This window comes from Formivibrio sp. oc-25, assembly GCF_055810895.1.
The window spans coordinates 123,068-176,445 of record NZ_JBVVOL010000001.1 but is presented as its reverse complement, the minus strand read 5'-3'; the positions used below and the strand labels follow the sequence as shown (position 1 = coordinate 176,445).

Annotated in this window: 73 protein-coding genes and 1 pseudogene (1 of these 74 cut by a window edge); 20 read left to right on the top strand and 54 right to left on the bottom strand. The window is 55.7% G+C overall.

The annotated features are described in order from the left end of the window. The 3 genes in view from glyS to glyQ are tightly spaced (at most 17 nt apart) and all read right to left on the bottom strand, a layout consistent with a single transcriptional unit that may run on beyond the window. Window positions 1-521, bottom strand: partial view of a glycine--tRNA ligase subunit beta gene (gene glyS / locus AC0KVQ_RS00965; protein WP_473419225.1) — the 5' end (the start) only. Its footprint begins 1,540 nt before the window's first position; only the first 521 of its 2,061 coding nucleotides appear in the window; the start codon lies at window positions 519-521; its stop codon lies beyond the left edge, outside the window. A gap of 11 nt (window positions 522-532) precedes the next feature. Then, the gene (locus tag AC0KVQ_RS00960; RefSeq protein ID WP_473419224.1) at window positions 533-1,015 is read right to left on the bottom strand and encodes a surface-adhesin E family protein; all 483 of its coding nucleotides are present in this window, start codon (window positions 1,013-1,015) and stop codon (window positions 533-535) included. Between the two features lie 17 nt (window positions 1,016-1,032). Beyond that, window positions 1,033-1,926, bottom strand: a complete 894-nt coding sequence (glyQ, locus tag AC0KVQ_RS00955) for a glycine--tRNA ligase subunit alpha (protein WP_473419223.1) — start codon at window positions 1,924-1,926, stop codon at window positions 1,033-1,035. A gap of 206 nt (window positions 1,927-2,132) precedes the next feature. Between glyQ and AC0KVQ_RS00950 the strand changes: the two genes are divergently transcribed. The 6 genes from AC0KVQ_RS00950 (at window position 2,133) to AC0KVQ_RS00925 (ending at window position 9,027) form a co-directional block, all read left to right on the top strand. Continuing rightward, complete coding sequence (locus AC0KVQ_RS00950) at window positions 2,133-4,037, top strand: transglycosylase SLT domain-containing protein (protein WP_473419222.1); 1,905 nt, start codon at window positions 2,133-2,135, stop codon at window positions 4,035-4,037. 65 nt (window positions 4,038-4,102) lie between these two features. Continuing rightward, window positions 4,103-4,348, top strand: coding sequence for an RNA-binding protein (locus AC0KVQ_RS00945; RefSeq protein ID WP_473419221.1), 246 nt, complete (start codon window positions 4,103-4,105; stop codon window positions 4,346-4,348). Window positions 4,349-4,369: 21 nt separating this feature from the next. Further along, entirely contained in the window at window positions 4,370-5,368 is a 999-nt protein-coding gene (locus AC0KVQ_RS00940; protein WP_473419220.1) for a 2-hydroxyacid dehydrogenase, read from the top strand. A gap of 9 nt (window positions 5,369-5,377) precedes the next feature. Continuing rightward, window positions 5,378-7,726 carry an ATP-binding protein gene (locus AC0KVQ_RS00935; protein ID WP_473419219.1) on the top strand — a complete coding sequence of 783 codons (2,349 nt, stop codon included), beginning with the start codon at window positions 5,378-5,380 and terminating at the stop codon, window positions 7,724-7,726. Further along, window positions 7,716-8,330 carry a response regulator transcription factor gene (locus AC0KVQ_RS00930; RefSeq protein WP_473419218.1) on the top strand — a complete coding sequence of 205 codons (615 nt, stop codon included), beginning with the start codon at window positions 7,716-7,718 and terminating at the stop codon, window positions 8,328-8,330. The genes AC0KVQ_RS00935 and AC0KVQ_RS00930 overlap by 11 nt, the downstream gene beginning before the upstream one ends. 13 nt (window positions 8,331-8,343) lie before the next feature. Continuing rightward, the gene (locus tag AC0KVQ_RS00925) at window positions 8,344-9,027 is read left to right on the top strand and encodes a nitroreductase (RefSeq protein WP_473419217.1); all 684 of its coding nucleotides are present in this window, start codon (window positions 8,344-8,346) and stop codon (window positions 9,025-9,027) included. On the opposite strand, the gene AC0KVQ_RS00920 is transcribed toward AC0KVQ_RS00925, so the two are convergent. The 11 genes from AC0KVQ_RS00920 to AC0KVQ_RS00870 all read right to left on the bottom strand — a co-directional run bounded on the left by AC0KVQ_RS00920 (window position 9,008) and on the right by AC0KVQ_RS00870 (window position 17,111). Continuing rightward, the gene (locus AC0KVQ_RS00920) at window positions 9,008-9,718 is read right to left on the bottom strand and encodes a response regulator (protein ID WP_473419216.1); all 711 of its coding nucleotides are present in this window, start codon (window positions 9,716-9,718) and stop codon (window positions 9,008-9,010) included. The two genes, AC0KVQ_RS00925 and AC0KVQ_RS00920, sit on opposite strands and share 20 nt — an antisense overlap. Before the next feature lie 145 nt (window positions 9,719-9,863). Then, window positions 9,864-10,382 (bottom strand): hypothetical protein, encoded by a 519-nt coding sequence (locus AC0KVQ_RS00915; protein ID WP_473419215.1) that lies wholly within the window; start codon window positions 10,380-10,382, stop codon window positions 9,864-9,866. Further along, window positions 10,382-11,059: a flagellar basal body L-ring protein FlgH gene (locus AC0KVQ_RS00910; protein ID WP_473419214.1), complete on the bottom strand. Its 678-nt coding sequence runs from the start codon at window positions 11,057-11,059 to the stop codon at window positions 10,382-10,384. The genes AC0KVQ_RS00915 and AC0KVQ_RS00910 overlap by 1 nt, the downstream gene beginning before the upstream one ends. Before the next feature lie 340 nt (window positions 11,060-11,399). Continuing rightward, the gene (locus AC0KVQ_RS00905) at window positions 11,400-12,143 is read right to left on the bottom strand and encodes a DsbC family protein (RefSeq protein WP_473419213.1); all 744 of its coding nucleotides are present in this window, start codon (window positions 12,141-12,143) and stop codon (window positions 11,400-11,402) included. 15 nt (window positions 12,144-12,158) lie between these two features. Continuing rightward, complete coding sequence (locus AC0KVQ_RS00900) at window positions 12,159-13,331, bottom strand: UbiH/UbiF family hydroxylase (RefSeq protein ID WP_473419212.1); 1,173 nt, start codon at window positions 13,329-13,331, stop codon at window positions 12,159-12,161. 50 nt (window positions 13,332-13,381) lie between these two features. Further along, on the bottom strand, window positions 13,382-14,038 hold the full coding sequence (gene adk / locus AC0KVQ_RS00895) for an adenylate kinase (protein ID WP_473419211.1): 657 nt from the start codon (window positions 14,036-14,038) through the stop codon (window positions 13,382-13,384). A gap of 54 nt (window positions 14,039-14,092) precedes the next feature. After that, on the bottom strand, window positions 14,093-14,857 hold the full coding sequence (kdsB, locus tag AC0KVQ_RS00890; RefSeq protein ID WP_473419210.1) for a 3-deoxy-manno-octulosonate cytidylyltransferase: 765 nt from the start codon (window positions 14,855-14,857) through the stop codon (window positions 14,093-14,095). After that, window positions 14,854-15,039, bottom strand: coding sequence for a Trm112 family protein (locus AC0KVQ_RS00885; protein ID WP_473419209.1), 186 nt, complete (start codon window positions 15,037-15,039; stop codon window positions 14,854-14,856). Before AC0KVQ_RS00885 ends, kdsB begins: the two co-directional genes overlap by 4 nt. Further along, window positions 15,020-16,030: a tetraacyldisaccharide 4'-kinase gene (lpxK, locus tag AC0KVQ_RS00880; protein ID WP_473419208.1), complete on the bottom strand. Its 1,011-nt coding sequence runs from the start codon at window positions 16,028-16,030 to the stop codon at window positions 15,020-15,022. The genes AC0KVQ_RS00885 and lpxK overlap by 20 nt, the downstream gene beginning before the upstream one ends. Window positions 16,031-16,063: 33 nt before the next feature. Then, on the bottom strand, window positions 16,064-16,486 hold the full coding sequence (locus AC0KVQ_RS00875; RefSeq protein ID WP_473419207.1) for an ExbD/TolR family protein: 423 nt from the start codon (window positions 16,484-16,486) through the stop codon (window positions 16,064-16,066). 13 nt (window positions 16,487-16,499) lie between these two features. Further along, on the bottom strand, window positions 16,500-17,111 hold the full coding sequence (locus tag AC0KVQ_RS00870) for a MotA/TolQ/ExbB proton channel family protein (protein ID WP_473419206.1): 612 nt from the start codon (window positions 17,109-17,111) through the stop codon (window positions 16,500-16,502). Between AC0KVQ_RS00870 and AC0KVQ_RS00865 the strand changes: the two genes are divergently transcribed. From AC0KVQ_RS00865 to AC0KVQ_RS00850, 4 genes and pseudogenes are all read left to right on the top strand, one after another. Then, complete coding sequence (locus tag AC0KVQ_RS00865) at window positions 17,110-17,304, top strand: hypothetical protein (protein ID WP_473419205.1); 195 nt, start codon at window positions 17,110-17,112, stop codon at window positions 17,302-17,304. The two genes, AC0KVQ_RS00870 and AC0KVQ_RS00865, sit on opposite strands and share 2 nt — an antisense overlap. A 139-nt stretch (window positions 17,305-17,443) precedes the next feature. Beyond that, entirely contained in the window at window positions 17,444-18,799 is a 1,356-nt protein-coding gene (gene xseA, locus AC0KVQ_RS00860; RefSeq protein WP_473419204.1) for an exodeoxyribonuclease VII large subunit, read from the top strand. Between the two features lie 55 nt (window positions 18,800-18,854). Further along, window positions 18,855-19,589 (top strand): annotated as a pseudogene (locus tag AC0KVQ_RS00855) (electron transfer flavoprotein subunit beta/FixA family protein); the annotation flags it as partial. After that, window positions 19,569-20,591 carry an electron transfer flavoprotein subunit alpha/FixB family protein gene (locus AC0KVQ_RS00850; RefSeq protein ID WP_473419315.1) on the top strand — a complete coding sequence of 341 codons (1,023 nt, stop codon included), beginning with the start codon at window positions 19,569-19,571 and terminating at the stop codon, window positions 20,589-20,591. The pseudogene AC0KVQ_RS00855 and the gene AC0KVQ_RS00850, both read left to right, overlap by 21 nt. On the opposite strand, the gene xerD is transcribed toward AC0KVQ_RS00850, so the two are convergent. The 7 genes from xerD to ffh all read right to left on the bottom strand — a co-directional run bounded on the left by xerD (window position 20,588) and on the right by ffh (window position 25,551). Continuing rightward, window positions 20,588-21,514: a site-specific tyrosine recombinase XerD gene (gene xerD, locus AC0KVQ_RS00845; protein WP_473419203.1), complete on the bottom strand. Its 927-nt coding sequence runs from the start codon at window positions 21,512-21,514 to the stop codon at window positions 20,588-20,590. The two genes, AC0KVQ_RS00850 and xerD, sit on opposite strands and share 4 nt — an antisense overlap. Further along, on the bottom strand, window positions 21,498-21,971 hold the full coding sequence (locus tag AC0KVQ_RS00840) for a methylated-DNA--[protein]-cysteine S-methyltransferase (RefSeq protein WP_473419202.1): 474 nt from the start codon (window positions 21,969-21,971) through the stop codon (window positions 21,498-21,500). Before AC0KVQ_RS00840 ends, xerD begins: the two co-directional genes overlap by 17 nt. A gap of 96 nt (window positions 21,972-22,067) precedes the next feature. Beyond that, window positions 22,068-22,448 carry a 50S ribosomal protein L19 gene (gene rplS, locus AC0KVQ_RS00835; RefSeq protein ID WP_473419201.1) on the bottom strand — a complete coding sequence of 127 codons (381 nt, stop codon included), beginning with the start codon at window positions 22,446-22,448 and terminating at the stop codon, window positions 22,068-22,070. A 48-nt stretch (window positions 22,449-22,496) separates the two neighbouring features. Then, window positions 22,497-23,258 carry a tRNA (guanosine(37)-N1)-methyltransferase TrmD gene (gene trmD / locus AC0KVQ_RS00830; protein WP_473419314.1) on the bottom strand — a complete coding sequence of 254 codons (762 nt, stop codon included), beginning with the start codon at window positions 23,256-23,258 and terminating at the stop codon, window positions 22,497-22,499. 7 nt (window positions 23,259-23,265) lie between these two features. After that, entirely contained in the window at window positions 23,266-23,811 is a 546-nt protein-coding gene (gene rimM, locus AC0KVQ_RS00825) for a ribosome maturation factor RimM (RefSeq protein ID WP_473419200.1), read from the bottom strand. Window positions 23,812-23,819: 8 nt separating this feature from the next. Then, window positions 23,820-24,065 carry a 30S ribosomal protein S16 gene (gene rpsP, locus AC0KVQ_RS00820; protein WP_473419199.1) on the bottom strand — a complete coding sequence of 82 codons (246 nt, stop codon included), beginning with the start codon at window positions 24,063-24,065 and terminating at the stop codon, window positions 23,820-23,822. Between the two features lie 124 nt (window positions 24,066-24,189). Beyond that, window positions 24,190-25,551, bottom strand: a complete 1,362-nt coding sequence (gene ffh, locus AC0KVQ_RS00815) for a signal recognition particle protein (protein ID WP_473419198.1) — start codon at window positions 25,549-25,551, stop codon at window positions 24,190-24,192. A gap of 82 nt (window positions 25,552-25,633) precedes the next feature. Here ffh and AC0KVQ_RS00810 point away from each other — a divergent pair, with 82 nt between their 5' ends. From AC0KVQ_RS00810 to AC0KVQ_RS00770, 9 genes are all read left to right on the top strand, one after another. Then, the gene (locus AC0KVQ_RS00810) at window positions 25,634-26,437 is read left to right on the top strand and encodes a cytochrome C assembly family protein (protein ID WP_473419197.1); all 804 of its coding nucleotides are present in this window, start codon (window positions 25,634-25,636) and stop codon (window positions 26,435-26,437) included. A 304-nt stretch (window positions 26,438-26,741) separates the two neighbouring features. Next, window positions 26,742-28,451 carry a type IV-A pilus assembly ATPase PilB gene (gene pilB / locus AC0KVQ_RS00805; RefSeq protein WP_473419196.1) on the top strand — a complete coding sequence of 570 codons (1,710 nt, stop codon included), beginning with the start codon at window positions 26,742-26,744 and terminating at the stop codon, window positions 28,449-28,451. A 26-nt stretch (window positions 28,452-28,477) separates the two neighbouring features. Next, a complete protein-coding gene (locus AC0KVQ_RS00800) occupies window positions 28,478-29,707 on the top strand; it encodes a type II secretion system F family protein (RefSeq protein WP_473419195.1) in 1,230 nt (409 codons plus the stop codon). Further along, window positions 29,707-30,564 carry a prepilin peptidase gene (locus AC0KVQ_RS00795; protein ID WP_473419194.1) on the top strand — a complete coding sequence of 286 codons (858 nt, stop codon included), beginning with the start codon at window positions 29,707-29,709 and terminating at the stop codon, window positions 30,562-30,564. Before AC0KVQ_RS00800 ends, AC0KVQ_RS00795 begins: the two co-directional genes overlap by 1 nt. Further along, the gene (gene coaE, locus AC0KVQ_RS00790) at window positions 30,551-31,174 is read left to right on the top strand and encodes a dephospho-CoA kinase (protein ID WP_473419193.1); all 624 of its coding nucleotides are present in this window, start codon (window positions 30,551-30,553) and stop codon (window positions 31,172-31,174) included. The genes AC0KVQ_RS00795 and coaE overlap by 14 nt, the downstream gene beginning before the upstream one ends. 55 nt (window positions 31,175-31,229) lie before the next feature. Next, window positions 31,230-31,988 (top strand): cell division protein ZapD, encoded by a 759-nt coding sequence (gene zapD, locus AC0KVQ_RS00785; RefSeq protein ID WP_473419192.1) that lies wholly within the window; start codon window positions 31,230-31,232, stop codon window positions 31,986-31,988. Further along, a complete protein-coding gene (locus AC0KVQ_RS00780) occupies window positions 31,985-32,173 on the top strand; it encodes a DNA gyrase inhibitor YacG (protein WP_473419191.1) in 189 nt (62 codons plus the stop codon). The genes zapD and AC0KVQ_RS00780 overlap by 4 nt, the downstream gene beginning before the upstream one ends. 57 nt (window positions 32,174-32,230) lie before the next feature. Further along, window positions 32,231-33,004, top strand: a complete 774-nt coding sequence (locus AC0KVQ_RS00775; RefSeq protein ID WP_473419190.1) for a GNAT family N-acetyltransferase — start codon at window positions 32,231-32,233, stop codon at window positions 33,002-33,004. Window positions 33,005-33,170: 166 nt separating this feature from the next. After that, entirely contained in the window at window positions 33,171-33,773 is a 603-nt protein-coding gene (locus tag AC0KVQ_RS00770; protein ID WP_473419189.1) for a lysophospholipid acyltransferase family protein, read from the top strand. On the opposite strand, the gene AC0KVQ_RS00765 is transcribed toward AC0KVQ_RS00770, so the two are convergent. Continuing rightward, complete coding sequence (locus AC0KVQ_RS00765) at window positions 33,744-34,568, bottom strand: symmetrical bis(5'-nucleosyl)-tetraphosphatase (protein ID WP_473419188.1); 825 nt, start codon at window positions 34,566-34,568, stop codon at window positions 33,744-33,746. The two genes, AC0KVQ_RS00770 and AC0KVQ_RS00765, sit on opposite strands and share 30 nt — an antisense overlap. 35 nt (window positions 34,569-34,603) lie before the next feature. Between AC0KVQ_RS00765 and AC0KVQ_RS00760 the strand changes: the two genes are divergently transcribed. Next, window positions 34,604-35,497 carry an HDOD domain-containing protein gene (locus tag AC0KVQ_RS00760; RefSeq protein WP_473419187.1) on the top strand — a complete coding sequence of 298 codons (894 nt, stop codon included), beginning with the start codon at window positions 34,604-34,606 and terminating at the stop codon, window positions 35,495-35,497. Between the two features lie 45 nt (window positions 35,498-35,542). On the opposite strand, the gene rplQ is transcribed toward AC0KVQ_RS00760, so the two are convergent. The 32 genes from rplQ to rpsG form a co-directional block, all read right to left on the bottom strand. Continuing rightward, window positions 35,543-35,932: a 50S ribosomal protein L17 gene (rplQ, locus tag AC0KVQ_RS00755; RefSeq protein WP_473419186.1), complete on the bottom strand. Its 390-nt coding sequence runs from the start codon at window positions 35,930-35,932 to the stop codon at window positions 35,543-35,545. A 27-nt stretch (window positions 35,933-35,959) separates the two neighbouring features. Then, entirely contained in the window at window positions 35,960-36,943 is a 984-nt protein-coding gene (locus AC0KVQ_RS00750) for a DNA-directed RNA polymerase subunit alpha (RefSeq protein ID WP_473419185.1), read from the bottom strand. Window positions 36,944-36,977: 34 nt separating this feature from the next. After that, complete coding sequence (gene rpsD, locus AC0KVQ_RS00745; RefSeq protein WP_473419184.1) at window positions 36,978-37,598, bottom strand: 30S ribosomal protein S4; 621 nt, start codon at window positions 37,596-37,598, stop codon at window positions 36,978-36,980. Between the two features lie 13 nt (window positions 37,599-37,611). Continuing rightward, window positions 37,612-38,004, bottom strand: a complete 393-nt coding sequence (rpsK, locus tag AC0KVQ_RS00740) for a 30S ribosomal protein S11 (RefSeq protein WP_473419183.1) — start codon at window positions 38,002-38,004, stop codon at window positions 37,612-37,614. Window positions 38,005-38,022: 18 nt separating this feature from the next. After that, a complete protein-coding gene (gene rpsM / locus AC0KVQ_RS00735) occupies window positions 38,023-38,385 on the bottom strand; it encodes a 30S ribosomal protein S13 (RefSeq protein ID WP_473419182.1) in 363 nt (120 codons plus the stop codon). A 61-nt stretch (window positions 38,386-38,446) separates the two neighbouring features. Then, window positions 38,447-38,560 (bottom strand): 50S ribosomal protein L36, encoded by a 114-nt coding sequence (rpmJ, locus tag AC0KVQ_RS00730; protein ID WP_018748524.1) that lies wholly within the window; start codon window positions 38,558-38,560, stop codon window positions 38,447-38,449. Between the two features lie 38 nt (window positions 38,561-38,598). Continuing rightward, entirely contained in the window at window positions 38,599-38,817 is a 219-nt protein-coding gene (infA, locus tag AC0KVQ_RS00725; RefSeq protein ID WP_473419181.1) for a translation initiation factor IF-1, read from the bottom strand. Window positions 38,818-38,821: 4 nt separating this feature from the next. After that, window positions 38,822-40,129 (bottom strand): preprotein translocase subunit SecY, encoded by a 1,308-nt coding sequence (gene secY, locus AC0KVQ_RS00720; RefSeq protein ID WP_473419180.1) that lies wholly within the window; start codon window positions 40,127-40,129, stop codon window positions 38,822-38,824. A 25-nt stretch (window positions 40,130-40,154) separates the two neighbouring features. Next, window positions 40,155-40,589, bottom strand: coding sequence for a 50S ribosomal protein L15 (rplO, locus tag AC0KVQ_RS00715; RefSeq protein WP_473419179.1), 435 nt, complete (start codon window positions 40,587-40,589; stop codon window positions 40,155-40,157). Continuing rightward, window positions 40,590-40,775: a 50S ribosomal protein L30 gene (gene rpmD / locus AC0KVQ_RS00710; RefSeq protein ID WP_473419178.1), complete on the bottom strand. Its 186-nt coding sequence runs from the start codon at window positions 40,773-40,775 to the stop codon at window positions 40,590-40,592. Between the two features lies 1 nt (window position 40,776). Further along, on the bottom strand, window positions 40,777-41,286 hold the full coding sequence (gene rpsE, locus AC0KVQ_RS00705) for a 30S ribosomal protein S5 (protein WP_473419177.1): 510 nt from the start codon (window positions 41,284-41,286) through the stop codon (window positions 40,777-40,779). A 17-nt stretch (window positions 41,287-41,303) separates the two neighbouring features. Beyond that, window positions 41,304-41,657 carry a 50S ribosomal protein L18 gene (gene rplR / locus AC0KVQ_RS00700; protein ID WP_473419176.1) on the bottom strand — a complete coding sequence of 118 codons (354 nt, stop codon included), beginning with the start codon at window positions 41,655-41,657 and terminating at the stop codon, window positions 41,304-41,306. 13 nt (window positions 41,658-41,670) lie between these two features. Then, the gene (rplF, locus tag AC0KVQ_RS00695) at window positions 41,671-42,204 is read right to left on the bottom strand and encodes a 50S ribosomal protein L6 (RefSeq protein WP_473419175.1); all 534 of its coding nucleotides are present in this window, start codon (window positions 42,202-42,204) and stop codon (window positions 41,671-41,673) included. Window positions 42,205-42,216: 12 nt separating this feature from the next. Beyond that, window positions 42,217-42,609 carry a 30S ribosomal protein S8 gene (gene rpsH, locus AC0KVQ_RS00690; RefSeq protein WP_473419174.1) on the bottom strand — a complete coding sequence of 131 codons (393 nt, stop codon included), beginning with the start codon at window positions 42,607-42,609 and terminating at the stop codon, window positions 42,217-42,219. A 15-nt stretch (window positions 42,610-42,624) separates the two neighbouring features. After that, complete coding sequence (gene rpsN / locus AC0KVQ_RS00685) at window positions 42,625-42,930, bottom strand: 30S ribosomal protein S14 (protein ID WP_473419173.1); 306 nt, start codon at window positions 42,928-42,930, stop codon at window positions 42,625-42,627. 8 nt (window positions 42,931-42,938) lie between these two features. After that, the gene (rplE, locus tag AC0KVQ_RS00680; RefSeq protein ID WP_473419172.1) at window positions 42,939-43,478 is read right to left on the bottom strand and encodes a 50S ribosomal protein L5; all 540 of its coding nucleotides are present in this window, start codon (window positions 43,476-43,478) and stop codon (window positions 42,939-42,941) included. Window positions 43,479-43,488: 10 nt separating this feature from the next. Further along, window positions 43,489-43,809: a 50S ribosomal protein L24 gene (gene rplX, locus AC0KVQ_RS00675; RefSeq protein WP_473419171.1), complete on the bottom strand. Its 321-nt coding sequence runs from the start codon at window positions 43,807-43,809 to the stop codon at window positions 43,489-43,491. An 11-nt stretch (window positions 43,810-43,820) separates the two neighbouring features. Then, entirely contained in the window at window positions 43,821-44,189 is a 369-nt protein-coding gene (rplN, locus tag AC0KVQ_RS00670) for a 50S ribosomal protein L14 (RefSeq protein WP_473419170.1), read from the bottom strand. Between the two features lie 183 nt (window positions 44,190-44,372). Then, a complete protein-coding gene (rpsQ, locus tag AC0KVQ_RS00665) occupies window positions 44,373-44,633 on the bottom strand; it encodes a 30S ribosomal protein S17 (protein WP_473419169.1) in 261 nt (86 codons plus the stop codon). 1 nt (window position 44,634) lies between these two features. Then, window positions 44,635-44,823: a 50S ribosomal protein L29 gene (rpmC, locus tag AC0KVQ_RS00660; protein WP_473419313.1), complete on the bottom strand. Its 189-nt coding sequence runs from the start codon at window positions 44,821-44,823 to the stop codon at window positions 44,635-44,637. Continuing rightward, on the bottom strand, window positions 44,823-45,239 hold the full coding sequence (rplP, locus tag AC0KVQ_RS00655) for a 50S ribosomal protein L16 (protein ID WP_473419168.1): 417 nt from the start codon (window positions 45,237-45,239) through the stop codon (window positions 44,823-44,825). The genes rpmC and rplP overlap by 1 nt, the downstream gene beginning before the upstream one ends. Then, window positions 45,223-45,930, bottom strand: coding sequence for a 30S ribosomal protein S3 (rpsC, locus tag AC0KVQ_RS00650; protein WP_473419167.1), 708 nt, complete (start codon window positions 45,928-45,930; stop codon window positions 45,223-45,225). Before rpsC ends, rplP begins: the two co-directional genes overlap by 17 nt. Window positions 45,931-45,939: 9 nt before the next feature. Next, a complete protein-coding gene (rplV, locus tag AC0KVQ_RS00645; RefSeq protein ID WP_473419166.1) occupies window positions 45,940-46,269 on the bottom strand; it encodes a 50S ribosomal protein L22 in 330 nt (109 codons plus the stop codon). A gap of 9 nt (window positions 46,270-46,278) precedes the next feature. After that, window positions 46,279-46,554: a 30S ribosomal protein S19 gene (gene rpsS / locus AC0KVQ_RS00640; RefSeq protein ID WP_473419165.1), complete on the bottom strand. Its 276-nt coding sequence runs from the start codon at window positions 46,552-46,554 to the stop codon at window positions 46,279-46,281. 6 nt (window positions 46,555-46,560) lie between these two features. Then, window positions 46,561-47,394: a 50S ribosomal protein L2 gene (rplB, locus tag AC0KVQ_RS00635; RefSeq protein WP_473419164.1), complete on the bottom strand. Its 834-nt coding sequence runs from the start codon at window positions 47,392-47,394 to the stop codon at window positions 46,561-46,563. A gap of 11 nt (window positions 47,395-47,405) precedes the next feature. Beyond that, window positions 47,406-47,711: a 50S ribosomal protein L23 gene (gene rplW, locus AC0KVQ_RS00630; RefSeq protein ID WP_473419163.1), complete on the bottom strand. Its 306-nt coding sequence runs from the start codon at window positions 47,709-47,711 to the stop codon at window positions 47,406-47,408. Then, complete coding sequence (gene rplD / locus AC0KVQ_RS00625; protein ID WP_473419162.1) at window positions 47,708-48,328, bottom strand: 50S ribosomal protein L4; 621 nt, start codon at window positions 48,326-48,328, stop codon at window positions 47,708-47,710. The genes rplW and rplD overlap by 4 nt, the downstream gene beginning before the upstream one ends. After that, window positions 48,328-48,972 (bottom strand): 50S ribosomal protein L3, encoded by a 645-nt coding sequence (gene rplC / locus AC0KVQ_RS00620; protein ID WP_473419161.1) that lies wholly within the window; start codon window positions 48,970-48,972, stop codon window positions 48,328-48,330. Before rplC ends, rplD begins: the two co-directional genes overlap by 1 nt. 139 nt (window positions 48,973-49,111) lie before the next feature. Next, window positions 49,112-49,423 (bottom strand): 30S ribosomal protein S10, encoded by a 312-nt coding sequence (gene rpsJ / locus AC0KVQ_RS00615; RefSeq protein WP_473419160.1) that lies wholly within the window; start codon window positions 49,421-49,423, stop codon window positions 49,112-49,114. Window positions 49,424-49,434: 11 nt separating this feature from the next. After that, a complete protein-coding gene (tuf, locus tag AC0KVQ_RS00610) occupies window positions 49,435-50,625 on the bottom strand; it encodes an elongation factor Tu (RefSeq protein ID WP_473419150.1) in 1,191 nt (396 codons plus the stop codon). A 29-nt stretch (window positions 50,626-50,654) separates the two neighbouring features. Further along, window positions 50,655-52,754, bottom strand: a complete 2,100-nt coding sequence (fusA, locus tag AC0KVQ_RS00605; protein ID WP_473419159.1) for an elongation factor G — start codon at window positions 52,752-52,754, stop codon at window positions 50,655-50,657. Window positions 52,755-52,781: 27 nt separating this feature from the next. Continuing rightward, window positions 52,782-53,252, bottom strand: a complete 471-nt coding sequence (gene rpsG / locus AC0KVQ_RS00600) for a 30S ribosomal protein S7 (protein WP_473419158.1) — start codon at window positions 53,250-53,252, stop codon at window positions 52,782-52,784. Window positions 53,253-53,378: the final 126 nt, after the last annotated feature.

The following is a 53,378-nucleotide window of genomic DNA, read 5'->3' as shown; positions in this document are numbered from 1 at the left end:
GCCACGACATCCGCGCCATGCAAAACGGTCAGGCGATGCACCGGGCGGATGAACTGGCCATCACGATCGCCCCAGCGCATCATCTTCGGCGCCGGCAATTTTTTCAGCGCGGCTTCAATGATGCCGGACAGCACATTGACCAGCGACTCGCCCGGCTTGGTGGAACGGAAGATGAAAACTTCCTGCTTGCCGTCCGAACCTTTTTCGAGCTGTTCGGCTGCCACGCCACAGGAACGGGCAAAACCGAGCAAAGCCGGTGTTGGCTGGCCATCCTTGAAACCGGCAGCAACAGCAGGCCCCTTGCGTTCGATCTGCTGCTCCGGCTGCACCGCCATCACACCCGGAATCGACACAGCCAGGCGGCGCGGGCTGGCAAAGCTCGCATATTCAGCATCCTTGGCCACAAAGCCCAGCTTGGCCAGTTCATCAAAAATGCCAGCAGAAAACGCCGCGCCAAGCCGTACCAGCGCCTTGGGCGGGAGTTCTTCGGTCAACAGTTCAATCAGCAGGGTCGGATTCATTTCGGCTTGTCTCATTTCTTGTTGGCGGCAGCTTTGTCCGCCTCAATCTTGCAGATCTGGCGCATGAAATCTGCGCCATACGTATTTTCCGCGGGCGAGGAGAATTCCCATTGATAGCCGGGCACATCGTAACGCACCACGACCGCGTCGTTTTCATCAGTCATTTCCACGGCCACGCCCGCCATGCGGCCACTCTGGCATTCGATGGCCTGGCGCATGTACTTCTTTCGATATTTGGCTTTGGACACGCCATCAACCTGATCGGCATTGAAGTTCTGCACCATCCAGACATACACATACTTGTCGTCCGGGAAAGCGCTGTTGCGCGAGATCGAATCCATGTTCACCAGCACATCGAAATCCGGCATGGTGCCGTAGCGGCGCCATTCGCCCTTTTTCGGGGCGGGATCTGCCGGTTTGCCGGACTCATAACCGATCTTGTCGCCACAGGCCGCCAGCAAAGGCAGGAGCATCAACAACAGCAGTGTTCGCATCGACTTCCCTCCGGAAATCAGCCTTCCACCTTGCACATCGGGAAGCCGAGCTTTTCGCGGCTGTCGTAATACGACTGCGCCACCTGGCGTGCCAGCGCGCGCACCCGGCCGATGTAGGCTGCCCGCTCGGTTACCGAGATTGCCCCGCGCGCATCCAGCAGGTTGAAAGTGTGCGAGCACTTCATCACCATCTCGAAGCCTGGCAGCGCCAGACCGGCTTCCATCAGGCGCTTGGCTTCGCCTTCGAAATCGTTGAACAGTCGGAACAACAGTTCGACATTGGAATGCTCGAAGTTGTAGGTCGATTGTTCGACTTCATTCTGGTGGTAGATGTCGCCGTAGGTCACTTTCTGGCCGTTCGGATACACGGTCCAGGTCAGGTCATAGACGTTTTCCACGCCTTGCAGATACATGGCCAGGCGCTCGACACCGTAAGTAATTTCGCCCAGCACCGGCTTGCAATCAAGGCCGCCCACCTGCTGGAAATAGGTGAATTGCGTGACTTCCATGCCATTGAGCCAGACTTCCCATCCTAGGCCCCAGGCACCCAGCGTCGGCGATTCCCAGTCATCCTCGACAAACCGGATGTCATGCACGGTCGGATCAATACCAAGCTCCTTGAGCGAGCCGAGGTAGAGTTCCTGGATATTGTCGGGCGACGGTTTCAGCACCACCTGATACTGGTAATAGTGCTGCAGGCGGTTCGGGTTCTCGCCATAGCGGCCATCCTTGGGGCGGCGCGATGGCTGCACATAGGCGGCATTCCAGGGCTCGGGACCGAGTGCGCGCAAGAAGGTGGCGGTGTGAAAAGTACCCGCTCCGACTTCGATGTCGTAGGGCTGCAGCAAGGCGCAACCTTGCTTGGCCCAGTAATTCTGGAGAGTAAGCAGAACTTCCTGAAAGGTAGGCATATGGTCAATCTCCGCCGGATTCATCCGGCGCGGTTGCGCGCAGATGCCGCACGCCGGCACGCAAATGCGCAGTTACACGAAACCAGAGATTTTACTGCCTTTTGCGCCGCAGGGGTAATCGGCACAAGCGCCACGGCCCTGCGCCCCGCATGACAGCGCCTGATAGCTCGTTTATCCTGCCTGCTCAGATACACCTTGCCGCCACCATGAAAAAGCTCCTGTGCACCCTTCTGGCCTGCGTTGCCGTGCAAGCGCACGCACGTGTTGATCTCGATACGCTGCTGACCGCCGCCCGCAATCGCGACCAGCCCAAACTGAACCAGCTGAAAGAAGCGGCCCGGGGCGACGTGCTGGAAGTGTATGTCCACTACCACTGGCTGTCGGCCCAGATCAGAACCGTGGGCGGCAACGAGGTGCAATCCTTTCTAAGCCGTTATGGCAATACCCACCTGGCCGATCGCGTGCGCAGCGAATGGCTCAACGAGCTTGGCCGCCGCCAGGACTGGGCTGGCTACCTGGCCGAATACGGCAAATACAGTACGCCATCGATCGAACAACGCTGTCTCTACGCCCAGGCAGCCCTCACGCTCAACCAGAACGTGGAAGTGGCACTGGCCAGCTCGCGCCCGGCCTGGTTCAGCGGCAAGGCACAACCGGAAACCTGCACGCCGGTATTCGATGCGCTGTTCGCGCAAAACCAGCTGCAGGCTGACGATGCCTGGGCCCGCATCCGCCTGGCACTTGCCGCCAACAATGTTGATCTGGCCGCGGCCATCGCCAAACGGACCAGCGAAGCCGAAGCGCTGAGCTTGCGCGAACTTGCCAACCTGCAAACCCAGCCCGAAGCGGGCTGGCCCAGACTCCAGCAAACACGTGCCGAGCAGGAAAAAGCCCTGTTTGCCATCACCCGCCTCGCCCGCTCCTCCCCGGAAAAAGCGGCTGCCCTCTTGCAAACCAGCCAGACCGACTGGCCGGTGGACAATCGGGAACAGGCCTGGCGCACGATTGCATTGTGGGCCGCCAAGAAACATCTGCCGCAAGCCAGCGCATGGTTCGCGCTCGCCAATAATCAGGCTGGCGAGGAAGAACATCGCGCCTGGTCGATTCGTGCCGCATTGCGCATCGGCGACTGGGGCAAAGTACTGAGCCGTATCGAAGCACTGCCTGCAACAGAGCGCGAGCTGTCGGCCTGGCGTTACTGGCGTGCCTACGCGCTGCGCGAACTCGGCCAGCCACAGGCTGCCATCCAGGCATTCATTGCTGTCGCAGACGAAGAGGATTTCTACGGCCTGCTTGCACGCGAAGAACTCGGCACGCGGCTGGAACCCGCCAGCGTGCAATACCGCCCCAGCGAAGATGAAATACGCCAGATTGCACGACTGCCCGAAGTCCGGCGGGCGCAAGCACTGTTCGAGCAGAACTGGCGACTGGAAGCCACGCGGGAGTGGGGCTGGGCACTGCGAGGACAAAACGACCAGTTACTGCTGGCCGCAGCCGAATATGCGCGCCAGCAAGGCTGGTATGATCGCGCAATCTACGCCGCCGAACGCAGCCAGCAGCTGGATAATTTCGCCCTGCGCTATCTGGCCCCGTTTCGGGATGTGGTTGAAAAATATGCCGAAAACGAAGGCCTGGAACCTGCCTGGGTCTACGGTCTGATGCGTCAGGAAAGCCGCTTTGTGGCCGATATCAAATCACGGGTCGGCGCCAGCGGCCTGATGCAACTGATGCCGGCTACCGCCAAATGGGTGGCAGGCAAGCTCGGCTGGAAGAAATTCAACCCGGACAGCGTCACTGATATCGAAGTCAATGTGGCACTGGGTAGCCGCTATCTGGCAGATGTGTGGAAACAACTCTCAAGCAGCCAGGTGCTGGCCAGCGCCGGTTACAACGCCGGACCCAACCGGGCACGTGCCTGGCAAGGTGAAACCGCCATGGCTGCCGCCATTTACATCGAAAATATCCCGTTCGACGAAACCCGCATCTATGTCAAACGCGTGATGGCCAATGCCACGCATTACGCGCAACTGTTTGGCAAGGGTGAAACTTCGATCAAAACACGCATTGGCACCATTGCGCCGCGTGGGGGAAACATTCCCGACCTGCCCTGAGCGGCAACGGCCGGCGGGCATTCGCGCTAGAATGTGCGCCTTAGCTCTTCACAACTGCCAGACCGATGCAACTGACACTAGACAATCTGCCGCCCGACGTCACCGCCGACAGCCTGCAGGCATTGCTTGCCGAGCTGGGCATTCCTGCACCACGGGAGCTGGTGATTGCGCCAGGTCTGCGCAACAAGCCTTCTGCGCTGCTTTCACTGGATGTCGAACATGCCGACATGGAAGCCATCGTCAAACTGCTTGACGGTCGTTATTGGCAAGGGCATGTCATGCACGCCAGCCACACTGCACTCTTTCGCTAAACTGATTTCAAGGGATTTCTCATGCGCATCGCCGTATTCGACAGCAAACGCTATGACCGTGCTGCCCTGACCAAGGCCAACACGGAATTCGGCCACAAACTCGAATTCTTCGAAGACCGGCTCAACCGCAGCACCGTACCGCTGGCCGCCGGTTTCGATGCGGTCTGCCCGTTCGTGAATGACCGTGTCGATGCCGCCACGATCGAGGAACTGGCTCGGCTCGGTGTCAAGCTGATCACCTTGCGTTCGGCCGGTTTCAACTCGGTGGACATCAATGCCGCAGCCCAGCATGGCATCAAGGTCATGCGTGTACCCGCCTACTCGCCCGAAGGCGTGGCAGAGCACGTGTTTGCCCTGCTGCTCACGCTGGTACGGCGCACGCATCGTGCCTATGTGCGCGTACGCGACGGCAACTTTTCGCTGGAAGGCCTGGTCGGCTTCAACCTGCATGGCCGCACCTTTGGCGTGGTCGGCGCCGGCAAGATCGGTATCGCCACCTTGCGGATCGCCAGGGGCTTCGGCATGAAGCTGCTCGCCTATGACCGCACCCCGGACAATCCCTACGTGACAGAACTGGGTGGCGAGAACGTTTCGCTCGAGGAACTGCTCGAACGCGCGGACATCGTATCGCTGCACACCCCGCTGACAGCAGAAACGCACCACATGATCAATGCCGATGTCCTGTTCCGCATGAAGCGCGGCTCCGTGATCATCAATACCAGTCGTGGCGGCCTGATCGATACCGAATCCCTGCTGGTTGCGCTGAAAGCCGGCCAGATCGGCGGTGTGGGGCTGGACGTTTACGAACGCGAAGAAGGCATCTTTTTCGAGGATCTCTCCTACACCGCGCTGCAGGATGATCTGTTGGCACGGCTGACAACCTTCCCGAACGTGGTGATCACTTCGCACCAGGGCTTCCTGACGGAAGAGGCACTGACCAATATCGCCGAAACGGTATTGGCCAATGCCACCACCTTCGAGCAGGGCGCACCGCTGATCAACGAAGTCCTGCCCACCTGATACAGACACATGGCCAAGGTATACCGGCGAAAATTTCGTATCCCGCGACTGAAAAAGCCGCAGTTCGAAGGCATTTCGCCGCGTGCCTCGCATTGGCTCCTGATCCTGCCCAGCCTGGCGGCGGCGGTATTCGCACTCGCGTTCGTGATCTTTCTGGCGCAGAGCGTGCGCAGCGAACGCGAACGCAATACCGTTCAACTGGATCAGGATCTGCTGTGGCTGAAACAGGCGCTGCGCATCCAGATCGCCGGTGACCAGCGCGAACTGGAAACCCTGTCTGCCATTCTCGCGGGTCAAGGCCTGGGCGCGGCCGACTATATCGGTCGCAGTCTGTCGCTGCTGCAGAACAACCCGGAAGTCATCGGCCTGGAATACGTCGATGAAACCGGCCAGGTGCGCTGGCGCAGCCCGAACTCCACCATACCCGGCCGCCCTAGAATCGCCCATCCAGCCATTTCCATCGCCCGCGAGCAAACTGCCGAGCGCGATCAAACCGTGCTGACCCGCCTGATTCAGGACGAGCACGGCAATCACCTGCTGGCTTTGGTAACACCGGTCAAACTGGTATACGGTGGTCGGCACGACCTGATTGCCTGGATTTCGCTGCGCACGATGCTGCAGCAGCGCACCCCCTGGTGGATCAGCCAGCGCTATGAAATCAGCCTCCTGGCCGGTGATGGCCTGGTCATTGCCTCGCGCTATGACCGTCGCCAGGATCACCTGGAATTCAGCCGCATCGTCAGCCTGGAGTTGCCGCCGACCGGCCTGCAGCTTTCCGCCGCCCCCTATCCGATCGAACGCGGCTGGCAGTTTGTCCTGACGATTTCGCTCGCGACGCTCGCCTTGCTGATGATTCTGTCCACCTGGGCGCTGCGCCAGCATGTGCGCGGCCGCCAGAAAGCCGAAGCCCAGTTGCGCCAGGAAACCGCCATGCGTCAGGCGATCGAAAATTCGCTGGTCACCGGTATCCTGGCCATGGATAGCAGCGGGCGCATCCTTTATGCCAACCGCGCCTTCTGCGAAATGATCGACTGGCCGGTCGAGGAACTGATCGACCAGTTGCCGCCCAAGTGTTATTGGCCGCCCGAGGACATGGCGCGCAGCCAGGCGGTGCAGGACGCCATTCTGTCGGGCCAGCTCGATGCCAATGGTTTTCAGCTCCGGCTGATGCGCCGCAACGGTGAGCGTTTCGATGTGCGCACCTATGTCGCCCCGCTGGTCGATGACGAGGGTCAGCATACGGGGTGGGTCTGCTCGGTCTACGACATCACCGAACTGCAGCATGAACGCGAAGCACTGCAGGCGGCACATGAACGCTTCATCACCGTGCTCAATGGCCTGGACAGCGCAGTTTCCGTCAGCAATTCGCAAAATGGCGAACTGCTGCTGACCAACGCCCACTTCGACCGGGCATTTGGCCTGCCGGCCGATCGCGGCCAGTGCTGCGTGGCACCATTCTTTCCGCGCCGGGGCTGGCGGCCACTTGATGCCGAATGGTTCGATCCCTATCGCAATCGCTGGTATCACGTGCAAAGCCGGCATAGCATCTGGGTCGATGGCTCGGTGGTCTGGCTGGATACTGCCGTCGATATCACCGCGCGCAAGGATGCGGCCGAACACGAGCGCCTGCAGAATGAACAGATGCAGCAGACCGCGCGTCTGGTCAGCATGGGGGAAATGGCCTCCAGCCTGGCACATGAGCTGAACCAGCCACTCGCGGCGATCAACAGCTATGCCTCGGGCTGCCGCAACCTGCTGTCGCAGGCACAACCCAACCTGCGCCAGCTCGATCAGGCCATCACCAAGATGAGCGAACAGGCCAAGCGCGCCGGGCAGATCATCCGTGGCATCCGCGAATTCGTGCAGCGCCAGGCACCGCATCGCCACAGCTGCCAGATCGGGGATCTGCTCAATACCGTGCAAAGTCTGCTCAAGTCCGAACTGCAGAAAAACCGGGTCAAGCTCTCGATCGAACTCGACCCCGGCTTGCCGCCGCTGTTTGCCGATGCCGTCATGCTGGAACAGGTGATTTTCAACCTGATGCGCAACGCCATCGAAGCCATGCAGGCCACGCCCGTCGACAAGCGTTCGCTGCATGTGCGGTTAACGCGCGACAATGAACAGCTGCGTGCGATCATTGCCGATCGCGGCACTGGCATTGCGCCGGAACAACTGGAACAATTATTCAAACCGTTCTACACCACCAAGGTCACCGGGATGGGCATGGGGCTCAACATCTGTCGCTCCATCATCGAACACCATCAAGGCAGGCTGTGGGTAGAACCCAATCCCGGCGGCGGATGCCGGTTTATTTTCACCGTGCCTTTCAGCGAGGAACACCAAGCTCATGAACCCTGAACGCCGCATAGGCATCATTGACGATGACGAGGCGCTGCGCGATGCGCTTTCCTGGCTTTTTTCCACCCGCAATCATCAGGTCAGCACCTTTGCCGATGCCGAAACCTTTCTGGCCAGCTACCAGCCCGATGATTTCGGCTGCCTGCTGATGGATGTGCGCATGCCGGGCATGAGCGGCCTGGAAGCCTTTAGCCGCCTCAAGGAACAAGCCTACTGCCCGCCGGTCGTTTTCCTGACCGGCCATGGCGATGTGCCGATGGCCGTTGGCGCGCTCAAGCAAGGCGCCACCGATTTCGTGGAAAAGCCGTTCGCCGACAACGATATCGTCGATCTGGTCGAGCGCTGCCTGGCTGAAGATGCCGAGCGGCGGCGCTCGTTTGCCACGCGCGAATCGGTACAGTCACGGCTGGCACAACTGACCCCGCGCGAAACGGAAGTGATGAAGCTGATTCTGGTCGGCCGCCTCAACAAGCAGATTGCCGATGACCTGTCGATCAGCATGAAGACGGTTGAAGTCCATCGTGCCCGCACGCTGGAAAAAATGCAGGTCAAGACCGCCATGGAACTGGCCGCACTGCTGCGCGATGCCGGCATCGAAGTCTGACGCCGGCGTGCCCGTGAACACCCCTGCCCTGGCAGCGCTGGATGCCATCCGTTCGCGCCGCTCGATCCGCAGCTTCCTGCCCGATCCGGTAACGCGCGAAACGCTGCTGGAACTGCTGGATCTGGCGGCCTGCGCGCCAAGCGGTGTGAATTCGCAGCCATGGAAAGTGCATGTACTGACCGGCGAGCGCAAAACAGCGGTCAGTCAGGCCATTCTGGCGGAATTTGAACAGCCGACTTTCGCGCATAAAGGCGAATATGCCTACTACCCGGCGCAGTGGGTGGAACCCTATCTGTCACGCCGGCGCCAGACCGGGTTGGCGCTGTATGGCCTGCTACGGATCGGCAAGGAAGACAAGGTGGCGATGCAGGCACAATGGGCGCGCAACTTCAGTTTTTTCGATGCGCCGGTCGGACTGGTCTTCACCGTGGACAAGATCATGGGCCAGGGCAGCCTGATCGATTACGGCGGATTCCTGCAAACCCTGATGATCGCGGCGCGCGCGTACGGGCTGGATACCTGCGTGCAGGCTGCCTTCTGCGAATACCATCCGATCCTGCATCGCGAGCTGGATATCCCTGAGAGCGAGATGATCGTCTGCGGCATGTCGCTCGGCGTTGCCGACCCGCAAGCTGTCGTCAATCGCCTGCAGTTAAGCCGCGAACCGGCCGAGCGGTTTACTCGGTTCCACGGATGATCACGCCATCGCTGACGAAACGGTAGCCTACGCCGTATACCGTCTGGATCGGATCGAATCCCGGCTGGATGGATTCAATCTTGGCGCGAACCTTGCGCACATGGCTATCTATGGTGCGGTCGGTCACTTGCCGGCCATCCGGGTAGATTTCGGTGATCAGCTGGGTCCGCGTATACAGCCGTCCGCAAGCCTGCGCCAGCATGCGCAACAATCGATATTCAATCGCCGTCAGTCGAATGTCGCAGCCTGCCAGCACAGCACGCCAGGCACGATCGTCAAACTGCATGTGCATGCGCTTAGGCGCGACCACCTCCGGGCGGCTCATGCCGGCACGGCGCAGCACTGTCTTGACGCGCGCCACGACTTCGCGCGGACTGAACGGTTTGCAGATGTAATCGTCCGCACCATGTTCCAGCCCCAGCAGACGATCGACCACATCGACGCGCGCTGAAACCATGATGATCGGCAGATTCGAATAGCGCCGCACTTCCCGGCACACATCCAGCCCCATCTTGCCGGGCAGGGACTGGTCAAGCAGCATGAGTCTGGGCGTGTGCCGATCCAGCCAGGCTGAAACATCATCGCCGCGCGAAAGCCAGGCTGTCTCAAACCCTTCGGACTGCAAGTGCGTACACAAGGCATTCGCCAACTCTGCCTCGTCTTCCACGACAAGTACCGGTCTGTTGTTCATATCCCGCTCAACCATTCTCTGCATCAAAAGAAATCCAAGAAACGCAAAGAAACTACTGAAAACACCACCCGGCCGGCAATCAACTTTGCAAACAATTACCTTGTTGACCACGCAAGAAAGCCGGCTTGCGCGGCAGGAGACCTCGCTACTTCCCGGGCTGGCACAACAGTTCATCCACCACCGGATCAATCTTGGTCGAGGTTGAAGTCCACTTCTCATAGCCCCAGCGGCTGATCTGGTAATGTGACGAAGCCAGCATGCGATTTTGCTGATAAAGAAACAGATCTGCCTCATCCAGATAGGCAGATTTGTCGGACGAGGCAAAATGATTCGACCAGTTCCGGCTCGCCACGTAACGCAGGGTTGCCTCGCACGACAAGGGCTGGGTGCCGGGCGCATGCAGCGTGCTCTCAACCTGCAGTTGCCCGAGCCGGCGCTGCAGGCTGGGCAGGAAATCGGTGGAAGCCACATGCTGGTTGTATTCGATGCATACCGAGCGCAGGGGATAGCGCAACGTGCACGGATCGCGATCGGAGGTGGACCCGGCCACCAGCTCGGAATAGCCGGTCACCATCAGGTTGAGTGTTTCGTCGAGCGGTACGCTGAGCACGGTGACACAGCCCGACAGCATAAGGCTTACTGCCAGTGCGCAAAGCCGCTGCATCAATATGGACTCAGCACGCTAAGGAACATGCGCTGCAGCCAGCCCATGGTATTGGCGTCCGCGATCACGCCCTTGCCCACCAGCTCCAGCCGGGCATCGGCGATCTTCTGCGACTGCACTACGTTGCCAACCTTGATGTCCTTGCGGTTGATCACCCCGGTCAGGCGCAAGATGCTCTGCTGATTATTGAGCGACACCCATTTGTCGCCACCGATCAGCAAGTTGCCATTGGGCAGGACATCGATCACGGTGGCAGCCAGGGTGGCGGTGACCTTCTTGTTGCTTTCATAGCCGCCCTTGCCCGTGAGCGACTGGCTGCTGCTGGCAGAAAGCGTACTGCTGTTCAGCAAGGTGCGGATGAATCCCGGAACCGCATCATCGGCGCTGCCCTCCGAAGAAAATGCAGCGGAACGGCTGGCCGAGGTATTGTCCTTGCCGCTGGCCACCATGCTCTCCGAGATTTCGACGGTGAGTACATCGCCAACATGCCGCGCCACAGGTTCTTCAAACAGCATGACTGCGCTGTGCGGCTGGAAAATCGAACCGTTATTGCCCATGACCGGCAAAGCCGGATAAGGCCTGGCCGTGGTAGGCATCGTGATCACCGGGGATTCGGCGCATCCGGCCAAGCAGACAATACCCACGACAGCGATCAGACAACTTGCGATTCGATCCATTTCCATACCCAAGCCCCGCACTATCGGGTCGGTCGCAGTATGTCAGTGCAATTTGCAAGAAAAATGGACAGAAACATCAAATTATGTAAAGCAACAGCCTTGCATGGCCAGCCGTCCGGAAGCGGTTGGGCTGCAGTTCAAAGCCTGTAGCGGAGGGCACTTGGCGGGATGCGGCGCTGCGAATGAATTCGGACGGGCGTTTCAGAGCAGGACCATGAACAGGTCCCGAGGTCGATCAGCAAACAGGCCTGCCGACTAGCCGGAACACGAAGCCAGCGCCCTGCGAGCACTGGCATCAAAATATCCGGCACGGATGGCGGGCCTTCCCTGCGGGCTGGGCTTATTTTTCTGCAAGCAGTTTTTCAATATCGGCACGAGGAATCGCGCCGGGCACCAGACGGCCATTGGCAAAGATCAAACCGGGCGTACCGCTGATACCGAGCGAGGCGCCCAGTTGTACCGTTCTGGCCACCGGGTTCTCGCAATCATCCTTGGCCGGTTCCGGCAACTTGCCGTTGTGAATCCAGTTCTTCCAGGCAGCCGTTCTATCCTGCGCACACCAGATCACGCGCGATTTGCGCGCGGCATCCGGATGCAATTCGGCCAGCGGCATCAGGAAGGTGTAGATGGTGATATTGCTGATGTCCTTGAGGCCTTCCTGTTCCAGCTTCTTGCAGAACGGGCAATCCGGATCGGAGAATACGGCCAGCTTGCGCGATCCATCACCACGCACTTCCTTGATCGCCAGCTCCAGCGGCAGCTTGGCAAAATCAACCTTGCGCAACTCGTCCATGCGTTCCTTGGTAAGACTGGTGCGCTTGACCACGTCGACCATATCGCCGAAAAGCAGGTATTCCGCCTTGGCATCGGTGTAGACGATCATGTTGCCACCCAGCACTACTTCGTAGATGCCCTTCATCGGCGTATTGTTCACCGCAGTGACTTCACGGCCTGGCAATTGCTTGGTCAGCTTGGCCTTGATCTCGGCCTGCGCCTTGTTCTCCCCTTCTGCCGAAGCGGTGCAGGCAGTCAGCCCGATCAGGCTGGTAGCGATCAGGGCATGCGCGATTTTTTTGAGATTCATGGGAAATCCTTTGTTTCAGAAGCCTGCGGCCTGACGGATCAGTTGCCGCTTCAGCCATTCCGACTGGTTGGTCACCCCAAGGCCCAGATTGCGCAGTGTCTTGAGGACGGGATTCGTGTTGTTGAAAAGCTGCTGCAGGCCGTGGCACACGCCCTGCATCATCATGACCGGCTCGCGCCGGGCACGGGCATAGCGGCGCAGGACAGACAAATCACCGCAACGCTGTACCGCTTCGGCAGACAGTATGCCCGCAAGTTCAGCCACATCGCCAAATCCGAGATTGACGCCCTGACCGGCGAGCGGATGAACGGTATGAGCGGCATCGCCAATCAGAGCCACGCGCGGCGACACGATGGTCGACAAGCGGTTGAGCCGTAGCGGGAAAGCCGCTGCGGGCGTGATCATTTCCAGATGCCCCAGCCGGTTACCCCCGGCTTGCGCCACGCGCTGGGCGAGTTGCGCACCATCGAGCGCCAGCAATTCATCCCGGAGCGCTTGCGGGCAGGACCAGACCATGGACATGCGCTGGCCAGCCAGCGGCAGCCAGGCCAGCACGCCATCTTCGCGGAACCACTGCCAGGCAGTGCCCAGATGCGGTTTTTCGGTGATGAAATTGGCCACGACCCCGAACTGGTGATAATCGTGCACCTGCGGCGCCATTCCCAACTGGCTGCGAATCCATGACTGCGCACCGTCGGCCCCTACCACCAGACGCGCACAGACGCTGCGGCCATCCGCCAGCACCAGCGTGGCAGCTTCAACATCCACCGCCAGATGGGCAGGCTCTGCCGGAGCGAGAATCCGCACGTTGGGGCAGGCTTGTACCGCCTGCCACAGCGCCTTTTGCAATTCGCGACTTTCCAGAATGGTGGCCAATTCGGTCAGCCCGGCCTCCAGCGCATCGAACCGCAACGCTGAACCTGAGTCACCCAAGATGCGCATCGTCTGCACCGACTGCAGCCGCTCTGCCGGCATGCCAGGCCAGGCACCGACCTGCTCCAGCAGGCGCCGGCTGGCGCCGCTAATCGCATAGACGCGCGAATCCCAGCTCTCCGCCGGCCAGTCGAAATGCGGCGCACGCGCATCCAGCAACAGGACCGAGAGCGAAGTGTCCTTCAATGCCAGCGCCAGCGCTGCACCGACCAGACCACCACCGACAATCAGCACATCGGCATCAAGTTTTTTCATGGGAAACAATAAAAGAGGGGGCACATTGAACAATGTACCCCTGTGTGGCTTTATGCACTCAGTGCAGCAAAAACCTGGTCGCGGATCGCGTTGACTTCACCCACGCCATTGATCTTCACATACTTCGGCGCCTTGGCATCGCCCGATGCGGCAAGCTTGCCGTAGTAGCTCACCAGCACTTCGGTCTGTTCGTGGTACACGGCCAGGCGCTTCATCACGGTTTCTTCCGCATCGTCAGCACGCTGGATCAGCTCTTCGCCGGTTTCGTCGTCCTTGCCCTCAACCTTGGGCGGGTTGAACTTGACGTGATAGGTGCGGCCCGAAGCCACATGCACACGACGGCCGGCCATCCGTTCGATGATCGATGCATCCGGCACGTCGATTTCAACCACGTAGTCAATATCCACGCCAGCCTCTTTCATCGCTTCGGCCTGCGGAATCGTGCGCGGGAAACCGTCGAACAGGAAGCCGTTGGCGCAATCCGCTTCGGCGATACGCTCCTTCACCAGGCCGATGATGATGTCATCGCGCACCAGGCCGCCGGCATCCATGATGGCCTTGGCTTCCAGGCCCAGCGGGGTGCCAGCCTTCACGGCTGCGCGCAGCATGTCGCCCGTGGAGATTTGCGGAATGCCGAACTTTTCCTTGATGAAGTTGGCCTGGGTACCCTTGCCGGCGCCCGGCGCGCCAAGAAGAATCAAACGCATGGTGAAGTTTCCTTGTGCTTCGTAAGTGCGAGTGAGGCTCGCGAATGAATGTAGTTATGGGTGATGCGCAAAAACTGCACGGACACGCGCCAGATCTTCCGGCGTATCGACCCCGGCAGCCGGCGCATGATCGGTCACGAACACGCCAATCGCATGGCCGTGCCAGAGCACGCGCAACTGTTCGAGCGCCTCGATGCCTTCGATCGGTGATACGGCCAGATCGCGGTAGGCGCGCAGGAAACCGGCGCGGTAACCGTAGATGCCAACATGGCGCAGGGCACCCAATTGTGCTGGCAGCGTGGTCTTGTCGTTGGCAAACGCATCCCTTGCCCAGGGAATCGGCGCCCGGCTGAAATACAGCGCCCGACCAGTCTTGTCGAGCACGACCTTGACCACGTTCGGGTTGAAAAAATCGGCGGCGAATTCGATCGGATGTGCGGCAGTAGACATCACCAACCCGGCATCGCCCGCCAGCTTGGCGGCGACGGCATCGACCAGTCCAGGGTCGATCAGCGGCTCATCACCCTGTACGTTGACCACGATCTCGTCGTCCGGCAAACCGAGAATATCGGCAGCTTCAGCCAACCGTTCAGTGCCGGAGGCATGGTCCGGGCGTGTCATCACGGCTTCAAAACCGCACGCCAGCACAGCATCCAGAATGCGCGGGTCATCGGTCGCAACCACCGCGCGCTTGGCACCGGAGAGCTTGGCACGCTCGGCCACGCGCACGATCATCGGCTTGCCGTGGATATCGGCCAGCGGCTTATCCGGCAGGCGCGTCGATTTCAGGCGCGCCGGGATCAGGGCAACAAAGCTCATTCCTGCACCTCCTCATCGGCAGCGAGCTCTCGGGCCTCGACATCCAGCATCACGGGAATGCCATCCTTGATCGGATAGGCCAGGCGATCTGCCTTGCAGATCAGCTCCTGCTGTTTTTTGTTGAAGACAAGCGGCCCTTTGCACAGCGGGCAGACCAGGATTTCAAGCAGTTTGGCGTCCATGATTCAGTTTTCCTATCAGCCAGTCGGCCAGATCGGGTTCAAGCCGGGCAGCAACCGGCAGGACCCGGATTTTATCACCGAGCGCACCCAGCTCGGGCAATGCGGCAAGTTTTACCGCATCTTTTTCCGTTACCAGGATCAGATCGGCTTCGGGCAAATCTGAGGCAGCAAAGTGGTGGTGATCCGGAAACGGATACGCATCGAAGACCAGTCCCAAGGCATTCAGGCTCGCAAAAAACCTCGCCGGATTGCCAATGCCACACACGGCAGCCAGCTTGCAGCCAGCAAGATCATTTGCGCCGAAGGTCTGGCGGGCATCGTGCAGGACGTGGAAGCGACCTGGCTCCAACTGCATCCTGAAGCCTTTTGCGTGCAAGGGCATCTCACCCGCACCATTGAGGACAACGGCATCCACGCCGCGCAAGCGGGAAACCGGCTCGCGCAACGGCCCGGCCGGTATCGGCAAGGCATTGCCGAATCCACGCGCACCATCGACCACACACAGCTCGATATCACGCGCCAGACGGTAGTGCTGCAGGCCGTCATCGCAAAGCAGTACATCAACATCCGGGTATGCCGCCAGCAAGGCCCGGCCAGCCGCAGACCGATCCGGGCAGACAAAAACCGGCACCCCGGCATTGCGCGCCAGCAGCAGTGGTTCATCGCCGCAGATGGCCGGGTCGGTATCGGCCGTAACGTGCAGTGGTGCAACCACTGAGCCGCGATAACCACGGGAAATGATCCCGGGTCTTTTCCCCCGCAACGCCAGCGCTTGCGCCAGGTAGAGGGTCAGTGGCGTCTTGCCAGCACCTCCGGCGGTCAGATTACCCACGACCACTACCGGCACAGGCAAATGGTTTGATCGGAAAACGCCTGCGTGAAACAGGTTGCGCCGGACTGCCGCCACCAGCGCAAAAAGGCTCGCCAGCGGTAACAGCAATGCAGCCTGCCAGGAAAAGCGCGAATACCAGATTTTTTCTATGGAGCGCATGCGATAAAAAACGGGGCATTCGCCCCGTTCCGGTTATTTGTTGGCAGAAGTCTGCGTGGCAAAGGTGAGCTTGCCGTAGCCGGCAGTTCGCGCTGCTTCCATCACATTGACCACGCTCTGGTGCGAAGCCTGTGCGTCGGCATTGACCACAATCATCGGATCCGGATTGTTGCCGGCAGCACGACGCAACACCACGGCAAACTCATCGGAGTTGCTGAAAATGGCCGGTGTTTCATTCACTGCGTACTGACCATTGGCAGACACGGCCACCTGAACGGTCTGCTTTTGTTCATCCGTCTTTTCCGCCTCGGCCGTGGGCAGATTGATCTTCAATTCGGCAAAGCGCGAATACGTGGTGGTTGCCATCAGAAAGATCAGGATGACCAACAGCACATCAATCAAGGGAACGAAGTTGATTTCCGGCTCGTCGCGTCTGCGATTTTTACTGAATTTCATCGCGTCTGCCTGCTTAGTTGGTGCGCTCGCCGTGGACAACTTCCACGAGTTTCACCGCCTGCTGCTCCATCTCGACGATGTAACCATCGACCAGATTACGGTAAAAACGGTAGAACATCAGCGCCGGCACCGCCACGATAATGCCGAAGGCCGTGTTGTAGAGTGCAACGGAAATACCATGCGCCAAGGCCGCAGGATTGGAGCCACCCGTTGGCGTCTGCGCACCGAAAATCTCGATCATGCCGATCACGGTTCCGAACAGGCCAAGCAAGGGGGTAACCGCTGCAAACGTACCCAGCGTGGAAAGATAGCGATCCAGATCATGCGCGACGACGCTGCCGACCTCTTCGATCGATTCCTTCATGATCTCGCGCGAACTGCGCACGTTCTTGAGCCCTGCCGCCAAAACGCGCCCCAGCGGGGATGACGCGGAAAGCTGCGACAGCATTTCCGGGGTCACGCCGCGCGTGCGATACTCCTGCACCACCTTGCCCAGCAGCCCTTCCGGCAAGACCAGTGATTTGCGCAAGGAAAGCGCGCGCTCGATGATGATGGTCACGACAGCGACGGAAGAAGCAATAATTAACCAGATCGGCCAACCGGCGGCCTGAATGATGGCAAGCATGACAAAACCTGTTTGTTGTGTTGCAAAACGGCGTAACTTTAGCCCGATTACCAAAACAACGAAAGGGGAAAAGGCGCAAACCTGTGAAGCAATTGAGCTTTCCCGCCTTACCCACAACCCTGTGGATAACTTTGTGGGGAAAATCGCAAAACTGGCCGCAAACCCGCATCGCCGCGCCATTCCCCACAGATAACCACGCTTTGATCATTTAAAAACAATCATTAAAAATCATATAGTTACAACATCAACCTCAACTACACTCCGGCAAAGTGCACATAACCCGCATTCAACAAGGGTTTTGTGGATGAAATTAGCTGGCAATTGGTGTTTCCATGTACTTGTCAAGCCCTGAAAATGTCATATCCGTTACCGAACTCAATCGACAGGTGCGCCTGCTGCTGGAGGGAAGCTTTCCCGTCATGTGGATTAGCGGTGAGATCTCGGGCTTCAAACGCTACGATTCCGGTCACTGTTATTTCACGCTCAAGGATGCAGGCGCGCAGGTTCGTTGCGTGATGTTTCGCAACCGGGCGGCGCTGCTCGATTTCGCCCCCCAGGAAGGCATTCGGGTGGAAGCACGGGCCGTGGCTTCACTCTACGAGGCACGCGGCGATTTCCAGCTCACCATCGAAGCCTTGCGCCCGGGCGGACTGGGTGCGCTGTTTGAGGCTTTCGAGGCGCTGAAGCGCAAACTGGAGGCCGAAGGCCTGTTCAGTCCGGCACGCAAGCAACCCCTGCCGCGCCTGCCGCGCAGTATCGGCATTGTTACTTCGCCTGCCGCCGCGGCCTTGCGCGACGTACTGACCACACTCAAACGGCGCATGCCCGGCATTCCCCTGATCCTTTATCCAACAGCCGTGCAGGGCATGGATGCTGCCCGACAGATCGCCGCCGCCATCCGTACTGCCGACAACCGGCATGAAGTCGATACCCTCATCATCTGCCGCGGCGGCGGCAGCATTGAAGACCTTTGGCCGTTCAACGAGGAAATCGTGGCACGTGCCATTGCCGACTGCACCATCCCGGTCATCTGCGGGATCGGGCACGAAACCGATTTCACCATTGCCGACTTTGTTGCCGACCAACGCGCCCCCACGCCAACGGCAGCAGCCGAGCTGGTCTGCCCCAGCAGGAACGAGTTGCAGAATGCGTTAAGGCATATGCGCCAACGCATGCAATCCACGCTTGAGCGGCAATTGCAGCAGCGCATGCAGCATCTGGATATGCTGGCGCGGCGCTTGCGTCACCCGGGCGAGCGCCTGCAGTACCAGCGAGAACGACTGCAGCGATTGCAGCAGCGTCTGCATGCGCTGCCGGAGCGGCTGGTCGCCTACCGCGGCCTGCGCCTGGAGCAATTGCAACTACGCCTGCAGCACAGCAGGCTAAAGGCTGATCGATATGCACAGAAGATCGAATCCAGCAAAAGAAGCTTGCAACAAAACATGAGCCGACTCATCACGCAACGCCAGCAGCAACTGGCAAACCTTGCCGTACGCCTGGAAGCCTGCAATCCGCACACCCCGCTGCAGCGCGGCTACGCACTGGTCATGCATGCCGATGGCTCGCTGATCAGCGATGCCGGCCAGGCTCATCCGCAGGAAAGGATCACAGTACAGTTCGCCACCAACACACTGCAGGCCCGTGTGACCGATACGCCAGCCAGCCCGCAAGGAGAATTGCCGCTTTGATGCAGAGCGGCACTCTGCGGCAAAATACCCGATTGTCCGTGCATTGAAAGTCGACATGAAAGCGCTGGTAGCAATCAAACGTGTTCCCGATGGCAACATCCCTGTACGTCTGAAGCCGGATGGATCAGGGGTGGATATGGCTGGCGTGCCGATGCGCGTCAATCCATTCGACGAAGCAGCCCTGGAAAAGGCAATCCAGTGGAAGGAAGCCGGGCTGGTAGAAGAAATCGTTGCGGTTACGATCGGAGATAGCGGCAGCCAGGAAGCCCTGCGCCACGCGCTGGCACTTGGGGCCGATCGAGCCGTGCGCATCGATACCCACTCAACACTGGAACCCCTGGCACTTGCCCGCTTGCTGCAGGCCATCGTCCAGCAGGAAGCACCTGATCTGGTCATGCTCGGCAAACAATCCAGCGATACCGGCTGCGCCCAGGTCGGGCCAATGCTGGCAGGGCTACTCGGCTGGCCGCAAGGCTGCTTTGCCTCTGCCATGCAAATGGATGCCGGACAACTGCGCATCACCCGCGAAATCGAGGGCGGGCAGGAAACGCTCGCATTGCCCCTGCCTGCCGTGATCACGGCAGACCTGCGCCTGGCCAATCCGCGCTATGTAAAGCTGCCGCAACTGCTGCAGGCCAAGAAGAAAAATATCGAAATACTGGCTGCCGCAGAACTGGCAAATCTACCAACACCGGACATCAAGACTTTGCGTGTTGCCGCCCCGCCACCTCGCCGCCCTGCCCGCCATACGCATAGCGCCGCCGAACTATTGAACTGGCTGCGGCAAGAAGGGCTGCGGGAGGCATCCATCACACCCAGTCAAACAGAATCAGACCTCTCTCGCCCCCGCCGGCATGTACTGGTTTTGGCCGAGCATGACGGACACACGCTGCATGCCAGCACGCGGTGCCTGCTCAGTGCGGCACGCCGGCTTGGCGATACCATCAGCCTGCTGGTGGCCGGTCATGCGATTGCACCCATTGCCAACGCGGCCAGCGAGATTGCTGGTGTCAATCAGGTGTTAATGGCGGATGACCCGGCACTGGCACACCGGCCGGAAGAGCCCTTGGCAGCCCTGCTGGCGCAGTGTGCACACCAAACTGCGGCCACAGTCCTGCTCGCGGCAACGTCCGCACAAGGCAAAGCCACGCTACCGCGCACCGCGGCATTGCTCGATTGCCCCATGCTTTCGGACATCATCGCCATTGACACACCGGATACGATGGCGGGGCCGATTCATGCGGGCGAAGTCTTGGCAACCTGGCACAACACCAGCCAAGTGCAGATACTCAGCCTTCGCCCAGCCTCATACCCACCAGCCGGCCAGCAAGTGCCGGCATTGATTCAATGCGTGGAAATGCCGCACGCCGGCCGCCATTCGCACTGGATCGAGCAGACCCGCACGCATGGCGAATGGCCGAAGCTGTCGGAAGCGCGGATTGTGGTCAGTGGTGGCAGCGGGCTGCAATCTGCTGAAAAATTTCAAACCGTGATCGCCCCTCTGGCCAGTCGACTGGGTGCAGCCATTGGCGCAACCCTGTCAGCCGTTGATGCCGGATTCGTCGACAATGCCGCGCAAATAGGCCAGACCGGTACCATCGTCGCACCAGAGTTCTATTTCGCGATCGGACTATCCGGTGCTGCACAGCACTTGGCCGGCATGCGCGATAGCCGCATCATCGTCGCCATCAACAAGGATCCCTGCGCACCGATCTGCCGCCATGCCGATTATGTGCTGGAGGGCGATTTGTTCGAGCAGGTACCGGAACTGGTCAAGCTGCTGGAGAGTTAGCCACGCGGGTGGTGTTCCGCATGCAGGGCTTTCAGGCGTGCGGCGGCTACCTGGGTATAAATCTGCGTGGTCGTGATATCGGCATGCCCGAGCAACATCTGCACCACGCGCAAGTCAGCCCCATGATTGAGCAAATGCGTCGCAAAGGAGTGGCGTAATGCATGGGGGGTCAGCTGTGGTGCCGGGATGCTCGCCGCTGCGGCATATTGCTTGATGATGAACCAGAAACCCTGTCGGGTCAGCGCCTCGCCACGCTGGTTCGGAAATGCTTCGGGCAACTGCCGGCCAGCCAGCAATAAAGGACGGGATTCGGTCAGGTAGCGCTCCAGCCACGATGTTGCCATTTCCCCCATGGGCACCAGCCGCTGCTTGCCCCCCTTGCCCGCCAGCACCTGCACGAAGCGCTCGCGCAGGTGGATTTGCGCAAGCGGCAACGTTACCAGTTCGGATACGCGCAAACCCGTGGCATACATCAACTCCAGCATGGCACGATCGCGCAGCCCTGCTGGTAAATCCACATCCGGGGCATTGAGCAGCGCTTCGATCCTATCCTCAGGGATAGCCTTGGGCAGCGGCCTGATCCGGGCCGGCGTGTGCAGATCCACGGTCGGATCCTGCACCAGCCGCCCACTCTGTACCCAGTACCGATAAAACCTGCGCAAGCTTGCCATGCGCCGCGCCAATGTCGCCGGCTTGGCATGTACCGATGCATGAGCCAGAAACCCTTGCACGCAAGCCCGGTCGGCCTGCAGCAGGCCAACTTCGCCCTGCGTATGCAGCCAGCCCGCCCAGATGGCCAGATCACGCCGATAACCCAGCATGGTATTGGCAGACAAGCCATCCCCAAGCCAGGCCGCGTCGATAAACTCATCAATCAACACCTGCGCAGAAGCAGGCAGGCTGCATTCAACAGGATTGTTCATGCGCCAACAGCCAGCGTTTGATCGGTAGCCAATCCACCCCGCCTCGCCTGGCATTGAATCCGCCCAGGCCATGGGTTGCCACCACGCGGTGACAAGGTATTACCAAGGGCAACGGATTCGCACCGCAGGCACCGCCAACCGGACGTGGCGAAGTGTGCAATTCCCTTGCGATATCCGCATAGGTAAGCACCTGTCCGCAGGGAATGCGCGCAATTTGTTCCCACACCTTGCGCCGAAATAAGGTGCCTTCCAGGCAGTACGGCAAATCAAAGTGGAAAGCAGGGTTATCAAACCAGGCATCCAACTGCCGTTGCACTTCCTGCAATAGCGCAGTCTGCGGCGGCCTTAAAACCACGCCATCCCCCAAGAACTCGATTGCCGACAATTGGTCATTTTTCGCCAGTAAACCCAGCGATCCAACTGGCGACGCAATCACCGCGTCGTAACATTCCTCCATGGCGTACCTCGCACATACCAAAACGCCATTCTGCCATGCACAGCAAATAAAAAACGCAGTTCCGGAGAACTGCGTTTTTCACATGACCGCTGCAGATTATTCTGCTGCTTGCTGTGCCTTGCGGGCCGGCAGCTTTTCCTTGATACGAGCCGACTTGCCGGAACGATCACGCAGGTAGTACAGCTTGGCACGACGCACGTCACCGCGGCGCTTGACTTCAATCGCAGCCACCAGCGGGGAGTAGCTCTGGAAGGTACGCTCAACGCCGGTACCGGCCGAGATCTTGCGCACGATGAAAGAGCTGTTCAGGCCAGCATTGCGCTTGGCGATCACAACACCTTCATAGGCCTGCAGACGCTCGCGGTTACCTTCCTTCACCTTCACTTGCACGACAACGGTGTCGCCAGGTGCGAATTCAGGGATGGTCTTGCCGAGGCGGGCGATTTCTTCCTGCTCGAGTTGTTGAATCAGGTTCATTTCATAACTCCATCTGTGAAGCTTGTTCCTTCTGCCGTGCCGTGAAGGTCACGAGAGAGCAGCTTGGGCATGCTCCGACTGATACTCAGCCAGAAGACGAGCTTCCTCTTTTGATAGCTGGCGGCCTTGCAGCAGGTCCGGGCGGCGCAACCAGGTGCGGCCCAAAGCCTGTTTCAGACGCCAGCGCCTGATCAGCGCATGATTGCCGGACATCAACACATCCGGCACTTGCATGCCCTGATATTCTTCAGGACGGGTGTAATGCGGGCAATCCAGCAACCCATCCACAAACGAATCTTCTTCTGCGCTTGCCGCATGGTTCAATGCACCAGGCAACTGACGCACGATCGCATCAATCAGCACCATGGCCGGCAATTCACCACCGGAGAGCACATAGTCACCAATCGAGATTTCCTCATCGATCTGGCGCTGCAACACACGCTCATCCACGCCTTCATAGCGGCCGCACAGCAATACCAAGCCTGGCTCGGCCACCAGCTCCATGACCTTGGCATGGGTCAGCGGGCGACCTTGCGGCGAAAGGTATACAGCATGCGGAGCCACACCCAAGTCACGCTGTCGCGCCTTGGCGGCGGAAAGTGCGGCCTCCAGCGGTTCGGGAATCATCACCATGCCAGGACCACCACCAAAAGGACGATCATCGACCCGTCGATAGTTATCCATCGCATAATCACGAGGATTCCACGTCTGCAAATCAAACAAGCCCAGCTCGACTGCGCGACGAGTCACACCATGCTGAGTGATCGCCCCGAACATCTCCGGAAACAGCGTCACCACATCGACATGCAAGCTCATCTCAGTAATCCAGGCCCCAGTCGACCGTGATCACTTTGGCAGTTCGGTCCACCTTGAGCACGATCGCCGCAACAAACGGCAGCAGCCGCTCGGTGTCGCCATCCCGGACTACCAGGACATCATTAGCACCGGTAGCAAACAGGCGTTCGACCACGCCAAGACGCTCGTCCTGCATATTGCGGACTTCCAGGCCGATCAGATCGACCCAGTAGTACTCATCATCAGCAGGCGCCGGCATTTGGCTGCGTGGCACGGCAACTTCGCACCCCCGGAGCGCAAATGCCTGATCGCGATCATTCACGCCATCAAGCTGCGCTGCAAGCTTCTTGGTGTGCATGCCGCCCTTGATCAGGGTATACGGCTTCCAGTTGCCATCTCGCCCCAGCCACCAGACCGGGTAATCAAACAGGCTATCGGCATACTCGGTATCGGCGACCACGTTGATCTCGCCACGAATGCCAAAAGCCCCGCTGACATAACCCATCACTGTCAGATCATCAGGAACTGACAGCATGGTCGTCGGTGAGGCCTTGTTTTTTTCTGTCACGACAGAGATCAAGCGACTTTATAGCCCTTGAGCAGGCGAGCAACAGTCTCGGACGGCTGAGCGCCAACACCAAGCCAGTAGCTCACGCGATCCATCGCGAAGCGAACGCCTTCTTCGCTCTCGGCCGCAAGCGGATTATAGAAACCGATACGCTCGATGAAGCGGCCATCACGACGATTGCGGGAATCAGCCACTACCACGTTGTAGAAAGGACGGTCCTTGGCGCCACCACGGGCAAGACGAATCACAACCATTGTTTTATCCCTGACCCATTACGGGCATTGTTTAATCGGAAAAGCCGGGCATTTTACGGCAAAGCCAACAATGCAGGCAAGAAGTGCGTGCAAAACGGTTGGCTCTTCTGCCGGACGGCGGCCATTACATGCCTGGCATCATGCCTTTCATGCCCTTCATGGCGCGCATCAACTTACCCATGCCCCCCTTGCTGAACATTTTCATCATCTTCTGCATTTCCTCGAACTGCTTGAGCAGTCGATTGACTTCCTGCACCTGCACCCCGGCCCCCATCGCAATTCGGCGCTTGCGCGAAGCCTTGATCAGATCGGGATTGCGACGCTCGGCCGGCGTCATCGAATTGATAATCCCCTCCAGCCGCGCAACGGCCTTGTCCGCCACCTGCGGATCGGTTGCCGCAGCCGCCTGCGACAACTGGCCGGGCAATTTGTCCATGAGCGCGCCCATGCCACCCATTTTCTTCATCTGCAGAATCTGGCTCTTGAAGTCTTCCAGATCAAAGCCCTTGCCGGACTTGACCTTCTTCATCATCTTGAGCGCTTCTTCCTGATCGACCGTCTTCTGCACATCCTCGATCAGCGACAGCACATCGCCCATGCCCAGCACGCGCGAAGCCATCCGGTCCGGATAAAATGGCTCCAGTCCGGTCAGTTTTTCACCCACGCCGATAAACTTGATCGGCTTGCCGGTTACATGACGTACCGACAGTGCGGCGCCGCCACGCGAATCGCCATCGAGTTTGGTCAGGATCACACCGGTGAGCGGCAATGCCTCGTTAAACGCCTGCGCCACATTCACCGCATCCTGGCCCTGCATGGCATCCACCACAAACAAGGTCTCGATAGGCTTGACTGCCACATGCAGGGCCTTGATTTCGGCCATCATGGCCTCGTCGATCGCCAGACGACCCGCCGTATCGACGATCAGCACATCATGGAAATGGCGTTTGGCATGATCCAGCGCGGCCAGCGCAATGGCTGCGGGCTTCTGGCCCACATCAGAGGGAAACCACTCCACTTCCAACTGCGCCGCCAGCGTTTTCAACTGTTCAATCGCAGCGGGGCGATACACGTCAGTCGAGACCAGCAGGACCTTCTTTTTCTGTGTTTCCTTCAAAAGCTTTGCCAGCTTGCCCGATGTCGTGGTCTTGCCCGCCCCCTGCAGACCCGCCATCAGAATCACAGCCGGCGGCACCGCCGCCAGATTGAGCGCATCGTTATGCACCCCCATCAGCTTGGTCAGCTCTTCATACACCACACCGATCACGGCCTGACCCGGCGTCAGACTGCCAATGACTTCCTGCCCTTGCGCCCGCCGTTTGACATCATGGATAAATTGCTTGACCACAGGCAAGGCCACATCTGCCTCAAGCAGCGCCATGCGCACTTCTCGCAGGGCATCCTGGATATTGGCTTCGGTCAGCCGCGCATGGCCGCGCAAAGTCTTGACGACCCCTGACAGACGATTCGATAGATTGTCGAGCATGCATTTCTCCTGCAGCGGGCTGCCACCTGACTTCCCGCTCTGTTAGACTTCATAGACGCCCATTTTAACCGAAGTTAGCACCGTGCCCTGGTTCGCTCTGGCTGCTCTTGCAATTTATCTTGTACTGGCAGGCATCACTTGTTCCGGCAAGCGAGCCGGCAGGGGCGCGCCTATCAGCATCGAGCTTGCATTGCTTGGCATTGGCCTGCTCCTGCACGGAACGGCGATCTTCACCCCATTCACCCACCCGCAGACCCTGCATTTCGGAGTTGCCGAGGCACTCTCCCTGATTGCCTGGCTGGCTCTGGCCATCTATCTGGCCGGACAAATCGTGTGGCGACTTCAAGCACCACTGACCATCCTGCTCAGCCTTGCGGCCATCTTTCTGCTGTTATCGCTACTGCTGCCAAGCGGCCCCGCCCTGAGCTATACACTGACGCCGCTGGCGCGCATGCATTTGCTGCTGGCCATGCTGGCATACAGCATGCTCACCAACGCAGCAGCAGTAGCCTTGCTGATGCGATTTGCAGACCGACGCCTGCATCACCCGCGAACGAACCTGCTCCAGCACGCATTACCGCCACTACTTACCTTGGAGAGGCTGCTTTTTCTATGCCTCTGGCTGGGCTTTGCGCTCCTGACTCTGGCGCTTACAAGCGGAACTTTGTTCGCAGAACACGTATGGGGACACCCCATCGCATTCAATCACAAGATTGCATTTTCGGGCATTGCCTGGCTTGCATTTGGCACCTTACTGGCTGGCCGCATTCTGCGAGGATGGCGTGGACGATTTGCCGCCAACTGGACCCTGGCAGGTTATCTCCTGCTATTCCTCGGCTATATTGGCACGCGTTTTGTTCTTGAATTCATCCTGCATCGAGTTTGACAATTCCAGTCTCTGCCGTACCCGGTATCGACCGTAAATACCTCACCGCAAATGCTGCCCAGCAGGGCATGCCCATCACCATTGAAACACATCAATACAAAGATCGATCTCGTTCCCGCAATTGATTGAGCATTGCATGAACTCCCCACCACGCCAGTACCGCATCGGAAATGCAGCACCCGCCCTCAATTGATCCCTTCGCCGAAAAAACCTCAGATCTGCTAGACTGCCAATGCCCGGCGAGTTGCTTGAATTCCGGCAGGCACCCAGATAGTCTGAATACGCCGATTGAGATAGAACTGCCATGGACATACCGAATTTATCCGGCCTTGCACGCTTGCTTGCTCAGCACAACCTGATCAGCGAAGCCGATGCCGCTGCATTGCAGACTGCAGCAAGCACTAGCAAAACACCCTTTATCGAGCACCTGATCCGCAGCAAAAAAATGTCGGCACTGGATATTGCCGGCTTTTGCTCGCAGGCATTTGGCTATCCAATGCTTGATCTTGACCAAATCGATTCAGCCTATATTCCGCAAGGCGTGCTGGACATCAAGGTCATGCTGGCACAACGCATTGTGCCACTCTTCAAACGCGGCGCAACCAAGCTGTTTATCGGCATTTCCGACATCACCAATATTCAAGCCGTTGAAGAAGTCCGCTTCCAGACAGGGCTCCAGGTTGAATTGATCGTGGTCGAAGACCCGAAGTTGTCAACCATGATCGACAAACTGGTCGAGGCAAGCGGAGCCAACATCAAGAACATGGTGATGGATGTCGCCGAACTGGAAATCAGCAGCGGAGAAGAAGAAACACAGCCAGATGCCGCCGTTAATGCCGAAGTTGATGACGCGCCCGTCGTCAAATATATCCAGAAAATTTTGCTGGATGCGATCAATAGCGGCTGTTCGGATATCCACTTTGAACCCTTTGAAAAGTTCTATCGGATCCGCTACAGGCAGGATGGCGTGCTGCGCGATATTGCCCAGCCTCCGCTGGCATTCAAGGAAAAAATCGCCTCGCGCATCAAGGTCATTTCCAAACTCGATATATCAGAAAAACGCATTCCGCAAGACGGGCGCATGAAACTGGTTTTATCCAAAAATCGCGCTATCGATTTTCGGGTGTCCACATTGCCAACGCTGCACGGCGAAAAAATCTGTATGCGGATTCTCGACCCGACCTCGGCCACGCTCGGCATCGATGCGCTTGGCTATGACCCCGACCAAAAGGAAGCGCTGCTCAATGCGATCCAGCGCCCTTATGGCATGGTATTGGTAACAGGCCCAACCGGATCAGGCAAAACCGTCTCGCTTTATACCTGCCTGAATTTGCTGAACAAGCCTGATATCAACATTTCAACCGCGGAAGATCCGGCCGAAATCAACCTGGCCGGGATCAATCAGGTCAACGTGAATGAAAAGGCCGGGCTCACCTTCTCTGTCGCGCTCAAGGCATTTTTACGCCAGGATCCGGATGTCATCATGGTCGGCGAAATCCGCGATTACGAAACAGCCGACATCGCCATCAAGGCAGCCCAGACTGGCCACATGGTATTCTCGACATTGCATACCAACGATGCCCCCTCAACCCTGACCCGGATGCTTAACATGGGGGTACCGGCCTTCAACATTGCCTCCTCTGTCATCATGATCACGGCGCAACGGCTGGCCAGGCGCCTTTGCCCCGCCTGCAAAGCCCCCATCGAGATTCCGGCTCCGGCGCTGCTTGAAGCAGGTTTTTCGGAAAGCGATCTTGACGGCAACTGGACAACCTACCGCCCGGTAGGCTGCGACCAGTGCAAAAATACCGGCTACAAGGGACGCGTTGGCATTTATCAGGTCATGCCCATCACGGATGAAATGAACCGGTTGGTCATGCAGGGCGGCAATGCCATCGATATTGCCGATCAGGCTCGGCGCGAAGGCGTCAGAGACCTGCGCCAGTCCGGTTTGATCAAGGTCAAGCAAGGACTAACCTCACTGGAAGAGGTTATGGCCGTCACCAATGAATAAGACACACCAGCCAGGAGACCCTCCCAATGGCAGCACCCGCCAAAAAAACAGCCGTTAAGGTCAAGGAGTTCACCTTCCAGTGGGAAGGCAAGGACAAGGCCGGCAAAATCATAAAGGGCGAAATGCGCGCCAGTGGCGAGAATGTGGTCAAAAACACGCTACGCCGGCAAGGCATTCTGGTCCTGCAGATCAAAAAACAGCGGCTGCGGGCGGGACGAAAAATCACCGACACCGACATCACCATGTTTACGCGGCAATTGGCCACGATGATGAAATCTGGCGTGCCGTTGCTGACCTCCTTCGACATCGTCGCCAAGGGACACAGCAACCCTTCTGTCACACGTCTGCTGATGGACATCAAGGCAGATATCGAGACCGGCTCATCGCTCAACCAGGCATTTCGCAAGCACCCTGCCTATTTCGATAGCCTGTACTGCAATCTGGTACAAGCAGGCGAGCAGGCCGGGATTCTGGACACATTGCTCGCTCGCCTCGCCACATACAAAGAGAAGATTCTCGGGGTCAAGAAAAAGATCAAATCGGCAATGTTTTATCCTGCATCCATCATCGTTGCCGCCTTTGTAATTACAGCAATCATCATGATCTTCGTGATCCCTGCATTCAAGGATCTCTTCTCCAGCTTTGGTGCAGATTTACCCGCCCCAACCCTGCTGGTCATGGCCATCTCAGACTTCTTTGTCGACTATTGGTATTTGATTTTCGGCAGCATATTTGGCGGCGTGTACGCTTTTTTGAAAGCATGGCGTCGACTGGAATCGGTACAAATCTTTATGGATCGATTTGTGCTCAAGCTGCCAGTCCTGGGAGAGATCGTCCGCAAGGCCACGCTCGCACGCTGGGCTCGTACCCTATCCACCATGTTTGCCGCAGGCGTTCCACTGGTGGATTCACTCGATTCCGTGGGAGGCGCTGCCGGCAACCACCTCTACAAGATCGCCACCCAGCGCATTCAGTCGGAAGTCTCCACCGGCACCAGTCTGACGATTGCGCTGCAGAACACAGGCATATTTCCCAACATGATGCAGCAAATGGTATCGATCGGCGAGGAGTCGGGATCGCTTGATGCCATGCTCGGCAAGGTTGCCGACTATTACGAAGAAGAGGTCGACAACGCTGTCGAGGCACTTTCCAGCCTGATGGAACCAATCATCATGGTGGTACTGGGTGTTCTGATTGGCGGGCTGGTGATTGCCATGTACTTGCCGATCTTCAAGATGGGGGCGGCAGTAGGTTAATGGACTGGCTGAATACTGATTTCATCTGGCTGCTTACGCTGGCCGGATTATTGGGACTGCTGATCGGCAGCTTCCTTAATGTAGTCATTCATCGCATACCCATCATGCTGGAAAACGGTTTTCGGCATGAATGCGCTTGTCTGGATTTGGCCGATGATGCCGACATTCCCGCACCAGCGGCATTCAACCTGGTAACGCCGCGCTCCACCTGCCCGCACTGCGGCCACCAGATCCGCGCCTGGGAAAACATTCCCGTAATCAGCTGGCTGCTGCTGCGCGGACGTTGCAGCAAATGCAAAGCAGGTATCAGCGTACGCTACCCGCTGGTCGAACTCCTTACCTGCATGATCTCGACCGGGATCGTGTGGCACTACGGTGCCAGCTACCATGCACTGGGTGCCATGGTTTTTGCCTGGTTCATCATCGCCTTGATTTTTATTGATGCCGATACCAGCCTGCTGCCTGACAGCCTGACCCTGCCGCTACTATGGCTGGGATTGCTGTTCAACCTTGACTCAGGCTTTGTGCCGCTTGCCGATGCTGTCATCGGTGCCGCAGCAGGTTATCTTTCCCTATGGAGCGTGTACTGGGCATTCAAGCTGGTCACCGGCAAAGAAGGGATGGGCTATGGCGACTTCAAGCTGCTCGCAGCACTCGGCGCTTGGCTGGGCTGGCAGATGCTCCCGGTCATTATTTTGCTTTCATCGCTCAGCGGCGCACTATTGGGCATACTGCTGATCCTGCTATCGCGCCACGGCATGGGCAAACCCATGCCATTTGGTCCTTATCTCGGAATCGCCGGACTCCTTGCCATGTATTGGGGCTCGTCATTGGTTGCCTGGTATGGCTTGTCCTGATCAATTTATTGTCGGTCTCACCGGCGGAATTGGCTCAGGTAAAAGTTGCGCAGCACAACTTTTCGCGCAACACGGCGTGCGCGTGGTCGATACGGACGAAATCAGTCACGCCCTGTCAAAGCCCCCCTCACCAGCGCTGATTGCCATCGCGCAAGAATTCGGCTCCGAATTTATTTGCCCGAATGGCACCATGGACCGAGCGCGCATGCGTTCATTGGTATTTTCCGACCCCGTCGCACGAACCAAGCTGGAAAGCATATTCCACCCACTCATCCTGGCGCAGACAGAACAAATCATCACCACCCCTACCACCGCCCCCTACACCATGCTTGTAGTTCCGCTGCTGTTTGAAAAGTCTTCATTCAAGACGTTCATTCAGCGCAAGGTTGTCGTGGATTGCCCGGAAGAAGAACAGATCGCGCGAGTAATGAACCGCAGCCAGCTATCCTTCCATGAAGTCCTTGCCATCATGGCAACGCAAATCAGTCGCCAGACGCGCTTGCTGAATGCAGATGACATCATCCTTAACAACGGAAGCCTCGAGCTGCTCGATGCGCAAGTAACCCGTTTACATCAGCGCTATCTGATGCTGGCCAATAGCGTACAATAGACACTTTGAAATCGGCGGCACGCAGCCCCATTGAACCAACTGAACGGTGCCCTTAGTGATCCATTATGAGTTTCCCACCAACGAACGTATCCGGACGCTGCTGCGCCTGGAGGATCTTTATGATCGTACGGTCTATTACGTGGAGCAGGAACATGCGCTGGATCATCATGCTGCGCTGCTTGGCCTGTTTGAAATCATGGAGGTTGCTGGCCGGGCCGATCTGAAATCTGATCTGCTGCAGGAACTGGAACGTCAGCGGCTTGCCCTGATTGCGCTCCGTTACAACCCAGATGTGTCAGAAGAAATCCTGGAAAGCGTACTCACGGAGATTGAAAGCACGCACGCACGCTTACTCGACATGACTGGAAAGTTTGGACAGCATTTGCGCGATAACGAATGGCTGATGGCCATCAAACAGCGCATCAGCATTCCCGGCGGCGTGTGTGAGTTCGACCTACCCTCCTATCATTTCTGGCGACAACAAAGTGCGGAAGTCCGCCAAAAAGATCTGCGCAGCTGGCTAACACCACTACTGCCAATTCATCACGGCCTGGAAATTGTGTTGCGGTTATTGCGCGACTCATGCAAAACCAACACCTACACTGCCAAAAACGGGGTATTTCAACAAATGTCGGGGGGAAAGTCAGTGCAAATGCTGCGTATTTCCCTGGACTCACAACTGGCTGCCATTCCAGAACTCTCCGCCAATCGTTACGCCATCAACATCCGCTTTGTCTGCCCATCCACCACCGGCGACAGAACAAAACTTGTAGCAGATGACATTCCGTTCACCATTGGCTACTGCAATCTGTGAACACTACCCAACGTAAAGTCCGCTGCCCGCAATGCGGCCAAGAGGCAGCCTACCATCCCGACAATAAATACCGCCCATTCTGTTCTGCGCGTTGCCGTCAGATAGATCTTGGACAGTGGGCAGATGGCAGCTATCGTATTCCCATTGAATCCGACAGCATCGATCACGAATCCGTCATGCAATAGTCACAGCCTCGTCACACGTCAGCATTATTGTTTCGTCCAGTTACTGGAGAAACAACGATGCTGCAACTTGATACACCCCCACGCATTCAACCATCCAGGCCCCATCGCCTATCGTTTTGCCTGGCACAATCCGAATCAGATGTCCGCGCGGCTCAGGCATTGCGCTATCAGGTTTTCGCAGAAGAAATGGGCGCCCGCATCAAATCGCGGGAACCCGGCCTGGATCAGGATTTATTTGATCCATATTGTGATCACCTCATTGTCCAGCATGGCGAGAGCGGCGAGGTTGTGGGCACGTACCGCATCCTGCGCCCCGATGCGGCACGTCGACTCGGTAGCTATTACTCCGACACGGAATTTGACCTGACTCGTCTCAAGAACTTACGCAACCAGCTGGTTGAGGTTGGTCGCTCCTGTGTCCACCCGGAATATCGATCCGGTGCGGTGATTTCCACGCTATGGGCAGGACTCGCCCAGTACATGCAAATGCACGGCTATCAATATTTGATGGGTTGCGCGAGCGTCAGCATGGCTGATGGCGGCCATCATGCGGCCAGCCTGTATCATGAGTTGGTCAAAAATCATCTTGCACCAGCGCAATGGCATGTCACGCCGCGCTGTCCGCTTCCTGTGGATGCCCTTTATCAGGACATGCCAATCGAGACACCTCCGCTCATCAAAGGCTATTTGCGCGCAGGCGCCATGATCTGCGGCGCACCGGCGTGGGATCCGGATTTCAACACTGCGGATTTCCTCGTTCTTTTACCCATGCAGCATATCAATCAGCGATATGCGCGCCACTTCCTGAAAAATGATGTTTTTACCAACTAACTTGGGGGCAGATTGCCGTCGCCTCGTGCGTTTCATCCGGCTCAGCATGCATATCGCAACAGGCCTTGGCATTATCGCGCTGCATTTCCCCCACTGCAGCGGACACAAACGTCGCAGGCATATCAAGAACTGGTCGCAAAAACTTGTTCGCATTTTTGGAATTCGCGTGGAAATCCACGGTGAATTGCCAGACTCCTCAAAATCAGCACTGATTTTGGCCAACCATATCTCGTGGCTGGATATCTTTGCACTCAATAGTGCATTCACCGCACGCTTTGTTGCAAAGTCTGAAGTCTCAGCCTGGCCAATCATTGGCAGACTTTGCCGAGGAACCGGAACATTATTCATCAACCGCGATAACAAACGCGATACGGCCCGGATCAATGAGGCAATAAAAACAGCGCTGATACAAGGTGACCACATTGCCGTATTTCCGGAAGGAACCAGTACAGATGGCCAGCATATCCGTCCATTTCGATCATCCTTGTTGCAGCCGGCCATGGAGTGCCGGGCACTGCTGCAGCCTGCATGCATCCAGTATCTGGACGATCACGGCAAACGCACCAACGCAGCCGCGTACTGCGATGACATCAGCCTTGGAGAATCCGTCTGGAAGCTGCTTGGCCACGAAGGCTTGGTCATTCGTGTGCATTACCTGCCACCCATACATGCATCACAAAGCATGAATCGACGCGATGCAGCGCAGGCAATTGAAGCGAGCATACGGACACTGCATGGTTCAATCGACCGAATCCTGGTAGCGCCGTAGCGCCTGTACCTGGAAAACCTCACCATCCTCCAGCCTGATAGCGGTCAAACAGCCGCCCCAGACACAGCCGGTATCCAGAGACCAGACATCTTCCCGCAAGAACAAACCCAGTGCTGACCAGTGTCCACACACAATTCGGTGCTGCTTCGGCACCCGCAATGGAAAGTCAAACCAGGGCACCAACTGCTTCGGTGCCCTTTCCAATTCACCCTTGAATTTAAAATCCAGCGTTCCTGACGCAGCCACCATTCGCATGCGAGTAAACGCATTAACGGCAAGACGCATTCGATCCAGCGAACATAAATTTTCTGACCACGCGCCAGGATGATTGCCATACATGTTCAGCAGAAAAGCTCGGTAGTCATGCCCGGCAAGCACGGAGGAAACCTCATCAGCCAGTGCGCGCGCCAAGTCTTCATCCCATGCCGGCATAATGCCAGCATGCACAATCATTACATCATCCAGCGTGATCAGAAGTGGCTGAGAACGCAACCAATCCAGCAATGCCACACGGTCATCCGCGGTCAGAATTTCAGCCAGGGTATCGCCCTGCTTAAGCTTGCCCACACCCATGGCACAAGCCAGCAAATGCAGATCATGATTACCCAATACGGTTTGCACATGCGCCCGCTCCTGAAAGGCCCAACGCAATACCTTCAGCGAGTCGGGACCTCGATTGACCAGATCGCCAACCAGATACAATCGGTCGACCCCGGGGACGTATCCAATCTTGTCCAACAACAAGGTAAGTTCGTCAAAACACCCTTGGATATCACCGATTACATAACGTGCCATAATTATAAAAATGAGTCTCGATTTAAAGGACTAGGATGCTTGAAGCACCGCTGCATGATCTGAACAGCTGGGTACAGTACTTCTCCACACAGGAATTGCCCATTCTTGCCAGCTCGCAAGCCAAAATCCGTGAGCTGAATGGCAAACTGGATGATATCGGGTTACGCGACATTACCAACCTGGTAATTCACGATCCATTGCTTTCGCTGAGACTGGTACGCTATCTTGAATCGCACCGTCACACCAGCCAGATTACTGACGTCACAACACTGGATCGAATCCTACTCATGATTGGCCTGAGTGGGTTCTTTCGTTCGTTCGGCGCCAGTCACAGCCTGGAAAACAAACTTGCCAGCTACCCAGAGGCACTACAAGGCTGCAAACGTGTCTGCTATCGTGCCTATCTCGCCGCACGCATTGCATCAGGCATAGCCACACGCCGGCGCGACCTGGACCCCGCAGAAATTTCGACAGCCGTGCTACTGCACAATACAGCCGAGATTTTGCTGTGGGTAGAAGCACCAGTACTGGCCATGCGCATTTCCGAGCTTATGCGCAGCAATCCGGGCATGCGGAGTCGTGATGCACAGCGTACTGTACTCGGAATTTCTCTACACGAATTGCATTTGGCGCTGTTACAGAAATGGCATCTGCCGCAGCTGATGCGACATTTACTTGATGAAAGATTTAAAGACGAACCGCGTGTTCGAACCGTTCTGGTCGCCACAAGCGTCGCACGTCACATAAACAACGGTTGGCAAGATCCTGGTCTACCGGATGACCTCAAGGAAGCTTCAACATTGATCGGACTCGACCCAGATGGCACACATAGCCTGATTCAGAAAATCGCCATTGACGTTGCACGTGAATGGCAATGGTATGGCATCACACCAGCAGCCACATGGCTGGCACTTGCAACTAAACCATAAAAAAAGCCAACTCGAAAGTTGGCTTTTTCATTAAAAGCGCTGATATTATTCAGCAGCTTCTACAACTTCAGCATCTTCAGGGCGGTCAACCAGTTCAACATATGCCATAGGAGCATTGTCGCCCTGACGGAAGCCACACTTAAGAATACGCAGATAACCACCGTTACGGGCAGCATAGCGAGGGCCGAGAACGTCGAACAACTTCACAACGATTTCACGGTCACGCGTACGCGAAAAAGCCAAACGGCGATTAGCCAAAGACGGATTCTTGCCCAAAGTAATCAGAGGTTCCGCCACACGGCGAAGTTCTTTGGCTTTGGGAAGAGTAGTCTTGATCAGTTCATGACGCAACAAGGCATTAGCCAAGTTACGCAACATCGCAAGACGATGACTAGTCGTGCGATTCAGTTTGCGGTTAGCAAGACGATGACGCATTTGTCAGTTCCTTTCTAAATCAGCCTGTCAGGGCTTTTCCAAGCCTGCCGGCGGCCAATTTTCAAGACGCATACCGAGGGATAGCCCCTTGGAGGCAAGCACTTCCTTGATTTCATTTAGCGACTTGCGGCCAAGATTCGGTGCCTTAAGCAGTTCAGTTTCAGTACGCTGGATGAGATCACCGATGTAATAGATATTCTCGGCCTTGAGACAGTTCGCAGAACGCACTGTCAATTCGAGATCATCTACCGGACGCAGCAAAATCGGATCGATTTGCGGAGCCTGCGGTTTCTCTTCCGGAGCTGGGGTACCCTGCAGATCAGCAAAAACAGAAAGCTGATCAATCAGCATGCGTGCAGCTTCGCGGACAGCCTGCTCTGGTTCAATCACACCATTGGTTTCAACATCAATGACGAGACGATCCAAATCAGTACGCTGTTCAACACGCGCACTTTCAACCTGGTAGCTTACGCGACGCACCGGACTGAACGATGCATCGAGCATGATATTGCCGATCGTACGATTTTCATCCTTGGCAAGACGAACAGGCGCAGGTTGATAACCACGACCCTTTTCAACCTTGATTTCCATGTTCAACTTGCCGCCTGCTGAGAGGTGCGCGATGACATGGTCAGGATTTACAACGTCAACATCATGTGGCAACTGGATATCGCTAGCCTTGACTGGACCTTCACCTTCACGAGAAAGATTCAGCACAACAGATTCGCGACCATGCAGTTTGAGTACAACGCCCTTGAGGTTCAACAGAATATCAACGATATCCTCTTGTACACCATCAAGTGCGGAGTACTCATGAACAACACCCTCAATCTTGACTTCAGTCGGGGCGAAACCAGCCATCGACGACAACAGGATTCTGCGTAGGGCATTGCCCAGTGTATGGCCATATCCACGCTCAAAGGGTTCCATGACAACTTTGGCATGGGACGCACTCACTGCCTGCACATCAATAATGCGCGGCTTGAGCAATTCATTTGCGTTGTTTTGCATATGTCAGTATCCCTTGTCCGACCGGTTCAGTTAATTACTTAGAATAGTATTCCACGACCAGCGCTTCATTAATATCGCTGGACAGATCGGAACGTTCAGGCATGTTCTTGAACATGCCTTCCATTTTCTTAGCATCAACTTGAACCCAACTCGGGAAACCAATACCTTCAGCCAAAGACAAAGCTTCTTGGATTCGTGCTTGCTTTTTAGCTTTTTCACGAACAGCAACCACATCGCCGGCCTTAACCTGATACGACGGCACATTGACCACTACACCATTAACCGTAATGGCGCAATGAGAAACAATTTGACGCGATTCTGCACGGGTAGAGCCAAAACCCATGCGATATACAACGTTATCAAGACGTGATTCCAGAAGCTTCAACAGATTTTCACCTGTAGAACCCTTGGTGCTGGAAGCAGCCTCGAAATAACGGCGGAACTGACGTTCCAGAACACCGTAGATACGACGGATCTTTTGCTTTTCACGCAAATGCAGGCCAAAGTCCGAAAGACGGGGGGCCTTGGCACCGTGCTGGCCTGGGGCTTGTTCCAGCTTGCACTTGCTATCAAGCGAGCGACGTGCGCTCTTCAAAAAAAGATCCGCGCCTTCACGACGGGAAAGTTTACATTTAGGACCAATATAACGAGCCATTTCTTACTCCAGGTCAGATACGACGCTTCTTCGGCGGACGGCAGCCGTTGTGCGGAATAGGCGTAACATCCGAAATGCTGGTGATCTTGAAACCCAGTGCGTTCAATGCACGCACAGCAGATTCACGACCCGGGCCCGGACCCTTGATACGAACTTCGAGGTTCTTTACACCATATTCTTGGGCAACTTTACCAGCTGCTTCCGCCGCGACCTGCGCAGCGAAAGGTGTACTCTTCCGAGAGCCTTTAAAACCAGCACCGCCCGAGGTAGCCCAAGAAAGTGCATTCCCTTGGCGATCGGTGATGGTTATGATTGTGTTATTGAAAGATGCATGCACATGCACGATCCCTTCAGACACACTCTTTTTGACTTTCTTCCGTACACGCACTGTGTTTGCTTTAGCCATAACTTAGGAATCCTTAAATTACTTCTTGCCGGCGATCGGCTTGCGCGGACCCTTGCGGGTACGTGCATTAGTGCGAGTACGCTGACCACGAACAGGCAGTCCCTTGCGGTGACGGAAACCACGATAGCAGCCAAGGTCCATAAGACGCTTGATGCTCATGGTTACTTCACGGCGCAGGTCGCCTTCTACAGTGTACTTGCCGATTTCGTCGCGCAGTTTGTCAAGCTCAGCATCGCTGAGATCCTTGACCTTCTTGGTAGGCTCAACGGCAGTCGACGCACAAATCGCATAAGCGCGTGTGCGGCCAATACCGTAAATCGCCTGAAGGCCGATCACAGTATGCTGATGATTAGGTATGTTAACCCCAGCAATACGGGCCATACTTTCTTACCCCAGGTTGAAAAAGTTGCAGATTCTAGCACCTAGAGCCGATTGCTTGCAATCAGCCTTGACGCTGCTTATGTCGCGGATCCGTACAAATCACGCGTACTACGCGATTACGACGGATGATCTTGCAGTTGCGACAAATTTTCTTGACCGATGCCTGAACTCTCATCGTCTTTCCTTTCGATCAAAAATTTGAATTCCACACCATCACTTGGCACGGAATACGATGCGGGCCTTGCTCAGGTCATAGGGGGTCAACTCCACTGTAACCTTATCGCCAGGAAGAATACGAATGTAATGCATACGCATTTTCCCGGAAATATGACCAAGAACCACATGTCCATTTTCGAGTTTCACTCGAAACATTGCGTTAGGCAATGTTTCGAGTACTTCACCCGTCATCTGAATAACATCTTCTTTCGCCATAAACTTAAGCCACACCTTTGAAATTGGCTTTCTTCAGCAGGCCCTCATACTGGTGCGAAAGAACATAAGACTGCATCTGCGCCATAAAATCCATGGACACCACTACGAGAATCAACAGAGAAGTACCGCCAAAATAGAATGGTACGTTCCACTTGAGAATCAAGAACTCAGGAATCAAGCAAACGATCGTGATATAAATAGCACCGATCAGTGTCAGCTTAAGAATGAGTCTCTCAATATACTTCGCAGTATGATCTCCCGGACGGTAACCAGGGACCATGGCACCACTCTTCTTCAAATTATCAGCGGTTTCCTTCGGATTAAAGGTCAACGCTGTGTAGAAATAACAAAAGAAGATAATGGCTGCAGCATACAACAACACATACAAAGGTTGCCCAGGGTGCAGCTTATCGCCAATTGCCTTTAGCCAAGAAAGCTTTTCATTATTTCCGGTCCACGACAAAACCGTAGCAGGAAACAAAATGATTGATGAAGCAAAAATAGGTGGTATAACGCCAGCCATATTAATCTTCAACGGCAAATGTGTACTCTGGGCCTGCATGATCTTGTTACCGACCTGGCGCTTGGCATACTGAATAGGAACCTTGCGCTGCCCCCGCTCAATAAACACGACCGCTGCCGTAAGCAAAATCACACCAACAAACAAAAACAGTACCAGCAATATAGGCAACGCACCCTGATTGGCCAACGTAAGCGTTTTGCCAATAGCAGCAGGAACACCAGCTGCGATACCGGCACAAATCAGGATGGAAATGCCATTGCCAACACCACGCTCTGTAATCTGCTCACCCAGCCACATCAAGAACATGGTGCCGGTTACCAGAGTTACCATTGTCGTGAAGACAAACTGAGCTTTGCCCATTACAACCAAATCAGGCTGCCCATAAAGCATGACTGCAATACCAAAGCTCTGCGCCGATGCCAAAAGCACAGTTGCATAGCGAGTATATTGCGTAATTTTCCTACGTCCCGATTCGCCCTCTTTCTTTAGCTGCTTGAGATTCGGCAGAACCTCTGCCGCAAGCTGCAAAATAATCGACGCCGAAATATACGGCATTATACCGATTGCGAAAACGGTAAAACGCGAAAGAGCCCCACCGGAAAACATGTTAAACATGTTCAACAGGCCAGTTTGCGGCGAGTTGAACAACTTGGCCAACTCAACTGGATTGATCCCGGGAACCGGTATGTGAGCGCCGATACGATAGACGATCAGCGCTCCCACCAGAAACCAGACTCTTCTTTTCAGATCCGCAAATTTATTGACGGTTGCCTGAGCTGGAATAGCCACGTTATTGCCTTATCAAACTAGCAGGTTACTCAACGATGCTACCGCCAGCAGCTTCAATAGCTGCACGGGCACCAGCAGTCACTGTCAATCCCTTGAGAGTAACTGCACGCTCGATTGCGCCAGACAGTACAACCTTGGCCACTTGAGCATGTTGAGAAATCAGCCCTGCCTGGAAAAGCGTAAGCAAATCAATTTCATTGACCGGCAAAGCACTGATTTCAGACAAGCGAACTTCTGCAGTCTTGCCACGCGTCAAAGACTTGAAGCCACGCTTTGGCAAGCGGCGTGCCAGCGGCATCTGACCGCCTTCAAAACCCACCTTGTGAAAACCACCAGCGCGTGACTTCTGACCCTTGTGACCACGACCGGCAGTTTTTCCCAAGCCTGAGCCTATACCACGGCCCACACGACGCTTAGCGTGCTTGGCACCAACACCTGGTTGCAGGGTATTCAGTTCCATTTAGCCCTCCACCTTCAACAGATAGCTGATGGTGTTGATCATGCCGCGATTCGACGGCGTATCAATTACCTCAGCTGTTTGGCCGATCTTTTTCAGACCAAGACCATTGGCACATGCCTTATGGTTGGCCAAACGACCAATCAAACTTTTAACGAGCGTAACTTTGATTTTTTTTGCATCACTCATGTTATGCCCCCAAGATTTCCTCTACGGACTTGCCACGCTTAGCAGCAATTTCCGCCGGCGTGTTCAACTTGGACAACCCGTCCAAGGTGGCGCGCACGATGTTGTAGGGATTGGTCGAGCCATGGCATTTTGCCGTGATGTTGTGAATACCCATCACTTCGAACACAGCACGCATCGGACCACCGGCAATAATACCGGTACCTTCACGTGCAGGCTGCATGAACACTGTTGTCGCGCCATGCTTGCCGAATACGGTGTGCTGAATCGTGCCATTCTTCAAGGAAGCCTTCACCATCTTGCGACGGGCTTCTTCCATTGCTTTCTGCACAGCAACCGGCACTTCCTTCGACTTGCCCTTGCCCATGCCCACAGCGCCATCACCGTCACCAACAACGGTCAGTGCTGCGAACCCAAGAATACGACCACCCTTGACGACCTTGGTTACGCGATTCACGCTCACCATTTTTTCACGAAGGCCGTCCTTGCGATCTTCCATATCGTTTTTAGCCATTTTCAACTCCAACTCGATTAGAAGACGAGACCGCCTTCGCGGGCTGCATCAGCCAGGGCCTTAACACGACCGTGATACTTGAAGCCTGAACGATCAAACGCTACAGCCTCAACACCTGCGGCCTTGGCCTTTTCAGCAATGCGCTTACCTACAGCAGTTGCTGCTTCAACACTGGCACCATTTTTGATCTGGCCACGAACTTCTGCTTCAACGGTCGAAGCAGAAGCCAGAACCTTACCACCCGTCTCGTCGATGATCTGAGCATAGATATGGCTATTGCTCCGATGCACTGACAGGCGCACCATTTTGAGCTCCGCAATCTTGGCACGGGTTTTACGTGCACGGCGGAGACGTCCTTGATTCTTGTCCATGTATCAGCCTCGATTACTTCTTCTTGGTTTCCTTGATGGTCACCACTTCGTCCGCATAACGTACACCCTTGCCCTTGTAGGGTTCCGGTGCGCGGTATGCACGAACTTCGGCAGCCACTTGGCCAAGCAATTGTTTATCGGCACTCTTGAGCAAAATTTCGGTCTGCGAAGGCGTTTCAACCTTGACGCCAGCCGGCATTTTGTGAACAACAGGATGCGAAAAGCCCAAGGTCAGATTCAACGCATCACCTTGTGCCTGGGCACGATATCCCACGCCAACCAAAGTCAGCTTGCGCTCGAAACCCTTGGACACACCAGTCACCATATTGTTGACCAGTGCTCTCAAAGTGCCAGACATCGCACGGGATTGCTTTGCAGTTGACTTTGCAGCGAACAAAACCGAACCGCTTTCGACTTTGACTTCGACATCACTTGTTACAGCCTGCGTCAAGGAACCATTCGGTCCTTTAACGGTAATTTCATTGGCACCGAGCTTAACCTCGACACCAGCCGGAATACTAACCGGATTCTTAGCTACGCGAGACATTGTTGGACCTCATCAAGCCACGACGCACAACAGCTCGCCACCCACTCCGTGAGTACGCGCCTTGCGATCAGTCATTACACCCTTGGAGGTAGACAGAATTGCCACACCCAAACCATTCATCACCTGCGGAATCTCGGTCGCACCCTTGTAGATACGCAGACCAGGCTTGGAGACGCGTTCGATACGCTCAATAACCGGACGTCCTGCGTAGTACTTGAGCTCAATCGAGAGCTCAGGCTTGACATCGCCAGACACAGCGAAAGATTCGATATAACCTTCATCCTGCAGCACCTTGGCAATAGCGATCTTCAACTTGGAAGAAGGCATTACCACAGAGGCCTTTTCCGCACGCTGGGCGTTGCGGATGCGAGTCAGCATATCGGCGATAGGATCATGCATTGCCATGTTTCTTTTCCCCTATTACCAGCTAGCCTTGACCACGCCAGGGATTTCACCCTTGAACGCAAGTTCGCGCAGCTTGCTACGGCCCAGACCAAATTTACGGAACACACCACGCGGACGACCAGTCATCTGGCAGCGATTGCGCAGACGCACAGGACTTGCATTACGCGGCAACTGTTGAAGCTTTTGACGAGCTTCAAAACGCTCTTCGTCGCTAGCAGCCTGATCGTTAATCACCGCCATCAGCTTTTCGCGCTTGGCAGCAAATTTAGCAACGAGGGCACGACGTTTTTCCTCACGATTTATCAATGCGAGCTTAGCCATGATTCGCCTCAATACTTGAACGGAAACTTAAACGCAGCGAGAAGCGCACGAGCTTCATCGTCGGTTTTAGCCGTCGTGGTAATAGTAATATTCATGCCGCGCAGCGCATCAATCTTGTCGTATTCAATTTCCGGAAAGATGATTTGCTCGCGCACACCCATGTTGTAGTTGCCACGACCATCGAACGACTTGGCCGAAACACCACGGAAGTCACGCACGCGAGGCAGCGCGATCGTTACTAGGCGATCCAGGAATTCATACATGCGTTCGCGACGCAAAGTAACCTTGCAGCCAATCGGATAATCATCACGAATCTTGAAGCCTGCGATGGATTTCTTAGCCTTGGTTACCACCGGTTTCTGACCAGCAATTTTTTGCATGTCGGAAACAGCATGTTCCATCACTTTTTTATCGGCAACCGCTTCGCCCACACCCATATTCAGCGTGATCTTCTCAATACGCGGTACTTCCATGATGGACTTGTAGCCGAACTGCTTGACCAGTTCAGGCACCACTTTTTCTTGATAAAACTCTTGCAGACGTGCCATGCCTTACTCCTTAGCCACCAACCACTTCGCCAGTGGACTTGAAGACACGCACCTTCTTGCCGTCTTCGAGCACCTTGAAGCCTACGCGATCAGCCTTACCGCTCGCCTTGTTGAAAATGGCAACATTGGATACATGGACCGGAAGAGTCTTTTCAACGATGCCACCTTGGATACCACGCATAGGATTGGGCTTGGCATGTTTTTTTACAACATTTACACCCTCTACCACAACGCGATCTTCAGCAGGAATAACACGCAAGACGGTACCACGCTTACCTTTATCCTTGCCGGTGATGACAATAACCTCATCACCCTTGCGAATCTTGTTCATACAACCTCTCCTTACAGCACTTCGGGAGCAAGAGACACGATCTTCATGAAGCGCTCAGTACGCAGTTCACGCGTTACTGGCCCAAAGATGCGAGTGCCAATCGGCTCAAGCTTGTTATTAAGAAGAACGGCTGCATTACCATCAAACTTGATGAGCGCACCATCTGCACGGCGAACACCCTTGGCGGTGCGCACCACTACAGCATTGTAAACATCACCCTTCTTGACGCGACCACGCGGCGCAGCATCCTTGATACTGACCTTGATGATATCGCCAACAGAGGCATAACGACGCTTGGAGCCACCCAACACCTTAATGCACTGAACTTCGCGCGCACCAGTATTGTCGGCAACCTCGAGTCGGGATTGCATTTGAATCATTTAATAAAACCTCCAACTTTATCCGCACAAATCACCCGTTACCGGATCGCCCGGCAAAACCAGGCTATTAGCGGCCAGTTTTGGACCCCGCAAGGGGAAGGAACACCCAGCCAGGAAAGGCCAGGAATGAAAACGGGCATTCTACACAACGTAGAATGCCCGTGCAAGCACAATCAAATCTGATTATGCACGCGCTTTTTCCACCAAACTCTTGACTACCCAAGTCTTGGTCTTGGACAGAGGACGAGTTTCTTCGATCACAACCACATCACCTTCTGCATATTGGTTGTTTTCATCATGCGCATGGTACTTCTTGGACTTGCGAACCATCTTGCCATACAAAGGATGCTTCACCAGACGCTCCACCAAAACAGTGACCGTCTTGTCCATCTTGTCGCTGACAACGCGACCAGTCAGCGTACGCTTCAATTTCGCTTCAGTCATGTTATGCCGCCTTTTCAGCAAGGATGGTACGTACGCGTGCAATGGCTTTACGCACACGCTTGATTTCGCTCACCTTGGCCAACTGACCGGAAGCCTGCTGCATGCGCAAACCAAATTGCTCACGCAGAAGCGAAGTCAATTCGGCATTCAATTCTGCAGCGGTCTTTTGACGCAATTCAACTGCTTTCATCATTGCCCCACTTGGCGAGTGACAAAGGTTGTAGCGAACGGCAACTTGGCAGAAGCCAAGCGGAAGGCTTCACGCGCAACCTCTTCAGCCACACCATCCAGTTCATACAACACTTTACCAGGTTGAATTTCAGCCACGTAGTACTCCGGGCTACCTTTACCATTACCCATACGAACTTCAGCGGGCTTCTTGGAAATCGGCTTATCCGGGAATACGCGAATCCAGACGCGGCCGCCACGCTTGATGTAACGAGTAATGGCACGACGCGCAGATTCAATTTGACGTGCCGTGAGACGACCACGACTAACAGCCTTCAGCCCGAACTCACCAAAGGAAACTGCAACGCCACGCGTAGCAATACCAGTGTTGCGGCCTTTATGCTGTTTACGATATTTAAGTCTAGTTGGTTGCAGCATTGCGTGCCCCCTTACGTGCCTTCTTCTGGGTTTCCGGCGCTTCCACCACGGCGCTCTTCTCGCCAGGCTTCACATCACCCTTGTACACCCAAACCTTGATACCAATAATCCCGTAAGTAGTACGAGCCTCGGAAGTAGCGTAATCCACATCCGCACGCAGCGTATGTAGCGGTACACGACCCTCGCGATACCACTCGGTACGTGCAATCTCAATACCATTGAGACGGCCCGAGGACATGATCTTGATACCTTGAGCACCAAGACGCATGGCATTTTGCATAGCACGTTTCATGGCACGACGGAACATGACACGCTTTTCAAGCTGGGACGAAATGCTGTCAGCGATGATTTGCGCATCGATTTCAGGCTTGCGGATTTCTTCAATGTTCACATGCACGGGAACATTTAGAATCTTTTGCAACTGACCCTTCAGCAGTTCGATATCCTCACCCTTCTTGCCAATCACCACTCCCGGACGAGCCGTGTGAATCGTGATCTTGGCATTCTTGGCTGGACGCTCAATTACCACACGCCCCACAGAAGCATTGGCAAGCTTCGACTTCAGAAAGTCCCGCACCTTGATGTCTTCATTGAGCATCGAGGCAAAATTGCTGCTGTTGGCATACCAGCGCGAGGCCCAGTTTTTTGTGACGGCGAGACGAAAACCCGTCGGATGAATTTTCTGACCCATAATCGCTCCTTAATCCCCAACAGTCAGGGTGATGTGGCAGGTTTGCTTCTCAATCTTCGCACCACGACCCTTTGCACGAGCCATGAAACGCTTCAGAGACGGTCCCTTGTCCACATAAATCACTTTCACCGAGAGGGCGTCGATATCGGCACCTTCATTGTGCTCGGCATTGGCAATGGCCGACTCCAGCACTTTCTTGATCAGCACAGCACCTTTTTTCGGGCAGAACGCCAGAATATTCAGGGCTTGCTCAACCGGCTTGCCACGAACCAAGTCAGCGACAAGACGTGCCTTTTGTGCGGAGAGACGAGCGTTGCTCAGTACGGCAGATACTTGCATGTCTTCACCTTATCGCTTGGCTTTTTTATCCGCGGCATGACCCTTGAAAGTACGGGTCAGAGCAAACTCACCCAACTTGTGGCCAACCATGTTTTCATTCACATACACCGGCACGTGTTGCTTGCCATTGTGTACAGCAATCGTCAGACCAACGAAGTCCGGCAGAACAGTTGAACGACGCGACCAGGTCTTGATCGGACGACGATCATTCGAGCTACGCGCAGCTTCAACCTTCTTGATAAGGTGCAGGTCTACGAACGGGCCCTTCTTAATAGAACGAGACATTTTGCATTACCCCTTATTCGCCGGACGACGACGCACGATCATATTGCTGGTGCGCTTGTTGCTGCGAGTGCGATAGCCCTTGGTCGGCTGACCCCACGGCGTAACAGGCACGCGACCTTCGCCAGTCTTGCCTTCACCACCACCATGCGGGTGATCGACCGGGTTCATTACCACGCCGCGAACTGTCGGACGGATACCCAACCAGCGCTTGGCGCCAGCCTTACCATAGGAACGCAGGCTGTGCTCTTCATTACCAACCTCACCTACGGTCGCGCGACAGTCAACATGCACCTTGCGGATTTCACCGGAGCGCAAGCGAAGTTGCGCATAAGCACCTTCACGAGCCAGCAACTGCACAGACGCACCAGCAGAGCGGGCCAGCTGGGCACCTTTGCCAGGCTGCATTTCGACGCAGTGAATAGTTGTACCAACCGGGATATTGCGGATCGGCAAGGCGTTGCCAGTCTTGATCGGCGCTTCAGAACCCGAAACAACAGTCATGCCAGCCTTCAGACCCTTCGGGGCAATGATGTAGCGACGCTCACCGTCGGCATAACAAAGCAGGGCAATATTGGCAGTACGATTCGGGTCATATTCCAGACGCTCAACCTTCGCTACAACACCATCCTTGTTACGACGGAAGTCAATGACGCGATAGTGCTGCTTATGACCCCCACCCATATGACGGGTAGTGATGTGGCCATTATTGTTGCGACCGGCAGTCTTGGACTGACTCTCAACCAGAGCAGCATACGGTGCACCTTTGTGCAGGTCCGCATTTACAACCTTGACTACTGCGCGGCGACCAGGCGATGTCGGTTTTACTTTTACCAAAGCCATTATTAGTCTCCTTAAGCCGCAGAAGCCAGGTCAATCTCTTGACCAGCAACCAGGCTGACGTATGCTTTCTTCCAGCCCTTGCGTTGACCCATGAAACGACCGAAACGCTTGGCCTTGCCCTTGACGTTCAACACCTGTACGCCTTCGACCTTAACCTTAAACAGCAATTCGACCGCAGCCTTGATTTCATCCTTAGTTGCATCTTTTGCAACACGGAACACGACCTGCTCGTTTTTCTCACCAGCAAAGGTAGCCTTTTCGGAGACTACCGGCGCCAGGATAATTTGGAGCAGACGGTTTTCAGCAAATTGCGTCATGCGTAGATCTCCTCAAAAGCTTGCAGCGCCTCACGAGTCAGCACCACTTTCTTGAAGCGCACCAAGCTCACCGGATCTGCAGCAGTCGGCTCAACCACCAATACATTCGGCAGATTACGAGAAGCCAGGTAAAGATTCTCATCCAACTCATGAGTAATGATCAGCGCGCTATCCAGCTTCAAGCCAGCCAGCTTTTCACTAAACGCCTTGGTCTTGGGGGAATCAACAGCCAGGGAATCCAGAACCAACAAGCGATCTTCGCGTGCAAGCTGCGACAGAATGGTCGCAATACCTGCACGGAACATCTTGCGATTCACCTTCTGGCTGAAGTTTTCATCCGGGCTCGACGGGAAAGTCTTGCCACCACCACGCCAAAGCGGAGAAGATGCCATACCAGCACGTGCACGACCAGTACCCTTCTGATTGAAAGGCTTCTTGGTCGTATGCTTGACATCAGCACGACCCTTTTGGGCACGATTGCCACTACGTGCATTAGCCAGATAGGCAGTCACCACCTGATGCACCAGCGCTTCATTGAAGTCGCGCGCAAACAATGCGTCAGAAGCAGCCACCGCTGCCTGTGCCTCACCATTTGCATTGATAACCTTAAGTTCCATTATGCACCTGCCTTCACTGCGGGACGGACCACAATGTCGTTACCCTTGCAGCCAGGAACAGCCCCCTTAACCAGGAGCAATTGACGCTCTGCATCAACCCGAACAACTTCCAGGTTTTGCACAGTCGCCTTGCGATCACCGAGATGACCAGGCATGCGCTTACCAGGAAGAACGCGACCAGGATCCTGCGCCTGACCAATCGAACCAGGCACATTATGGGAACGCGAGTTACCATGAGTTGCACGATTTGAGGAGAAATTATGGCGCTTGATAGCACCCGCAAAGCCCTTACCAATGGAAGTACCGGATACATCCACCAGCTGGCCAGCAGCAAAGATTTCAACAGAAAGTGCATCACCAGCCTTCAGGCCAGCAAGCTTTTCCGCATCCACACGGAACTCCACAAGACCCTCACCAGCTTCAATACCAGCCTTGGCAAAATGTCCTGCTTCCGCCTTATTAACACGATTAGCCTTTTTAGCCCCAAAGGTAACCTGAACAGCCGAATAGCCATCAGTTTCCGGGGTCTTGATTTGCGTGACGCGATTAGCCGACATATCCAGCACCGTCACCGGAATGGACGCACCATCCTCAGCAAAGACGCGGGTCATGCCGACCTTGCGACCGACAAGTCCTAAGCTCATAGTTATTCCCTTTATCAAGGGCCAGCTACGATTGGCTGGCTATGATCCAATAAAAAAAACACGGGCTTACCGCACTATACGGTAAGCCCGCGATGATACTACAGAAAATTAGCCAGCCGCAAGCATATGCAGCCAGAAATTACTGCAGCTTGATCTCAACATCGACACCTGCCGGCAAATCCAGCTTCATCAGCGCATCAACAGTCTTGTCTGTAGGATCGACAATATCCATCAAGCGCAGATGGGTACGGATTTCGAACTGATCACGCGCAGTCTTGTTAACGTGCGGCGAGCTCAGAACATCGAAACGCTCAATCTTTGTAGGCAGAGGCACTGGACCCTTGACCACAGCACCAGTGCGCTTGGCAGTTTCTACGATTTCCTGAGCCGAGCGATCGATCAATGCATAATCGAAAGCCTTCAGACGAATGCGAATCTTTTGGTTTTGCATAATATTCTCGCTTACTCGATGACCTTGGCAACAACGCCAGCACCAACAGTACGGCCACCTTCACGGATGGCAAAACGCAGACCCTGCTCCATGGCAATCGGCGCAATCAGCGATACAGTGATCGATACGTTATCACCCGGCATCACCATTTCGGTACCTTCCGGCAATTCAACCGCACCAGTCACGTCAGTGGTACGGAAGTAGAACTGCGGACGATAGTTGGTGAAGAACGGGGTATGACGGCCGCCTTCATCCTTGCTCAGCACGTACACTTCAGCCGTGAACTTGGTGTGCGGAGTAATCGAACCCGGCTTAGCCAGAACCTGACCACGCTCAACATCTTCACGCTTGGTGCCACGCAGCAACGCGCCAATGTTGTCGCCAGCCTGACCTTGATCGAGCAGCTTGCGGAACATTTCCACACCAGTACAGGTAGTCTTCTGGGTCGGGCGGATACCCACGATTTCGATTTCTTCGCCAACCTTGATGATGCCGCGTTCAACACGACCAGTCACCACAGTACCACGACCAGAGATCGAGAATACATCTTCCACCGGCATCAGGAAGGTACCATCAATGGCACGCTCCGGTTCCGGAATGTAGGAATCCAGCGCATCAGCCAGACGGAAGATAGCCGGTTCGCCAATTTCGGATTGGTCGCCTTCCAGCGCCTTCAGCGCGGAACCCTTGATGATCGGAGTGTCGTCGCCCGGGAAGTCGTACTTGGACAGCAGATCGCGAACCTCCATCTCTACCAGCTCGAGCAGCTCTTCGTCATCCACCATGTCGCACTTGTTCAGGAACACGATGATGTACGGCACACCAACCTGGCGAGCCAGCAGAATGTGCTCGCGAGTTTGCGGCATGGGGCCGTCTGCAGCAGAACAAACCAGAATGGCGCCATCCATCTGGGCCGCACCGGTAATCATGTTCTTCACATAGTCAGCGTGGCCCGGGCAGTCAACGTGGGCATAGTGACGGGTAGCAGTTTCATATTCAACGTGGGCGGTATTAATAGTAATACCACGTGCCTTTTCTTCCGGCGCGCTGTCAATTTGGTCGTAACCCTTGGCTTCACCACCAAACTTCTTCGACAGAATCGTGGTGATCGCTGCGGTCAGCGTCGTTTTGCCGTGGTCAACGTGGCCAATCGTGCCCACGTTTACGTGCGGCTTCGTCCGCGCAAATTTTTCCTTAGCCATTGCTATTTCCTTTCAAATTTAAATTCGTATTACTTCTTGGCAGCCATGATCGCGTCAGCAACATGCTTCGGCGCTTCAGAGTAGTGCTTGAACTCCATCGAGTAAGTAGCACGGCCCTGGGACATGGAACGCAAAGTGGTTGAGTAGCCAAACATTTCCGACAGAGGCACTTCGGCCTTGATCATTTTGCCGCCAGCAGGATTGTCATCCATGCCTTGCAGAATACCGCGACGGGAAGACACATCACCCATGATGTCGCCCATGTACTCTTCCGGGGTCTCGATTTCGACAGCCATCATCGGCTCAAGAATTACCGGCGAAGCACGGCGCATGGCTTCCTTGAAGGCCAGCGAACCAGCCAACTCAAAGGCAATCTGCGACGAGTCAACATCGTGATAGGAACCGAAGGTCAAACGAACCTTCACATCCACCACCGGGAAACCTGCCAACACACCGGCCTTCAGCGTATTCTGGATACCCTTGTCCACCGACGGGATGAATTCACGAGGAATCGTACCGCCCTTGATTTCATCGATGAACTCATAGCCCTTGCCTTCGCCGGACGGCTCGAGCGTGATCACGCAGTGACCGTACTGACCCTTACCACCAGATTGCTTGGCATGCTTGCCTTCCACATCAGCAGCAACCTTGGTGATTGTTTCACGGTAAGCCACCTGAGGCGCACCTACATTAGCCTCAACACCAAATTCACGCTTCATGCGATCGACAAGAATTTCCAGGTGCAGCTCACCCATACCGGAAATAATGGTCTGACCAGACTCTTCATCAGTACGCACACGGAACGATGGATCTTCCTTCGCAAGACGACCCAGCGCCAGACCCATCTTCTCTTGGTCAGCCTTGGTCTTCGGCTCAACAGCAACGTGAATCACCGGATCGGGAAATTCCATGCGTTCCAAGATGATCGGCTGATCCTCAGAACACAACGTCTCACCCGTCGTCACATCCTTCAGACCGATCGCAGCAGCAATGTCACCAGCACGAACTTCGTCAATTTCCTTACGGTCATTGGCATGCATCTGCACAATACGACCGATACGTTCGCGCTTGTCCTTCACCGAATTCAGGACACCATCACCAGACTTCACAACACCGGAGTAAACACGGAAGAAGGTCAGCTGGCCGACATACGGGTCATTCATCAGCTTGAATGCCAAGGCCGAGAACGGTGCCGAGTCGGAAGCTTCACGATGATCCGACTCACCTTTCATGTTGGTACCTTCAACCGGCGGCACATCAACCGGCGACGGCAACAGTTCAATTACAGCGTCCAGCATACGCTGCACACCCTTGTTCTTGAACGCAGTGCCGCACAGCATCGGCTGGATTTCGCATGCAATCGTACGCTGACGCAGTGCGTTGATGATCTCACCCTCGGACAGGTCACCCTCTTCGAGGTACTTGTTCATCAACTCTTCAGACGCTTCAGCGGCCGTTTCCACCATCTTCTCACGCCATTCTTGCGCAAGGCCTTCCAGCTCAGCCGGAATATCCTTGTACTCGAACTTCATGCCCTGGGATGCTTCATCCCAGAAAATGGCCTTCATCTTGATCAGATCGACCACGCCAACGAAACTATCTTCGGCGCCGATTGGAATCACGACAGGTACAGGATTTGCCTTCAGACGAATCTTCATCTGATCGACCACGCGGAAGAAGTTGGCACCTTGACGGTCCATCTTATTCACGAAGGCCAGACGAGGAACCTTGTACTTGTTAGCCTGACGCCATACCGTTTCGGATTGCGGCTGAACACCACCCACTGCACAGTACACCATGCAGGCACCATCCAGCACACGCATCGAGCGCTCAACTTCAATCGTGAAGTCAACGTGTCCCGGGGTGTCGATGATGTTGATGCGATGTTCCGGGAATTGCATGCCCATGCCCTTCCAGAACGTGGTGGTAGCAGCGGAAGTGATCGTGATGCCACGCTCCTGCTCCTGCTCCATCCAGTCCATGGTGGCAGCACCATCATGCACTTCACCGATCTTGTGGTTCACACCGGTGTAGAAAAGAATACGCTCGGTAGTCGTGGTCTTGCCGGCGTCAATGTGAGCTGAGATACCGATATTACGGTACCGCTCGATAGGGGTCTTACGTGCCACGGTGAATTCCTTATCCGGATAACGCGATTAGAAGCGGTAGTGAGCAAACGCCTTGTTCGCTTCAGCCATGCGGTGAACTTCGTCGCGCTTCTTCATTGCGCCACCACGGCCTTCTGCTGCATCAAGAAGCTCACCAGCCAGACGCAGATCCATGGATTTTTCGCCGCGCTTGCGTGCAGCTTCGCGCACCCAACGCATCGCCAATGCCAGACGACGGCTAGGGCGAACTTCCACAGGAACCTGATAGTTAGCACCACCTACACGGCGGCTTTTCACTTCAACCATGGGCTTGACATTACCGATTGCGGAACCAAACACTTCAATCGGATCTTTGCCGGTCTTCTTGGCAATCTGCTCGAGAGCGCCATAAACGATGCGCTCTGCGACAGCCTTCTTGCCATCAAGCATCACCACGTTCATGAATTTAGCCAGTTCGGTGGAACCAAACTTCGGATCCGGCAAAACCTCGCGCTTCGGTACTTCTCTACGTCTTGGCATGACTTTACTTCCTATATGTGACATTCAGTCGGGGATTTCCCCTTGACCACCCAGCCGGGTAGTCACTTACTCGACGGATTGAGCCAGTGCTCCGTGCCGCCGCCCACACGCTACGAATACGCCTTA

Coding starts and splice junctions, on each gene's coding strand:
- AC0KVQ_RS00960 (WP_473419224.1), bottom strand. CDS start 1,015: ATGCGAACACTGCTGTTGTTGATGCTCCTGCCTTTGCTGGCGGCCTGT.
- glyQ (WP_473419223.1), bottom strand. CDS start 1,926: ATGCCTACCTTTCAGGAAGTTCTGCTTACTCTCCAGAATTACTGGGCC.
- AC0KVQ_RS00950 (WP_473419222.1), top strand. CDS start 2,133: ATGAAAAAGCTCCTGTGCACCCTTCTGGCCTGCGTTGCCGTGCAAGCG.
- AC0KVQ_RS00945 (WP_473419221.1), top strand. CDS start 4,103: ATGCAACTGACACTAGACAATCTGCCGCCCGACGTCACCGCCGACAGC.
- AC0KVQ_RS00940 (WP_473419220.1), top strand. CDS start 4,370: ATGCGCATCGCCGTATTCGACAGCAAACGCTATGACCGTGCTGCCCTG.
- AC0KVQ_RS00935 (WP_473419219.1), top strand. CDS start 5,378: ATGGCCAAGGTATACCGGCGAAAATTTCGTATCCCGCGACTGAAAAAG.
- AC0KVQ_RS00930 (WP_473419218.1), top strand. CDS start 7,716: ATGAACCCTGAACGCCGCATAGGCATCATTGACGATGACGAGGCGCTG.
- AC0KVQ_RS00920 (WP_473419216.1), bottom strand. CDS start 9,718: ATGAACAACAGACCGGTACTTGTCGTGGAAGACGAGGCAGAGTTGGCG.
- AC0KVQ_RS00915 (WP_473419215.1), bottom strand. CDS start 10,382: ATGCAGCGGCTTTGCGCACTGGCAGTAAGCCTTATGCTGTCGGGCTGT.
- AC0KVQ_RS00910 (WP_473419214.1), bottom strand. CDS start 11,059: ATGGATCGAATCGCAAGTTGTCTGATCGCTGTCGTGGGTATTGTCTGC.
- AC0KVQ_RS00905 (WP_473419213.1), bottom strand. CDS start 12,143: ATGAATCTCAAAAAAATCGCGCATGCCCTGATCGCTACCAGCCTGATC.
- AC0KVQ_RS00900 (WP_473419212.1), bottom strand. CDS start 13,331: ATGAAAAAACTTGATGCCGATGTGCTGATTGTCGGTGGTGGTCTGGTC.
- adk (WP_473419211.1), bottom strand. CDS start 14,038: ATGCGTTTGATTCTTCTTGGCGCGCCGGGCGCCGGCAAGGGTACCCAG.
- kdsB (WP_473419210.1), bottom strand. CDS start 14,857: ATGAGCTTTGTTGCCCTGATCCCGGCGCGCCTGAAATCGACGCGCCTG.
- AC0KVQ_RS00885 (WP_473419209.1), bottom strand. CDS start 15,039: ATGGACGCCAAACTGCTTGAAATCCTGGTCTGCCCGCTGTGCAAAGGG.
- lpxK (WP_473419208.1), bottom strand. CDS start 16,030: ATGCGCTCCATAGAAAAAATCTGGTATTCGCGCTTTTCCTGGCAGGCT.
- AC0KVQ_RS00875 (WP_473419207.1), bottom strand. CDS start 16,486: ATGAAATTCAGTAAAAATCGCAGACGCGACGAGCCGGAAATCAACTTC.
- AC0KVQ_RS00865 (WP_473419205.1), top strand. CDS start 17,110: ATGACAAAACCTGTTTGTTGTGTTGCAAAACGGCGTAACTTTAGCCCG.
- AC0KVQ_RS00870 (WP_473419206.1), bottom strand. CDS start 17,111: ATGCTTGCCATCATTCAGGCCGCCGGTTGGCCGATCTGGTTAATTATT.
- xseA (WP_473419204.1), top strand. CDS start 17,444: ATGTACTTGTCAAGCCCTGAAAATGTCATATCCGTTACCGAACTCAAT.
- xerD (WP_473419203.1), bottom strand. CDS start 21,514: ATGAACAATCCTGTTGAATGCAGCCTGCCTGCTTCTGCGCAGGTGTTG.
- AC0KVQ_RS00840 (WP_473419202.1), bottom strand. CDS start 21,971: ATGGAGGAATGTTACGACGCGGTGATTGCGTCGCCAGTTGGATCGCTG.
- rplS (WP_473419201.1), bottom strand. CDS start 22,448: ATGAACCTGATTCAACAACTCGAGCAGGAAGAAATCGCCCGCCTCGGC.
- rpsP (WP_473419199.1), bottom strand. CDS start 24,065: ATGGTTGTGATTCGTCTTGCCCGTGGTGGCGCCAAGGACCGTCCTTTC.
- ffh (WP_473419198.1), bottom strand. CDS start 25,551: ATGCTCGACAATCTATCGAATCGTCTGTCAGGGGTCGTCAAGACTTTG.
- pilB (WP_473419196.1), top strand. CDS start 26,742: ATGGACATACCGAATTTATCCGGCCTTGCACGCTTGCTTGCTCAGCAC.
- AC0KVQ_RS00800 (WP_473419195.1), top strand. CDS start 28,478: ATGGCAGCACCCGCCAAAAAAACAGCCGTTAAGGTCAAGGAGTTCACC.
- AC0KVQ_RS00795 (WP_473419194.1), top strand. CDS start 29,707: ATGGACTGGCTGAATACTGATTTCATCTGGCTGCTTACGCTGGCCGGA.
- coaE (WP_473419193.1), top strand. CDS start 30,551: ATGGCTTGTCCTGATCAATTTATTGTCGGTCTCACCGGCGGAATTGGC.
- AC0KVQ_RS00775 (WP_473419190.1), top strand. CDS start 32,231: ATGCTGCAACTTGATACACCCCCACGCATTCAACCATCCAGGCCCCAT.
- AC0KVQ_RS00765 (WP_473419188.1), bottom strand. CDS start 34,568: ATGGCACGTTATGTAATCGGTGATATCCAAGGGTGTTTTGACGAACTT.
- AC0KVQ_RS00760 (WP_473419187.1), top strand. CDS start 34,604: ATGCTTGAAGCACCGCTGCATGATCTGAACAGCTGGGTACAGTACTTC.
- rplQ (WP_473419186.1), bottom strand. CDS start 35,932: ATGCGTCATCGTCTTGCTAACCGCAAACTGAATCGCACGACTAGTCAT.
- AC0KVQ_RS00750 (WP_473419185.1), bottom strand. CDS start 36,943: ATGCAAAACAACGCAAATGAATTGCTCAAGCCGCGCATTATTGATGTG.
- rpsD (WP_473419184.1), bottom strand. CDS start 37,598: ATGGCTCGTTATATTGGTCCTAAATGTAAACTTTCCCGTCGTGAAGGC.
- rpsK (WP_473419183.1), bottom strand. CDS start 38,004: ATGGCTAAAGCAAACACAGTGCGTGTACGGAAGAAAGTCAAAAAGAGT.
- rpsM (WP_473419182.1), bottom strand. CDS start 38,385: ATGGCCCGTATTGCTGGGGTTAACATACCTAATCATCAGCATACTGTG.
- rpmJ (WP_018748524.1), bottom strand. CDS start 38,560: ATGAGAGTTCAGGCATCGGTCAAGAAAATTTGTCGCAACTGCAAGATC.
- infA (WP_473419181.1), bottom strand. CDS start 38,817: ATGGCGAAAGAAGATGTTATTCAGATGACGGGTGAAGTACTCGAAACA.
- rplO (WP_473419179.1), bottom strand. CDS start 40,589: ATGGAACTGAATACCCTGCAACCAGGTGTTGGTGCCAAGCACGCTAAG.
- rpmD (WP_473419178.1), bottom strand. CDS start 40,775: ATGAGTGATGCAAAAAAAATCAAAGTTACGCTCGTTAAAAGTTTGATT.
- rpsE (WP_473419177.1), bottom strand. CDS start 41,286: ATGGCTAAAAACGATATGGAAGATCGCAAGGACGGCCTTCGTGAAAAA.
- rplR (WP_473419176.1), bottom strand. CDS start 41,657: ATGGACAAGAATCAAGGACGTCTCCGCCGTGCACGTAAAACCCGTGCC.
- rplF (WP_473419175.1), bottom strand. CDS start 42,204: ATGTCTCGCGTAGCTAAGAATCCGGTTAGTATTCCGGCTGGTGTCGAG.
- rpsH (WP_473419174.1), bottom strand. CDS start 42,609: ATGGCAATGCATGATCCTATCGCCGATATGCTGACTCGCATCCGCAAC.
- rpsN (WP_473419173.1), bottom strand. CDS start 42,930: ATGGCTAAGCTCGCATTGATAAATCGTGAGGAAAAACGTCGTGCCCTC.
- rplE (WP_473419172.1), bottom strand. CDS start 43,478: ATGGCACGTCTGCAAGAGTTTTATCAAGAAAAAGTGGTGCCTGAACTG.
- rplX (WP_473419171.1), bottom strand. CDS start 43,809: ATGAACAAGATTCGCAAGGGTGATGAGGTTATTGTCATCACCGGCAAG.
- rplN (WP_473419170.1), bottom strand. CDS start 44,189: ATGATTCAAATGCAATCCCGACTCGAGGTTGCCGACAATACTGGTGCG.
- rpsQ (WP_473419169.1), bottom strand. CDS start 44,633: ATGACTGAAGCGAAATTGAAGCGTACGCTGACTGGTCGCGTTGTCAGC.
- rpmC (WP_473419313.1), bottom strand. CDS start 44,823: ATGAAAGCAGTTGAATTGCGTCAAAAGACCGCTGCAGAATTGAATGCC.
- rplP (WP_473419168.1), bottom strand. CDS start 45,239: ATGCTGCAACCAACTAGACTTAAATATCGTAAACAGCATAAAGGCCGC.
- rpsC (WP_473419167.1), bottom strand. CDS start 45,930: ATGGGTCAGAAAATTCATCCGACGGGTTTTCGTCTCGCCGTCACAAAA.
- rplV (WP_473419166.1), bottom strand. CDS start 46,269: ATGCAAGTATCTGCCGTACTGAGCAACGCTCGTCTCTCCGCACAAAAG.
- rpsS (WP_473419165.1), bottom strand. CDS start 46,554: ATGTCTCGTTCTATTAAGAAGGGCCCGTTCGTAGACCTGCACCTTATC.
- rplB (WP_473419164.1), bottom strand. CDS start 47,394: ATGGCTTTGGTAAAAGTAAAACCGACATCGCCTGGTCGCCGCGCAGTA.
- rplW (WP_473419163.1), bottom strand. CDS start 47,711: ATGACGCAATTTGCTGAAAACCGTCTGCTCCAAATTATCCTGGCGCCG.
- rplD (WP_473419162.1), bottom strand. CDS start 48,328: ATGGAACTTAAGGTTATCAATGCAAATGGTGAGGCACAGGCAGCGGTG.
- rplC (WP_473419161.1), bottom strand. CDS start 48,972: ATGAGCTTAGGACTTGTCGGTCGCAAGGTCGGCATGACCCGCGTCTTT.
- rpsJ (WP_473419160.1), bottom strand. CDS start 49,423: ATGCAAAACCAAAAGATTCGCATTCGTCTGAAGGCTTTCGATTATGCA.
- tuf (WP_473419150.1), bottom strand. CDS start 50,625: ATGGCTAAGGAAAAATTTGCGCGGACGAAGCCGCACGTAAACGTGGGC.
- rpsG (WP_473419158.1), bottom strand. CDS start 53,252: ATGCCAAGACGTAGAGAAGTACCGAAGCGCGAGGTTTTGCCGGATCCG.